General features: G+C 63.6%; 56 protein-coding genes. 29 read left to right on the plus strand and 27 right to left on the minus strand.

Annotated elements, in window-relative coordinates; all coding sequences use genetic code 11:
• Window positions 1-107: 107 nt before the first annotated feature.
• Window positions 108-824 carry a response regulator transcription factor gene (locus PVZ78_RS17220; protein WP_009041468.1) on the minus strand — a complete coding sequence of 239 codons (717 nt, stop codon included), beginning with the start codon at window positions 822-824 and terminating at the stop codon, window positions 108-110.
• A 231-nt stretch (window positions 825-1,055) separates the two neighbouring features.
• On the opposite strand from PVZ78_RS17220, the gene PVZ78_RS17225 reads away from it, so the two are divergent.
• The 4 genes from PVZ78_RS17225 (at window position 1,056) to PVZ78_RS17240 (ending at window position 5,857) form a co-directional block, all read left to right on the plus strand.
• Window positions 1,056-1,346 carry a hypothetical protein gene (locus PVZ78_RS17225; RefSeq protein ID WP_016703945.1) on the plus strand — a complete coding sequence of 97 codons (291 nt, stop codon included), beginning with the start codon at window positions 1,056-1,058 and terminating at the stop codon, window positions 1,344-1,346.
• Window positions 1,347-1,650: 304 nt separating this feature from the next.
• Entirely contained in the window at window positions 1,651-2,340 is a 690-nt protein-coding gene (gene aqpZ, locus PVZ78_RS17230) for an aquaporin Z (protein ID WP_007921032.1), read from the plus strand.
• A gap of 199 nt (window positions 2,341-2,539) precedes the next feature.
• Window positions 2,540-3,526, plus strand: a complete 987-nt coding sequence (locus PVZ78_RS17235; RefSeq protein WP_028683592.1) for a FecR family protein — start codon at window positions 2,540-2,542, stop codon at window positions 3,524-3,526.
• Between the two features lie 12 nt (window positions 3,527-3,538).
• On the plus strand, window positions 3,539-5,857 hold the full coding sequence (locus PVZ78_RS17240; RefSeq protein ID WP_036985504.1) for a CHASE2 domain-containing protein: 2,319 nt from the start codon (window positions 3,539-3,541) through the stop codon (window positions 5,855-5,857).
• A gap of 173 nt (window positions 5,858-6,030) precedes the next feature.
• Here PVZ78_RS17240 and PVZ78_RS17245 read toward each other — a convergent pair whose 3' ends face one another.
• From PVZ78_RS17245 to glyQ, 4 genes are all read right to left on the minus strand, one after another.
• Window positions 6,031-6,801: a lysophospholipid acyltransferase family protein gene (locus tag PVZ78_RS17245; protein ID WP_037006036.1), complete on the minus strand. Its 771-nt coding sequence runs from the start codon at window positions 6,799-6,801 to the stop codon at window positions 6,031-6,033.
• An 85-nt stretch (window positions 6,802-6,886) separates the two neighbouring features.
• Window positions 6,887-7,420, minus strand: coding sequence for a D-glycero-beta-D-manno-heptose 1,7-bisphosphate 7-phosphatase (gmhB, locus tag PVZ78_RS17250; protein ID WP_016703942.1), 534 nt, complete (start codon window positions 7,418-7,420; stop codon window positions 6,887-6,889).
• A 7-nt stretch (window positions 7,421-7,427) separates the two neighbouring features.
• Window positions 7,428-9,482 carry a glycine--tRNA ligase subunit beta gene (gene glyS, locus PVZ78_RS17255; RefSeq protein WP_038635693.1) on the minus strand — a complete coding sequence of 685 codons (2,055 nt, stop codon included), beginning with the start codon at window positions 9,480-9,482 and terminating at the stop codon, window positions 7,428-7,430.
• Entirely contained in the window at window positions 9,479-10,432 is a 954-nt protein-coding gene (gene glyQ, locus PVZ78_RS17260; protein ID WP_003177094.1) for a glycine--tRNA ligase subunit alpha, read from the minus strand. The genes glyS and glyQ overlap by 4 nt, the downstream gene beginning before the upstream one ends.
• An 81-nt stretch (window positions 10,433-10,513) precedes the next feature.
• On the opposite strand from glyQ, the gene PVZ78_RS17265 reads away from it, so the two are divergent.
• The 3 genes from PVZ78_RS17265 to PVZ78_RS17275 all read left to right on the plus strand — a co-directional run bounded on the left by PVZ78_RS17265 (window position 10,514) and on the right by PVZ78_RS17275 (window position 12,319).
• On the plus strand, window positions 10,514-11,077 hold the full coding sequence (locus PVZ78_RS17265) for a DNA-3-methyladenine glycosylase I (RefSeq protein WP_009046221.1): 564 nt from the start codon (window positions 10,514-10,516) through the stop codon (window positions 11,075-11,077).
• Window positions 11,078-11,121: 44 nt separating this feature from the next.
• Complete coding sequence (locus tag PVZ78_RS17270; protein ID WP_009046222.1) at window positions 11,122-12,009, plus strand: lysophospholipid acyltransferase; 888 nt, start codon at window positions 11,122-11,124, stop codon at window positions 12,007-12,009.
• 70 nt (window positions 12,010-12,079) lie between these two features.
• The gene (locus PVZ78_RS17275) at window positions 12,080-12,319 is read left to right on the plus strand and encodes a pilus protein PilZ (protein WP_009041477.1); all 240 of its coding nucleotides are present in this window, start codon (window positions 12,080-12,082) and stop codon (window positions 12,317-12,319) included.
• 165 nt (window positions 12,320-12,484) lie between these two features.
• Here the strand turns inward: PVZ78_RS17275 and PVZ78_RS17280 are convergent, their stop codons facing one another.
• The 5 genes from PVZ78_RS17280 to def all read right to left on the minus strand — a co-directional run bounded on the left by PVZ78_RS17280 (window position 12,485) and on the right by def (window position 17,196).
• Window positions 12,485-12,802, minus strand: coding sequence for a tetratricopeptide repeat protein (locus tag PVZ78_RS17280; protein WP_009046223.1), 318 nt, complete (start codon window positions 12,800-12,802; stop codon window positions 12,485-12,487).
• Between the two features lie 138 nt (window positions 12,803-12,940).
• Complete coding sequence (gene trkA, locus PVZ78_RS17285; RefSeq protein WP_007932603.1) at window positions 12,941-14,314, minus strand: Trk system potassium transporter TrkA; 1,374 nt, start codon at window positions 14,312-14,314, stop codon at window positions 12,941-12,943.
• Between the two features lie 24 nt (window positions 14,315-14,338).
• Window positions 14,339-15,664: a 16S rRNA (cytosine(967)-C(5))-methyltransferase RsmB gene (rsmB, locus tag PVZ78_RS17290; protein ID WP_016703939.1), complete on the minus strand. Its 1,326-nt coding sequence runs from the start codon at window positions 15,662-15,664 to the stop codon at window positions 14,339-14,341.
• Window positions 15,661-16,620, minus strand: coding sequence for a methionyl-tRNA formyltransferase (fmt, locus tag PVZ78_RS17295; protein ID WP_016703938.1), 960 nt, complete (start codon window positions 16,618-16,620; stop codon window positions 15,661-15,663). The genes rsmB and fmt overlap by 4 nt, the downstream gene beginning before the upstream one ends.
• A gap of 69 nt (window positions 16,621-16,689) precedes the next feature.
• Window positions 16,690-17,196, minus strand: a complete 507-nt coding sequence (gene def, locus PVZ78_RS17300; protein WP_009041482.1) for a peptide deformylase — start codon at window positions 17,194-17,196, stop codon at window positions 16,690-16,692.
• A 152-nt stretch (window positions 17,197-17,348) separates the two neighbouring features.
• Between def and PVZ78_RS17305 the strand changes: the two genes are divergently transcribed.
• From PVZ78_RS17305 to PVZ78_RS17315, 3 genes are all read left to right on the plus strand, one after another.
• Window positions 17,349-18,374 (plus strand): LysM peptidoglycan-binding domain-containing protein, encoded by a 1,026-nt coding sequence (locus PVZ78_RS17305; RefSeq protein WP_273828997.1) that lies wholly within the window; start codon window positions 17,349-17,351, stop codon window positions 18,372-18,374.
• A 79-nt stretch (window positions 18,375-18,453) separates the two neighbouring features.
• The gene (gene dprA, locus PVZ78_RS17310; protein ID WP_273828998.1) at window positions 18,454-19,563 is read left to right on the plus strand and encodes a DNA-processing protein DprA; all 1,110 of its coding nucleotides are present in this window, start codon (window positions 18,454-18,456) and stop codon (window positions 19,561-19,563) included.
• A gap of 54 nt (window positions 19,564-19,617) precedes the next feature.
• Window positions 19,618-20,175 carry an L-threonylcarbamoyladenylate synthase gene (locus tag PVZ78_RS17315; protein ID WP_007926207.1) on the plus strand — a complete coding sequence of 186 codons (558 nt, stop codon included), beginning with the start codon at window positions 19,618-19,620 and terminating at the stop codon, window positions 20,173-20,175.
• Between the two features lie 45 nt (window positions 20,176-20,220).
• Here the strand turns inward: PVZ78_RS17315 and PVZ78_RS17320 are convergent, their stop codons facing one another.
• The gene (locus tag PVZ78_RS17320; RefSeq protein WP_038635678.1) at window positions 20,221-21,198 is read right to left on the minus strand and encodes an NADPH:quinone reductase; all 978 of its coding nucleotides are present in this window, start codon (window positions 21,196-21,198) and stop codon (window positions 20,221-20,223) included.
• A gap of 168 nt (window positions 21,199-21,366) precedes the next feature.
• On the opposite strand from PVZ78_RS17320, the gene hemF reads away from it, so the two are divergent.
• Window positions 21,367-22,284: an oxygen-dependent coproporphyrinogen oxidase gene (gene hemF, locus PVZ78_RS17325; RefSeq protein WP_009046232.1), complete on the plus strand. Its 918-nt coding sequence runs from the start codon at window positions 21,367-21,369 to the stop codon at window positions 22,282-22,284.
• Between the two features lie 115 nt (window positions 22,285-22,399).
• A complete protein-coding gene (gene aroE, locus PVZ78_RS17330) occupies window positions 22,400-23,221 on the plus strand; it encodes a shikimate dehydrogenase (RefSeq protein ID WP_009046233.1) in 822 nt (273 codons plus the stop codon).
• A gap of 126 nt (window positions 23,222-23,347) precedes the next feature.
• Here the strand turns inward: aroE and PVZ78_RS17335 are convergent, their stop codons facing one another.
• The 3 genes from PVZ78_RS17335 to betC all read right to left on the minus strand — a co-directional run bounded on the left by PVZ78_RS17335 (window position 23,348) and on the right by betC (window position 27,589).
• Complete coding sequence (locus tag PVZ78_RS17335) at window positions 23,348-24,916, minus strand: SulP family inorganic anion transporter (RefSeq protein ID WP_273828999.1); 1,569 nt, start codon at window positions 24,914-24,916, stop codon at window positions 23,348-23,350.
• 198 nt (window positions 24,917-25,114) lie between these two features.
• A complete protein-coding gene (gene choX / locus PVZ78_RS17340) occupies window positions 25,115-26,059 on the minus strand; it encodes a choline ABC transporter substrate-binding protein (RefSeq protein WP_273829000.1) in 945 nt (314 codons plus the stop codon).
• A gap of 15 nt (window positions 26,060-26,074) precedes the next feature.
• Window positions 26,075-27,589 (minus strand): choline-sulfatase, encoded by a 1,515-nt coding sequence (gene betC, locus PVZ78_RS17345; protein ID WP_273829001.1) that lies wholly within the window; start codon window positions 27,587-27,589, stop codon window positions 26,075-26,077.
• A gap of 114 nt (window positions 27,590-27,703) precedes the next feature.
• Here betC and PVZ78_RS17350 point away from each other — a divergent pair, with 114 nt between their 5' ends.
• Window positions 27,704-28,654, plus strand: coding sequence for a choline sulfate utilization transcriptional regulator (locus PVZ78_RS17350; protein WP_273829002.1), 951 nt, complete (start codon window positions 27,704-27,706; stop codon window positions 28,652-28,654).
• Between the two features lie 95 nt (window positions 28,655-28,749).
• Here PVZ78_RS17350 and PVZ78_RS17355 read toward each other — a convergent pair whose 3' ends face one another.
• The gene (locus tag PVZ78_RS17355; protein WP_159298888.1) at window positions 28,750-29,400 is read right to left on the minus strand and encodes an NAD(P)-dependent oxidoreductase; all 651 of its coding nucleotides are present in this window, start codon (window positions 29,398-29,400) and stop codon (window positions 28,750-28,752) included.
• A gap of 80 nt (window positions 29,401-29,480) precedes the next feature.
• Here PVZ78_RS17355 and PVZ78_RS17360 point away from each other — a divergent pair, with 80 nt between their 5' ends.
• The gene (locus PVZ78_RS17360) at window positions 29,481-29,807 is read left to right on the plus strand and encodes a DOPA 4,5-dioxygenase family protein (protein ID WP_009046239.1); all 327 of its coding nucleotides are present in this window, start codon (window positions 29,481-29,483) and stop codon (window positions 29,805-29,807) included.
• 98 nt (window positions 29,808-29,905) lie between these two features.
• Here PVZ78_RS17360 and PVZ78_RS17365 read toward each other — a convergent pair whose 3' ends face one another.
• From PVZ78_RS17365 to trpB, 3 genes are all read right to left on the minus strand, one after another.
• Window positions 29,906-30,373 (minus strand): anti-virulence regulator CigR family protein, encoded by a 468-nt coding sequence (locus tag PVZ78_RS17365; protein WP_038583324.1) that lies wholly within the window; start codon window positions 30,371-30,373, stop codon window positions 29,906-29,908.
• Between the two features lie 121 nt (window positions 30,374-30,494).
• Window positions 30,495-31,307 carry a tryptophan synthase subunit alpha gene (gene trpA / locus PVZ78_RS17370; protein ID WP_016703927.1) on the minus strand — a complete coding sequence of 271 codons (813 nt, stop codon included), beginning with the start codon at window positions 31,305-31,307 and terminating at the stop codon, window positions 30,495-30,497.
• On the minus strand, window positions 31,307-32,542 hold the full coding sequence (gene trpB, locus PVZ78_RS17375) for a tryptophan synthase subunit beta (RefSeq protein ID WP_273829003.1): 1,236 nt from the start codon (window positions 32,540-32,542) through the stop codon (window positions 31,307-31,309). The genes trpA and trpB overlap by 1 nt, the downstream gene beginning before the upstream one ends.
• A 129-nt stretch (window positions 32,543-32,671) precedes the next feature.
• On the opposite strand from trpB, the gene PVZ78_RS17380 reads away from it, so the two are divergent.
• Entirely contained in the window at window positions 32,672-33,565 is an 894-nt protein-coding gene (locus PVZ78_RS17380) for a LysR family transcriptional regulator (protein ID WP_273829004.1), read from the plus strand.
• Here PVZ78_RS17380 and PVZ78_RS17385 read toward each other — a convergent pair.
• Window positions 33,562-33,888 carry a DUF883 family protein gene (locus PVZ78_RS17385; protein ID WP_101281594.1) on the minus strand — a complete coding sequence of 109 codons (327 nt, stop codon included), beginning with the start codon at window positions 33,886-33,888 and terminating at the stop codon, window positions 33,562-33,564. The genes PVZ78_RS17380 and PVZ78_RS17385 overlap by 4 nt on opposite strands.
• A 158-nt stretch (window positions 33,889-34,046) precedes the next feature.
• On the opposite strand from PVZ78_RS17385, the gene PVZ78_RS17390 reads away from it, so the two are divergent.
• Together PVZ78_RS17390 and PVZ78_RS17395 are read left to right on the plus strand one after the other, a co-directional pair.
• Window positions 34,047-34,262, plus strand: a complete 216-nt coding sequence (locus tag PVZ78_RS17390) for a dodecin (RefSeq protein WP_009046244.1) — start codon at window positions 34,047-34,049, stop codon at window positions 34,260-34,262.
• A 130-nt stretch (window positions 34,263-34,392) separates the two neighbouring features.
• Window positions 34,393-34,617, plus strand: coding sequence for a DUF1161 domain-containing protein (locus PVZ78_RS17395; protein WP_009046245.1), 225 nt, complete (start codon window positions 34,393-34,395; stop codon window positions 34,615-34,617).
• 153 nt (window positions 34,618-34,770) lie between these two features.
• Here the strand turns inward: PVZ78_RS17395 and PVZ78_RS17400 are convergent, their stop codons facing one another.
• Entirely contained in the window at window positions 34,771-35,772 is a 1,002-nt protein-coding gene (locus tag PVZ78_RS17400; RefSeq protein ID WP_009041499.1) for an LLM class flavin-dependent oxidoreductase, read from the minus strand.
• A gap of 242 nt (window positions 35,773-36,014) precedes the next feature.
• Between PVZ78_RS17400 and PVZ78_RS17405 the strand changes: the two genes are divergently transcribed.
• Together PVZ78_RS17405 and PVZ78_RS17410 are read left to right on the plus strand one after the other, a co-directional pair.
• Entirely contained in the window at window positions 36,015-36,446 is a 432-nt protein-coding gene (locus tag PVZ78_RS17405; RefSeq protein WP_009046246.1) for an OsmC family protein, read from the plus strand.
• A gap of 227 nt (window positions 36,447-36,673) precedes the next feature.
• Complete coding sequence (locus tag PVZ78_RS17410; protein ID WP_009046247.1) at window positions 36,674-36,913, plus strand: DUF1161 domain-containing protein; 240 nt, start codon at window positions 36,674-36,676, stop codon at window positions 36,911-36,913.
• 4 nt (window positions 36,914-36,917) lie between these two features.
• Here PVZ78_RS17410 and PVZ78_RS17415 read toward each other — a convergent pair whose 3' ends face one another.
• A complete protein-coding gene (locus tag PVZ78_RS17415; RefSeq protein WP_009046248.1) occupies window positions 36,918-37,337 on the minus strand; it encodes a PA0061/PA0062 family lipoprotein in 420 nt (139 codons plus the stop codon).
• 42 nt (window positions 37,338-37,379) lie between these two features.
• Window positions 37,380-37,793 carry a PA0061/PA0062 family lipoprotein gene (locus PVZ78_RS17420; RefSeq protein ID WP_009046249.1) on the minus strand — a complete coding sequence of 138 codons (414 nt, stop codon included), beginning with the start codon at window positions 37,791-37,793 and terminating at the stop codon, window positions 37,380-37,382.
• Between the two features lie 59 nt (window positions 37,794-37,852).
• On the opposite strand from PVZ78_RS17420, the gene PVZ78_RS17425 reads away from it, so the two are divergent.
• Complete coding sequence (locus PVZ78_RS17425) at window positions 37,853-38,932, plus strand: aminopeptidase (protein WP_124339406.1); 1,080 nt, start codon at window positions 37,853-37,855, stop codon at window positions 38,930-38,932.
• An 88-nt stretch (window positions 38,933-39,020) separates the two neighbouring features.
• Here PVZ78_RS17425 and PVZ78_RS17430 read toward each other — a convergent pair whose 3' ends face one another.
• The 3 genes from PVZ78_RS17430 to PVZ78_RS17440 form a co-directional block, all read right to left on the minus strand.
• Complete coding sequence (locus PVZ78_RS17430; protein WP_009046251.1) at window positions 39,021-39,479, minus strand: REP-associated tyrosine transposase; 459 nt, start codon at window positions 39,477-39,479, stop codon at window positions 39,021-39,023.
• Between the two features lie 160 nt (window positions 39,480-39,639).
• Window positions 39,640-40,290 (minus strand): HAD family hydrolase, encoded by a 651-nt coding sequence (locus PVZ78_RS17435; RefSeq protein WP_041987875.1) that lies wholly within the window; start codon window positions 40,288-40,290, stop codon window positions 39,640-39,642.
• Between the two features lie 28 nt (window positions 40,291-40,318).
• Window positions 40,319-40,864, minus strand: a complete 546-nt coding sequence (locus PVZ78_RS17440) for a gamma carbonic anhydrase family protein (RefSeq protein WP_009046252.1) — start codon at window positions 40,862-40,864, stop codon at window positions 40,319-40,321.
• 102 nt (window positions 40,865-40,966) lie between these two features.
• Between PVZ78_RS17440 and prlC the strand changes: the two genes are divergently transcribed.
• Both prlC and PVZ78_RS17450 read left to right on the plus strand, forming a co-directional pair.
• On the plus strand, window positions 40,967-43,018 hold the full coding sequence (gene prlC / locus PVZ78_RS17445) for an oligopeptidase A (protein WP_273829005.1): 2,052 nt from the start codon (window positions 40,967-40,969) through the stop codon (window positions 43,016-43,018).
• Window positions 43,015-43,302 carry a YheV family putative zinc ribbon protein gene (locus PVZ78_RS17450; RefSeq protein ID WP_124300985.1) on the plus strand — a complete coding sequence of 96 codons (288 nt, stop codon included), beginning with the start codon at window positions 43,015-43,017 and terminating at the stop codon, window positions 43,300-43,302. Before prlC ends, PVZ78_RS17450 begins: the two co-directional genes overlap by 4 nt.
• A 135-nt stretch (window positions 43,303-43,437) precedes the next feature.
• Here PVZ78_RS17450 and PVZ78_RS17455 read toward each other — a convergent pair whose 3' ends face one another.
• Entirely contained in the window at window positions 43,438-44,094 is a 657-nt protein-coding gene (locus PVZ78_RS17455; protein WP_009046255.1) for a phosphatase domain-containing protein, read from the minus strand.
• 305 nt (window positions 44,095-44,399) lie between these two features.
• Here PVZ78_RS17455 and PVZ78_RS17460 point away from each other — a divergent pair, with 305 nt between their 5' ends.
• The 6 genes from PVZ78_RS17460 to PVZ78_RS17485 all read left to right on the plus strand — a co-directional run bounded on the left by PVZ78_RS17460 (window position 44,400) and on the right by PVZ78_RS17485 (window position 52,133).
• Complete coding sequence (locus PVZ78_RS17460) at window positions 44,400-45,149, plus strand: gluconate 2-dehydrogenase subunit 3 family protein (RefSeq protein WP_009046256.1); 750 nt, start codon at window positions 44,400-44,402, stop codon at window positions 45,147-45,149.
• Between the two features lie 2 nt (window positions 45,150-45,151).
• Entirely contained in the window at window positions 45,152-46,936 is a 1,785-nt protein-coding gene (locus tag PVZ78_RS17465) for a GMC family oxidoreductase (RefSeq protein WP_273829006.1), read from the plus strand.
• Window positions 46,937-46,948: 12 nt separating this feature from the next.
• Window positions 46,949-48,274: a c-type cytochrome gene (locus PVZ78_RS17470; protein WP_009046258.1), complete on the plus strand. Its 1,326-nt coding sequence runs from the start codon at window positions 46,949-46,951 to the stop codon at window positions 48,272-48,274.
• Between the two features lie 163 nt (window positions 48,275-48,437).
• Complete coding sequence (locus tag PVZ78_RS17475) at window positions 48,438-49,496, plus strand: PA0069 family radical SAM protein (protein WP_009046259.1); 1,059 nt, start codon at window positions 48,438-48,440, stop codon at window positions 49,494-49,496.
• 244 nt (window positions 49,497-49,740) lie between these two features.
• Complete coding sequence (locus tag PVZ78_RS17480; RefSeq protein WP_009046260.1) at window positions 49,741-50,475, plus strand: carbonic anhydrase; 735 nt, start codon at window positions 49,741-49,743, stop codon at window positions 50,473-50,475.
• 89 nt (window positions 50,476-50,564) lie between these two features.
• Window positions 50,565-52,133, plus strand: coding sequence for a SulP family inorganic anion transporter (locus tag PVZ78_RS17485; protein ID WP_016703919.1), 1,569 nt, complete (start codon window positions 50,565-50,567; stop codon window positions 52,131-52,133).
• A gap of 132 nt (window positions 52,134-52,265) precedes the next feature.
• On the opposite strand, the gene PVZ78_RS17490 is transcribed toward PVZ78_RS17485, so the two are convergent.
• Window positions 52,266-52,916 carry a hypothetical protein gene (locus PVZ78_RS17490; protein ID WP_016703918.1) on the minus strand — a complete coding sequence of 217 codons (651 nt, stop codon included), beginning with the start codon at window positions 52,914-52,916 and terminating at the stop codon, window positions 52,266-52,268.
• 372 nt (window positions 52,917-53,288) lie between these two features.
• Between PVZ78_RS17490 and coxB the strand changes: the two genes are divergently transcribed.
• On the plus strand, window positions 53,289-54,416 hold the full coding sequence (gene coxB, locus PVZ78_RS17495) for a cytochrome c oxidase subunit II (protein WP_009046263.1): 1,128 nt from the start codon (window positions 53,289-53,291) through the stop codon (window positions 54,414-54,416).
• Window positions 54,417-54,451 lie beyond the last annotated feature (35 nt).

Consider the following 54,451-nt stretch of genomic DNA (forward strand, 5'->3'; position numbering starts at 1 on the left):
GAATGGCGTACGGTTACCGGGATAGCGAATTCTTTTTCATGAAGATCAAGAGCGTCTTTCCCGGTAATCCGTGAAGAACCTTTTTTATTGCCCGGCTAAAAGGGGCCCTACTCGGCCGCCGAAACACTTTCCAGGCGATAGCCATAACCATAGATGGTCAGCAGCTGCCAGCCACGATCCGCGGTCAGCCCCAGCTTGTTGCGCAGGCGGTAGATGTGGGTGTCCAGGGGGCGGGAGGAGACGATTTCCTCATGGGTCCAGAAACGCTCATAAAGGTATTCCCGGGATAGCGGCCGACCCAGGTTGGCGAACAGGCAGCGGGCCAGGCGGTATTCGCGTTCGGTGAGGCTGATCGGGTTGCCGGCGCGGGTCACGGTCAGCTCGGCGTCGTCGAAGGCCAGGTCGTTGAAGGTCTGTACCTCGACGGCCGCCGAGCGCTGCAAGCCGTGGCGACGCAGGACAGCGGTCACCCGTGCCTTGAGTTCGTTGGGGCGGAAAGGTTTGCTCACATAGTCGTCGGCCCCGGTATTCAGGGCCTGGACGATATCGCTCTCGGCATCGCGGCTGGTGAGCATGATGGCCGCCGGTGGCGCCTCCATGTGCTCGCGGGTCCAGCGCAGCAACGAGAGTCCGCTGAGGTCCGGCAGCTGCCAGTCGAGAATCAGCAGGTCGAAGGTTTCGCGCCGCAGCTGCCGCAGCAGGTCCTCGCCACGCTCGAAGCTGTGCAGCGTCCATGGTTGTTCCCCGGGGCCGGGGATCTGTCGCAGTGTCTGTTCCACCCGCGCCAGTTCGGCGGGCTCGTCATCCAGTATTGCGACACGCATGCGGGGCAGTTCCTTTTATCGCGAGAGAATGCTGATGGCTTTATTTGAGGCCTTTCCTGGCGCTGAGTTTAGGCTGATCAGACGAATCTGAACAATTGTGGCGAATTGCTCTGGTTCACACCTTTGCTCGGTACGCTGATGTCATATAGCCGGTAGCCGACAGGAGCACTGTCCATCCGGCCTGCATTCGTTGCAGAACGATACCGGCTCGAACGTGCAAGGAAAAGAACTATGGGGAACATCCTGGGGAAGGGGCGGTTGCTCTACGCAGGCATTGCGCAGGCAGCGGACCTGGCTCGATTTACCACTCTGATGCTCGCGGCTTGCCTGAGCCTGGGGTCGACCGCGGAGCAGCCTGCGCTGCCGTCTTCGGACTATGCCTTGCCGGTGCAGCGTTATTTCAGCCCGTCCGTAACCACTATCGGGTTCAGCGACTCCCAGGGCTTCGCCCCGATCAGCGCGCCACAGACACAGACGGCGCAGCCTATGGTCTATCAGGAGCAGCAGCGTTGGGTGTTCTAGATCAGACAATTCTGAACAAATATTGCAAACCGGCCCGGCCTCCACGGCATGCCGGTAAATTCGTAGTCGCTGAGTGGCACACAGGGGCAATCGGAAGTGCTCCGACACAGGGAGTGTCAACCGCCGGATTGGCGGACGTCAGGCCGGGGCTTGTCTTCGGTTTGCAGTACAGGGGAATACAGGGAGTGCCTCCTCAGGACGTAATGCTCCGACACAGGGATGTGTCATCCCTCCTCTCCCGCGCGGCCCCACGGCGCCGCCAGCCAACAAACAATTCCTCATTTTTTATCTGTGAAGGCCTCTGATGAAGACATTCGGCGCTGAGTTTTTCGGTACGTTCTGGTTGGTCCTGGGCGGGTGCGGGAGCGCCGTGCTGGCGGCCGGCGTTCCGCAATTCGGGATCGGTTATCTGGGGGTAGCCCTGGCCTTTGGCCTGAGCGTCCTGACTATGGCTTACGCATTGGGTCCGATTTCCGGGGCTCACCTCAACCCCGCGGTCTCGGTTGGCCTGTGGTTGAGCGGGCGTTTTCCGGGTAGCCGACTGCTGCCTTATATCGTCGCCCAGGTGCTCGGTGGACTCGCCGCAGGTGGCGTACTGTTCCTGATCGCCTCCGGCAAGGTCGGGTTCGACGCTTCGGCGGGCTTCGCAGCCAACGGTTACGGTGAACACTCCCCTGGCGGCTACTCGATGTTCGCTGCGCTGTTGACCGAAGTCGTGCTCACCGCGATGTTCCTCCTGATCATCCTGGGCGCCACCGCCAAGCGCGCGCCAGCCGGTTTTGCCCCGATTGCCATTGGCCTGACGCTGACCCTGATCCACCTGATCAGCATTCCGGTCACCAATACCTCGGTCAACCCTGCTCGCAGCACCGCGGTCGCCTTCTTCGCCGGCGAGTGGGCAGTGTCCCAGCTGTGGCTGTTCTGGGTAGCACCGCTGTTGGGCGCAGGGCTGGGAGCCCTGGCCTATCGGTTGATCTCCATCGAGCGGGACTGACCTGAGCGGGTCGGATGCGCTGATTCGCATCCGGCCGGCATGGAGCCAAACAGCGCAGCCGCTCTTTAGCGGTTGTGCTGTTTGTCCCGTAATGGAATGACCCTGGCCGGCCTTGGTTCAAGAGGTATGGTCAGAACGCTAACAATGCAGTTCTAATGGCACGGACTTCAGAAGAGCGCGACTACGGACCCATGAACCCATGACCTCCTTGCACATCCGCCACCGGGCCATGCTCGTTTCATTTCTGCTCGGCAGCACACTGGCCTTTTCCATGCCGCAGGCTGCCGTCGCCGCGCCCAAGCGCCCTCCCTATATCGATGAAAACCAGCAATGCCGTGGCCAGCCGCTGCCGGCGACGGTCGAGCATCTCACGGGCGAAGCCTGGAAGCTGGATGCCAAGGGCAACCAGGTACCCCTGGAAGAAGGCATGAGCGTCGATGAACTCGAAGGGGTAAAGACCTCGCCTTCGGCATTCGTCAGCCTGTCCCTGGGCGATGGCTCGCTGGTGGTGCTGCCCTCCAGTTCCCAGATCACCCTGCACCTGAACGAAGAACATGCGATCCCCCAGGTCGCGCTCGAACAGGGGCAGATCGAGTCCTATGTCATCAAGCGCCCGAGCGATTACGACCGTTTCCAGATCGTCACGCCGATCGGCGTGCTGGGTGTACGCGGTACGCACTTCCGGGTGCGTAACGACGATCAGCAGTCGCTGGTGGAAGTGCTCAACGGCCAGGTAGCGGTCAACCGCGAAGACGACGAAGCGCCGAAACAGACCAAGGGCAAGAAACGCCCTGTGGATAAACCGGTCGGGCCGGTTCCCGGTGAAGTGCAGGTCATGGCTCGCCAAGGTTTGCGTATCCAGAAAGAAGGCCCGTTGAAGCCAGTCGATCTATTACCTGCGCCGCAGCTGATGGGCCAGGCGGGCCAGACGGGCGATCTGCCGGTCTGGCAGCTGATCATGAAGCCCTTGCCGGGCGCCAAGCGTTACCGGGCCCAGGTGGCGACCGACAAAAGCTTCCTCAATATCAAGCAGGAACAGTTCTCCAGCACGCCGGAAGTCAACTTCAGCGGCCTGGAAGCCTTTTTTTATCATGTCCGCCTTTCTGCTTTCGATGAGCACGGACTCGAAGGAGAGACGGGGGTCTATGACATCTTCTATTACCCCAGGACCACGCGTGTTCAGTAAGTGCGCGGCGGTTTGTCGGTGAGGCGCTGGCGCCGACCCGAGGGCCGGGAGCCGACGCAAGCCCAGCGACTGTTTGGCGGTCTGGTGCGGGAATGGGCATGGGTCAGCCTGATCCTGCTGCCCTTGACCGCCCTGTTGTCGCTGAGCCACGGATTGGCGCTGAATAACCTGCTGTATGACAACCTGCGACGGCTCAGCCCGTTGCCGGTCGATTCACGCCTGCTGATGATCACCATCGACGACTACAGCCTGCAGCAGCTGGGCCAGTGGCCCTGGCCGCGCACCCTGCACGCCGACCTGCTGGATCGGCTGACGGCGGCCAAGGTCCAGGGCGTGCTGTTCGACGTGATCTTCAGCGAACCCGACAGCGTCCCCGAGAACGATCAGCACCTGGCCCAGGCGATCTGCCGCGAAGGCCAGGTATTCCTGCCCCTGCTGCGCGAGAGCGTGGCCCGCTATGGCCAGCCGCTGGGTGAGATCGAACCTGTGGCCCCGTTGAGTCAGTGCGCCAAGGCGGTCGGCCATATCAATGCCGAGGCCGATACCGACGGCACGGTCCGCAGCGTCTATCTGCGCGAAGGCCCACCGCAGGCGCCGAAGGCACAATTGGCCTGGCTGCTTTATCAACAGGCGCACCCGGTGGGCACTGCCCTGTCGATGCCTGGCTCGGACACCGCGCAGATCACCCAGGGCTGGCTGCGCAGCAACGAAATACGCATCCCCTTCATCAGCACCCAGGCCGGGTTCCCCAGTGTTCCCTATGTCAGCGTATTGCGCGGTGAAGTCCCACCGGAGTTGTTGCGTGACAAGCTGATCCTGATCGGCACCACCGCTCCCGGCCTGGGCGACCGTTACGTCACCCCGCAGTCGGCCAGCGTCGGCACCACCCCAGGCATCGAGATCCAGGCCAACCTGCTCAATGGCTTGTTGCAGCAGCGCACCATCGTTGCCCTGGGGCAATGGCCGGCCGCGGCGCTGTCGGTGCTGCTGGTGGCGGCCCTGCTGGGATTGCTGCTGGTACGGCCGCGGCATGCGTTGTGGTTGACCCTGGCCTGCATGGCGGCGGCCCTACTCGGTTCGGCCGGGCTGCTGCGCCTGGGACTGTGGTGGCCGCCGGTGGCCAGTCTGCTGGGGATGCTGCTGGCTTACCTGATCTGGAACTGGCGTCGCCTGAGCGTGATCCTGGCCTACTTTGGCTGGGAGCTGGCGCGCCTGGACAGCGAACCCAAGGTACTGCCCGAACGCCGGCGCACCCAGACCCCCGCCGGGGATGTGCTGCAGGGGCAGATCGTGGCCCTGGAGCAGGCCTTGAGCCGCACCCGCGACACCCGCCGGTTCATTGCCGACGGCCTGGAATACCTGCCGGTGGCCACCCTGATCAGCGATCCGGACGGCCGCGTGTTGCTGGCCAACCGCAACGCCCGTGAAGTGTTTGGCAACGCGCTGATCGGCGAGGACCTGGTCCACCAGTTGGCCGGCCTGGGTTATCCCGGTTTGCAGGACGGGCAACGCCCTGCCCTGTCGCAACTGCAGCCATTGGAATTTCGGGATATCGAACAGCGCAGCCTGCGCGTGGACCTGGCGCCCTTGCTGCCGATCGACAGCGATACGCCGATCGGCTGGCTGCTGAGCCTCACCGACCTGAGCCTCGAGCGGGATGCCGAGCAGCAGCGGGCCACCCTGTTGCGCTTCCTGTCCCATGACCTGCGCGCGCCCCATTCGGCGATCCTGGCCTTGCTCGATGTGCAGCGGCACCAGGGCTCGGGCGATACACGGATCTACAGCCAGATCGAACTGCAGGTGCGTCGCGCCCTGGGGCTCACCGAAGCCTTTGTGCAACTGGCGAAGGCCGAGTCCGAGGCCTATCAGTTCCAGCCGAGCATGTTCGCCATGCTGGTGCTGGATGCATTCGACCAGGCCATGACCATCGCCCAGCTGAAAAACATCCAGCTGGTGCATGACCTCGACGACGACGCCGAAGGCATGGTGCTGGCCGATCAATCCCTGCTGACCCGGGCCTTGTTCAATCTGCTGGAAAACGCCATTAAGTACAGCCCGTCGGGCTCGACCGTCCGGGTGCAAGTCGCTTGCACAGAAGGCTGGCTGACCTGCGATATCACCGACCAGGGCAAAGGCATTGCGGCCGATGAGCTGCCGCAGCTGTTCGTGCAGTACCAGCGCTTCGCCTCGGCCCAGGGCAGCGAAGGCCTGGGGCTGGGGTTGTCGATGGTCAAGGCGGTGGTCGACCGGCATGAAGGGCGGATTGTCTGCCGTAGTGTGGTCGGCCAGGGGACAACCTTCAGCCTGCAATTACCCCTGCTCACGGACTGAATATCGACAGGCGAAAAAAAAACCGGCTCCAGGGCCGGTTTTTTTCGTATCCAGAAAACTTATGCACGTTTTCCGGAGTTTTATGGGTTTATGAAATATGTATATAAATCATCTGCTTACGAATTTTATATAGCGATTATCCATAAAACGGTACACAGGTTATCCACAGAAACTCAGATGGCCATCTTGTCCGGCGCCGCGGCTACCGGAGGCAGCGAACCCATGTCCCGCTGCGCCTGCTCATTCCAGGCTGCGACCCGGTCGTTGAGCTCGGCGATGGCCCGTGGTCCGGAGCCTTCGGCGTACATCGGCGCACCGATCACCACGGTGATGGTGCCGGGGTGCCTGACCCAGCCGGTCTTCGGCCAGTATTTGCCGGCATTGTGCGCGATCGGCAGCACCGGCAAGTCGGCGTTGACCGCCAGGGCGCTGCCGCTGCGGGAGAACTTGCCCATCTGGCCGTAAGGCACCCGGGTACCTTCCGGGAAGATCAGTACCCAGACATTGTCCTTGAGCAGCTCGTCGCCCTTGCTGGCGACCTGCTTGAGCGCGGCCTTGGGGTTGTCGCGATCGATGGCGATCGGACGCAGCATGGCCATGGCCCAGCCGAAGAACGGCACGTACAGCAGTTCACGCTTGAGCACCTGGCTCAGCGGTTCGAAATAGGCCGAGAGAAAGAACGTCTCCCAGGTGCTCTGGTGGTTCGAGACAATCACGCATGGACGCTCGGGGACGTTTTCCGCGCCCTTCACTTCCACGTTGATCTTGAGAAACACCTTGGCCAGCCACAACGCGCAGCGGCACCAATAGACGTTGATAAAGCGATAGCGCGCCTTGAACGGCAGGAAGGGCGCGATAAAAAAGCTCAGGGAGCACCACAGCAACGAACTGGTGCCCAGCAGCAGGTAAAAGAAGAAGGTTCTGATTGCCTGCAGGATCGACATAGCGGCGTTTACCGTTGCGGGCATTGCCCGCCTCTAAAAAAGCGCACTCCCGAACAGTCCTTGGCCAGGATGTCAGAAGAACTCTCTAATTGTGGATAAGTTCAGCGGCAACTGCCGCCAGGTCGTCAAAAATCAAGGTGCCTACCGGTAGGGTTTTCCCCAGGGTCTTTTCGCCTTTCCCGGTCTTTACCAAAACTGGCTGAGAGTCGACGGCTTTTGCGGCTTCCAGGTCACCGAGACTGTCGCCCACAAACCATAGACCAGCCAGATCCACTTCGTAGTGCCGGGCAATGGTCTGCAACATGCCGGGCTTGGGTTTGCGGCAGGCGCAACCTTCGTCCGGGCCATGGGGGCAGTACACGATGAGGCCGAGTTCGCCGCCCTGCTCGGCCACCAGGGCGCGCAGGCGCTCGTGCATGGCGTCGAGGGTGGCGACATCGTAGTAACCGCGAGCGATGCCCGACTGGTTGGTAGCGACCGCTACCGTCCAGCCGGCCTTGCTCAACTGCGCAATGGCTTCGACCGAGCCGGGGAGCGGAATCCACTCCTCCACCGATTTGATGTAAGCGTCGGAGTCGTAATTGATCACTCCGTCCCGATCGAGAATCAGCAGTTTCACGTACGCCTTACCCCAGCAACGAGATGTCGGCGACACCGAGGAACAGACCCCGCAGACGTGCCAGCAGCGCGTAGCGGTTGGCCCGCACGTTGGCGTCTTCGGCGTTGACCATGACCTTCTCGAAGAAGGCGTCGACCGGCTCGCGCAGGGCGGCCAGGCGGGCCAGGGTCTCGCTGTACTGACGCGCCGCGGCCATTGGCTGCACAGCCTGGTCCGCTTGCTGGATCGCCGAGTACAGGGAGAACTCGTTGGCGTTGTCGAAGTACTTGGCTTCCACGGTGGTCGGCACGCTGCCTTCGACCTTGCTCAGCAGGTTCGAGACGCGCTTGTTCACCGCGGCCAGCGCAGCGGCTTCCGGCAGCTTGCGGAAGGCCTGCACGGCCTGCACGCGCTGGTCGAAGTCCAGGGCCGAACCCGGCTTCAGGGCACGGACCGACAGGTAGGTGGCGACATCCACGCCTTCGTCTTCGTAACGGGCACGCAGACGGTCGAAGATGAACTCCAGGACCTGATCGGCCAGGCCGGCGCTCTTGACCTTGCTGCCGAACGCGCTGACGGCGAACGCCACGGCTTCGGTCAGGTCCAGGTCGAGCTTCTTGTCGATCAGGATGCGCAGCACGCCCAGCGCGGCACGACGCAGCGCGTACGGGTCCTTGCTGCCGGTTGGCAGCATGCCGATGCCGAAGATGCCGACCAGGGTGTCGAGCTTGTCGGCGATGGCCACGGCGGCACCGGTGACGGTGCTTGGCAGCTCGGCGCCGGCGCCACGCGGCATGTACTGCTCGTTCAGCGCCAGGGCGACGTCTTCCGGCTCGCCGTCATTGAGGGCGTAGTAGTAACCGGCGATGCCTTGCATTTCCGGGAACTCGCCGACCATTTCGGTGGCCAGGTCGCACTTCGACAGCAGGCCCGCGCGCGCGGCGCGCTGGGCGTCGCCGCCGATGCGCGGGGCGATGAACGCGGCCAGTTTCGAGACGCGCTCGGCCTTGTCGTAAACACTGCCCAGCTTCTCCTGGAACACCACGTTCTGCAGGCGCTGGTTGAAGTCTTCGAGCTTCTGTTTCTTATCCTGCTTGAAGAAGAACTCGGCGTCGGTCAGGCGTGGGCGAACGACTTTCTCGTTGCCCTCGATGATCTGGCGCGGGTCCTTGCTTTCGATGTTGGCCACGGTGATGAAGCGCGGCAGCAGCTTGCCGTCGACGTCCAGCAGGCAGAAGTACTTCTGGTTGTCCTGCATGGTGGTGATCAGGGCTTCCTGCGGCACTTCGAGGAAACGTTCCTCGAACGAGCACACCAGCGGCACCGGCCATTCCACCAGGGCGGTCACTTCGTCCAGCAGATCGGCTGGAACGATGGCAGTACCTTCCTGCAGGCGCGCCAGTTCTTCGGTGCGCTTGCTGATCAGCTCGCGACGCTCGTTGGCGTCGGCCAGCACGTAGGCGGCACGCAGGTCGTCCAGGTAGTTGGCCGGCGAGGTGATGCGCACGCTTTGCGGATGATGGAAGCGGTGACCGCGGGAGTCGCGACCGGCTTTCTGGGCGAGGATGGTGCAGTCGATGACCTGGTCACCGAGCAGCATCACCAGCCATTGGGTCGGACGCACGAACTCTTCCTTGCGCGCAGCCCAACGCATGCGTTTTGGAATCGGCAGGTCGTTCAGCGAGTCTTCGACGATGGTCGGCAGCAGGCTGGTGGTCGGTTTGCCCTTGATGCTCTGGCTGTAGCGCAGCTTCGGCCCGCTCTGGTCGATTTCGCTCAGGTCCACGCCACATTTCTTGGCGAAGCCCAGGGCAGCCTGGGTCGGGTTGCCTTCGGCGTCGAAGGCGGCCTGACGCGGCGGGCCGTCGAGGTTGATGCTGCGATCCGGCTGCTGGGTGGCCAGGCCGCTGATCAGCACCGCCAGGCGGCGTGGTGCGGCGTAGACGTGCTTGGTCTCGAAGTTCAGGCCGGCGGCCTGCAGGCCTTTTTCGATACCGCCCAGGAAGGCTTCGGCCAGGGTGTTCAGGGCTTTGGGTGGCAGTTCTTCAGTGCCCAGTTCAACCAGAAAATCTTGCGCACTCATTGTGCCGCCTCCAACTTAGCCAACACTTCATCACGCAGGTCCGGGGTTGCCATCGGGAAGCCCAGCTTGGCGCGGGCCAGCAGGTAGGCTTGCGCAACGGAACGCGCCAGGGTGCGCACACGCAGGATGTACTGCTGACGCGCGGTCACGGAGATCGCGCGACGGGCATCCAGCAGGTTGAAGGTGTGCGAGGCCTTGAGGACCATTTCATAGCTCGGCAGCGGCAGCGGCTGGTCCAGCTCGATCAGGCGCTTGGCTTCGCTTTCGTAGAAATCGAACAGTTCGAACAGCTTCTCGACGTTGGCGTGTTCGAAGTTGTAGGTCGACTGCTCCACTTCGTTCTGGTGGAACACGTCGCCGTAGGTCACCTTGCCGAACGGGCCGTCGGCCCAGACCAGGTCATAGACCGAATCCACGCCCTGCAGGTACATGGCCAGGCGTTCCAGGCCGTAGGTGATCTCGCCGGTCACCGGGTAGCACTCGATGCCACCGGCTTGCTGGAAGTAGGTGAACTGGGTCACTTCCATGCCGTTGAGCCAGACTTCCCAGCCCAGGCCCCAGGCGCCGAGGGTCGGCGATTCCCAGTTGTCTTCGACGAAACGGATGTCGTGCACCAGCGGGTCGAGCCCGACGTGCTTGAGCGAGCCCAGGTACAGCTCCTGGAAGTTTTCCGGGTTCGGCTTCAAGACCACCTGGAACTGGTAGTAGTGCTGCAGACGGTTCGGGTTTTCGCCGTAGCGGCCGTCAGTCGGGCGACGACTGGGCTGCACATAAGCGGCGTTCCAGGTTTCCGGGCCGATGGCGCGCAGGAACGTGGCGGTATGGAAAGTGCCGGCGCCTACTTCCATATCGTAGGGCTGAAGTACCACACAACCTTGCTCGGCCCAGTATTGCTGGAGGGCGAGGATCAAGTCTTGGAAGGTACGCACGGCTGGCGTAGGCTGGCTCACGAAATTCACCTGTTACTTGGGCTGCGATTTAAAGAGCGGGAGTATACCCGATTCAGTTGTGCGCACGCCCACTGGAGCCTTATGCCACGCTGCTTTTGGTGCAACGAAGATCCCCTGTACATGGCGTACCACGATCAGGAGTGGGGCGTGCCGCTACGCGATGCGCAGCGTTTGTTCGAGTTGTTATTGCTCGAAGGGTTCCAGGCCGGCCTGTCCTGGATCACCGTCCTGAAGAAGCGCGAGCGCTATCGCCAGGTGCTGTTCGGCTTCGATGTGCAGCGCGTGGCACAGATGAGCGATGCACAAATCGACGAGTTGATGCTCGATCCCGGGATCATCCGCAACCGCCTGAAACTCGCTGCCGCCCGGCGCAACGCCCAGGCCTGGATGGCGCTGGAGGACCCGGTGGCATTCCTCTGGTCGTTCGTCGGCGGGGTGCCCAGGGTCAATCATTTCAAGGATCGCAGCGAGGTCCCGGCGGTGACCCCAGAGGCCGAGGCGATGAGCAAGGGTCTGAAAAAGGCCGGCTTCACCTTTGTCGGGCCGACCATCTGTTATGCGCTGATGCAGGCTTCGGGCATGGTGATGGATCACACCCGCGACTGCGATCGCTACGCCATCCTGGCAAACGGGCGGTTAGAATAACCGGCTTGCGACAAGGTTCATGACCCGGATATCAGGAGTCACCTGTGGATAAGTTTAAAGGCGCCCTGCTGGTGGGCGCTCTGCGATTGTTTGCCCTGCTGCCCTGGCGCGCGGTGCAGGCGGTCGGTTCGGCCATCGGCTGGATCATGTGGAAGACCCCCAACCGTTCCCGCGATGTGGTGCGGATCAACCTGGCCAAGTGCTTTCCGCAGATGGACGCCGCCGAGCGCGAGCGTCTGGTGGGACAGAGCCTGAAAGACATCGGCAAGTCCCTGACCGAAAGCGCCTGTGCCTGGATCTGGCCGGCCGAGCGCTCGATCGCCCTGGTGCGTGAAGTCGAGGGCCTCGAGGTGCTGCAAGAGGCGCTGGCGTCGGGCAAGGGCGTGGTCGGCATCACCAGCCACCTGGGCAACTGGGAAGTGCTCAACCACTTCTATTGCAGCCAGTGCAAACCGATCATTTTCTACCGTCCGCCGAAGCTCAAGGCGGTGGACGAACTGCTGCGCAAGCAGCGGGTCCAGCTGGGCAACCGCGTGGCGGCCTCGACCAAGGAAGGCATCCTCAGCGTCATCAAGGAAGTGCGCAAAGGTGGTGCGGTGGGCATTCCCGCCGACCCGGAACCGGCCGAATCCGCCGGGATCTTCGTGCCCTTCTTCGCCACCAAGGCGCTGACCAGCAAGTTCGTGCCGAACATGCTGGCCGGCGGCAAGGCGGTCGGGGTGTTCCTGCATGCGCTGCGCCTGCCCGACGGTTCCGGCTACAAGGTAATCCTCGAAGCCGCGCCGGATGCGATGTACAGCACCGATACCGAAACCTCCTGCGCGGCGATGAGCCAGGTAGTCGAGCGCTATGTGCGGGCTTATCCGAGCCAGTACATGTGGAGCATGAAGCGTTTCAAGAAACGTCCGGCCGGCGAAGAACGCTGGTACTGACCGCCTGGCACGATCTGTGGATAACCTTTCGGCCAAGGTTATCCACAAAGGTTGAAGCAGAGCACAGCATATGCCCGATTCGCGCAAATCCCTGAGGATCAAGATCCAGCACGAAAGCTTCGGCGAATGCCTGGGCCAGACGCGCAACCTGTCTGCCAGCGGGGTCTACGTCAAGCACCCGGCGTTGGCGGCGCTACCCAAGGGCGCGGTGGTCTACGGCCAGGTGCAAGGCCTGCCGATGAACGCTCCGCGGGTGAAGATGGAAGTGGTGCTGGTGGACGCCGAGGGCATCGGCCTGCGTTATCTCTGAAGCGTTCGGACATCGCCTGTAGCCGCTGACGAACTTGCGAGGCTGCGTACGAGGACGCAGTCCTCGCTAAACCTGCGCAGCAGGAGTGTCTGGCAGATCGCGGCGCCTGGTTCTACGACCGCTTCGCGGTCGATCGCAGCCTCGCTCACTCGGCAGCGGCTACAGTCAGCCTTTGGTCTGGCGCTCGAGTTTCTTGAGAAATACCGTCATTTCCTTTTCCGCCTGCTTGTCGCCATGCCCGCGGGCCGCTTCCAGGCCCTGCTCCCAGGCCTGGCGCGCCGCCGGATAATCCTCCAGGCCTTGATAGGCCTTGCCCAGCAGCTTCCACGCCGCCGAATACTTGGGGTCGAAACCGACGCAGCGTTGCAAGTGCTCGGCGGCCTTGGCGTATTCGTGCAGATCCAGATAACCCTTGCCCAGGCCGAAGCGCAGCAGCGAGTTATCCATACCCTTGGCGAGCATTTTTTCCAGGGATTCGAGCATGGGAGGGCTCCTTCGACGGTTAGGTGGCGTATTCGAGACAGCTATCGCGAGCAAGCTCGTTCCTACAGGGATGTACGCCTTCCATTGTAGGAGCGAGCTTGCTCGCGATTGACCGGTCCTGACAGCGCAGGTCCCGGATCAGAAGAAGCTCAACCCCACGTGGAACAGCTTCTCCACATCGCGGATATGTTTTTTATCCACAAGGAACAGAATCACATGGTCGCCGGCCTCGATCACCGTGTCGTCATGGGCGATCAGCACTTCCTCGTCGCGGATGATCGCGCCGATGGTGGTGCCTGGAGGCAGCGCGATGTCCTCGATGGCGCGGCCGATCACCTTGCTCGATTTGGCATCGCCATGGGCGATCGCCTCGATGGCTTCCGCCGCGCCACGGCGCAGCGAGTGCACGCTGACGATATCGCCACGGCGCACGTGGGCCAGCAGGGTGCCGATGGTCGCCAGCTGCGGGCTGATGGCGATGTCGATATCGCCGCCCTGGATCAGGTCGACATAGGCCGGGTTGTTGATGATGGTCATCACCTTCTTCGCTCCCAGGCGCTTGGCCAGGAGCGAGGACATGATGTTGGCCTCGTCGTCGTTGGTCAGGGCCAGGAAGATATCGGCGTCGGCGATGTTCTCTTCCATCAGCAGGTCGCGGTCCGAGGCGCTGCCTTGCAGGACCACGGTGCTGTCGAGGTTGTCCGAGAGGTAGCGGCAACGCGCCGGGTTCATCTCGATGATCTTCACCTGGTAACGGCTTTCGATGGCTTCGGCCAGGCGTTCGCCGATCTGCCCGCCGCCGGCGATGACGATGCGCTTGTAGGACTCGTCGAGGCGGCGCATCTCGCTCATCACCGCGCGGATGTTGGCCTTGGCGGCGATGAAGAACACTTCGTCGTCGGCCTCGATCACCGTATCGCCCTGGGGCAGGATCGGCCGGTCACGGCGGAAGATCGCCGCGACGCGGGTGTCGACGTTGGGCATGTGCTCGCGCAGCTGGCGCAGTTGCTGCCCCACCAGCGGCCCGCCGTAATAGGCCCGGACCGCCACCAGCTGGGCCTTGCCTTCGGCGAAGTCGATCACCTGCAGGGCGCCGGGGTGTTCGATCAGGCGCTTGATGTAGTTGGTCACCACCTGTTCCGGGCTGATCAGCACGTCGACCGGAATCGCCTCGTTGTCGAACAGGCCGGCGCGGGTCAGGTAGGCCGCCTCGCGGACCCGGGCGATCTTGGTCGGGGTGTGGAACAAGGTGTGGGCGACCTGGCAGGCGACCATGTTGGTTTCGTCGCTGTTGGTCACCGCGACCAGCATGTCGGCATCGTCGGCGCCGGCCTGGCGCAGCACCGTCGGGAACGAACCGCGGCCCTGTACGGTGCGGATGTCCAGGCGGTCGCCGAGATCGCGCAGGCGTTCGCCATCGGTGTCGACCACTGTAATGTCGTTGGCTTCGCTGGCCAGATGCTCTGCCAGCGTGCCGCCCACCTGCCCTGCTCCGAGGATGATGATCTTCATCCAGTCACTCCCTTAGAACCTTTCTTAACCGCGCGCGGCGGCAATCTTGATCAGCTTGGCGTAGTAGAACCCGTCATGGCCGCCCTCTTGCGCCAGCAACTGGCGACCGTGGGGCTGCTTCAGGCCGGCCGGAGGCTGGCCCAGTTGCCCGCCGATGTCCAGTTCGCGAGCGCCCGGGGTCCGGGCCAGGAACGCCTCGATCACCTCGGTGTTTTCGGTCGGCAAGGTCGAGCAGGTGGCGTACAGCAGGATGCCGCCGACTTCCAGGGTCGACCACATGGTGTCCAGCAGTTCGCCTTGCAAGGTGGCCAGGGCGGCGATGTCGTCGGCCTGACGGGTGAGCTTGATATCCGGGTGGCGACGGATCACCCCGGTGGCCGAACACGGCGCGTCCAGCAGGATGCGCTGGAACGGCTTGCCGTCCCACCAGGCGGCGGTGTCGCGGCCGTCGGCGGCGATCAGCTCGGCGTTCAGCCCCAGGCGGTCGAGGTTCTCCTGGACACGCACCAGGCGCTTGGCTTCCAGGTCCACCGCGACCACGCCGGCCAGCGCGGGCTCGACTTCGAGGATGTGGCAGGTCTTGCCGCCAGGCGCGCAGCAGGCGTCCAGCACCCGTTGTCCCGGCGCCAGCTCCAGCAGCTCGGCGGCCAGTTGCGCGGCCTCGTCCTGCACGCTGATCCAGCCTTCGGCGAAGCCCGGCAGGCTGCGCACGTCGGCGGCTTCATCGAGGACGATGCCGTCCTGGCTGTAGACGCAAGGCTTGGCGGCGACACCGGCTTCGCTCAGCAGCTGGAGGTAGGCCGTGCGGGATTTATGGCGACGGTTGACCCGCAGGATCATCGGCGGGTGGGCGTTGTTGGCGGCGCAGATGGCTTCCCACTGCTCGGGCCAGAACGCCTTGAGGGATTTTTGCAGCCAGCGCGGATGGGCGGTACGCACCACCGGGTCGCGCTCCAGCTCGGCGAACAGCGCTTCGCTCTCACGTTGGGCGCGGCGCAGCACGGCATTGATCAGCGCCTTGGCCCAGGGCTTTTTCAGTTTGTCGGCGCAGCCCACGGTTTCGCCGATGGCGGCATGCGCCGGGACGCGGGTGTAGAGCAATTGATAAAGGCCCACCAGCAGCAGCGCCTCGACATCGGCATCGGCCGCCTTGAACGGCTTCTGCAACAGCTTGGCCGCCAGCGCCGCCAGCCGTGGCTGCCAGCGCGCGGTGCCGAACGCCAGGTCCTGGGTGAAGCCGCGATCGCGCACTTCGACCTTGTCCAGCAGGGTTGGCAGCGAGCTGTTGAGCGAGGCCTTGCCATTGAGAACCGAGGTCAGGGCCTTGGCGGCGGCCAGACGCGGGTTCATTGGGCGTCCACCGCTTGTCCGAGCACGGTGCCGGTGGCGAATTTCTCACGCCGGCTGTTGAACAGGTCGCTGAAGTTCAGCGCCTTGCCGCCGGGCAATTGCAGGCGAGTCAGGCACAGCGCCTGCTCGCCGCAGGCGACGAGCAGGCCGTCCTTGCTGGCGCCGAGGATGGTTCCCGGGGCGCCCTTGCCTTCGGCGAGACTGGCGGCCAGCACTTTCAGGGCTTCGCCATTGAGCGTGCTGTGGCAGATCGGCCAGGGGTTGAAGGCCCGTACCAGGCGCTCCAGTTCCAGCGCCGGGCGGCTCCAGTCGATCCGTGCTTCGTCCTTGTTCAGCTTGTGGGCGTAGGTGGCCAGGCTGTCGTCCTGCACTTCGCCTTGCAGGGTTCCGGCAGCGAGGCCGGCGATGGCCTGCACCACGGCCGGCGGGCCCATTTCGGCGAGACGGTCATGCAGGCTGCCGCCGGTGTCGGTGGCGCTGATCGGGGTGCGGACCTTGAGCAGCATCGGCCCGGTGTCCAGGCCGGCTTCCATGCGCATCACGGTCACGCCGCTCTCGGCGTCGCCGGCTTCCACGGCGCGCTGGATCGGCGCCGCCCCGCGCCAGCGTGGCAGCAGCGAAGCGTGGCTGTTGATGCAGCCCAGGCGCGGAATATCCAGCACCGCCTGCGGCAGGATCAGGCCGTAGGCGACCACCACCATCAGGTCCGGCGCGAGGGCCGCCAGTTCGGCCTGGGCCTCCGCGTTGCGCAGGGTTGGCGGCTGCAGCACGGGGATATCGTGCTCCAGCGCCAGTTGCTTGACCGGGCTCGGCATCAGCTTTTGCCCGCGTCCGGCCGGCCGGTCCGGCTGGGTGTAGACCGCGACGATCTCGTAGGGGCTGTCGAGCAGGGCCTTGAGGTGTTCGGCGGCAAATTCCGGGGTACCGGCAAAGACGATGCGCAGTGGCTCAGTCATGGGAATTCTCGCTAATAAATACGCAGAAAAGAAAAAGGCTTGCCGCTGCAAGCCTTTGGAAGAAGGGGATCAAGCCTGCTGACGATGCTGCTTTTCCAGCTTCTTCTTGATCCGGTCGCGTTTGAGCGTGGACAGGTAATCGACGAACAATTTGCCGTTGAGGTGGTCGCATTCGTGCTGGATGCACACCGCGAGCAGGCCTTCGGCGATCAGTTCGTAAGGCTGGCCGTCACGGTCCAGGGCCTTGATTTTCACGCGTTGCGGACGATCGACGTTCTCGTAGAAGCCCGGTACCGACAGGCAGCCTTCCTGATACTGGCCCATTTCGTCGGTGAGCGCTTCGAACTCTGGGTTGATGAACACCCGTGGCTCGCTGCGGTCTTCGGACAGGTCCATGACCACGATGCGCTTGTGCACGTTGACCTGGGTAGCGGCCAGGCCGATGCCGGGCGCCTCATACATTGTTTCAAACATGTCGTCGACCAACTGACGCACTTCGTCGTCCACTACGGCCACTGGTTTGGCGATAGTGCGCAGGCGCGAGTCGGGGAATTCGAGGATGTTTAAAATGGCCATAAGCGTAATTGCTACACGTGTGAAGTAAGTTCGGAGTCGGAGGCCTTGCGGGGTCTGGAAGGGCAACCGTTGTAAAACGTGCTCGATCAGGAGCAGGGAGCGCACAGGCGCTGGCGTTTCACGCGAGTACACATAATAAAGGGATTCACCGCATGAGGAAATCACTACTCGCCTTGCTGCTCGTGGGCTGGGCCGGTTTCGGCCAGGCGCAGGTGCCGCTCCGGGAGGGTTACCCACAGCGCTACACCGTGGTGGCGGGCGATACCTTGTGGAGCATCGCCAACCGCTTTCTGCGCGATCCCTGGCAATGGCCGGCGCTCTGGCAGGCCAATTCCAGCCTCGCCGACCCCGATCTGATCTACCCCGGCGACTCCCTGGCGCTGGTACAGGTCAATGGCGAACCACGCCTGACCCTGGAGCGCGGCGCTTCCCGGGGTACGGTCAAACTGTCGCCTCAGGTGCGCCGCACGCCGCTGGCCGAGGCGATCCCGACCATTCCACTGCAGGCCATCGACAGCTTTCTGCTGAGCAACCGCATCCTCGACCGGGCCGAGACCTTCGACAGTGCGCCCTACATAGTCGCCGGCGATGCCGAACGGGTGCTCAGCGGCACCGGCGACCGGATCTTCGCGCGCGGCCGCTTCGACCCGGAACAATCGGCCTACGGCATCTTCCGCCAGGGCAAGACCTACACCGACCCGCAGAGCGGCGAAGTGCTGGGGATCAACGCCGACGAGATCGGCGGCGGCGAGGTGGTCGCGGTCGAGGGCGATATCGCCACCCTGCAATTGCAGCGCACCATCCAGGAAGTGCGCCTGGGCGACCGTTTGTTCAGCGGCGAGCCGCGGGTCATCAACTCGACCTTTGTCCCCAGCCCGCCGAGCCGGGCGGTCGAGGGCCTGATCATCGACGTGCCACGGGGCGTCACCCAGATCGGCGCGCTGGACGTGGTGACGCTGAACAAGGGGCGGCGCGATGGCCTGGCTGAAGGCAATGTGCTGGCGGTGCTGAAGACCGGTGAAACCGTGCGCGATCGGGTGGCCGGCGGCCAGGTGAAGATGCCGGATGAGCGGGCCGGTCTGCTGATGGTTTTCCGCACCTACGACAAACTCAGCTACGGCCTGGTGCTCAATGCTTCCCGCTCCCTGGCGATCATGGACAAGGTGCGTAACCCGTAAACCCTCAACAAGTTACCAACAGAGTTATCCACAGCTTATTCCTGCTTCAGCCGGGCTTATAACGATCAAGGATGATCCTATGTCACTGCCTGCCCAGGCTCCGGTTTCCCCCGCGGAACTGGAAGCCCGTCTACGTTTGCATCGCTTGCCGGACCTTGGCCCGAAGCGTTTTCAGCTGTTGTTCGAAGCCTTCGGTTCGGCCTCCAAGGCCATCAGCGCGCCGGCCAGCGCCTGGCGTGCGCTGGGCCTGCCGGCGAGTGCGGCCGAGGCTCGGCGCAACGCCGAAGTGCGTGATGGCGCCAGCCGTGCATTGGCCTGGCTGGAGCGTCCGGGCCAGCATTTACTGATGTGGGACCAGCCTGACTACCCGCCGCTGCTGAATGAAATTGCCGATGCGCCGCCGCTGCTGTTTGTCGCTGGCGATCCGCGGATCCTGGAAAAACCGCAGTTGGCGGTGGTTGGCAGTCGTCGCGCTTCGAGGCCAGGAATGGACACCGCCGCGGCCTTTTCCCGTAGCCTGGCCGCGGCCGGTTTTGTCATCACCAGCGGCCTGGCGCTGGGGATCGATGGCGCGGCGCACCAGGCCGCCCTGGAGGTCGGCGGGCAGACCGTCGGCGTGCTCGGCACCGGCCTGGAAAAATTTTATCCACAGCGCAATCGACGCCTGGCCGACGCCATGATCGCCCAGGGCAGCGCGCTGGTTTCCGAGTTCCCGCTGGAGACCGGCCCCCACGCCAGCCACTTTCCCCGGCGCAACCGGATTATCAGCGGCCTGTCCCTTGGCGTGCTGGTGGTGGAGGCCAGCGTCGCCAGCGGTTCGCTGATCACCGCCCGGCTCGCCGCCGAGCAAGGCCGCGAGGTGTATGCGATACCCGGGTCGATCCATCACCCCGGGGCCCGGGGCTGTCATCAGCTGATTCGCGATGGCGCGGTGCTGGTGGAAACCATCGAACATATCCTCGAAGCCCTGCGTGGCTGGCAACGGCTGTCGTTATCCCCAGCCCCGCCACCAGTCGCGCCCGCTCACCCGTTGCTGGCGCTGTTGCATGCTGCGCCGCAGACCAGCGAGGGCCTGGTGCAGGCCAGTGGCTGGAGCCTGTCCAGGGTGCTGGCGGCGCTTACGGAGCTGGAGCTGGAGGGCCATGCGGTATGTGAAGCAGGCTGCTGGTATGCCCGGGCAAAAGGCTAGGCTTTATAAGCAGGATCGGTAAACTGCGCACAGCCTTAATCCGGAGAGTCAGCAATGGTCAGCAGTTGGCGTGTGCAACAAGCCGCACGAGAAATTCGCGCAGGGGCGGTGATTGCCTACCCAACCGAAGCAGTCTGGGGGTTGGGGTGCGACCCGTGGAACGAAGAGGCGGTGGACCGGTTGCTGGCCATCAAGTCGCGCTCCGTGGACAAGGGCCTGATCCTGATCGCCGACAACATCCGCCAGTTCGATTTCCTCTTCGAGGACTTCCCCCAGGAATGGCTCGATCGCATGGCCAGCACCTGGCCGGGGCCGAACACCTGGCTGGTGCCCCATCAGAATCTGTTGCCGGAATGGGTCACTGGGGTCCACGACACCGTGGCCTTGCGGGTCAGCGATCATCCACTGGTGCGCGAGTTATGTGCGCTGGTGGGGCCGCTGATTTCCACCTCGGCCAATCCCCAGGGGCGCCCGGCCGCCCGCACGCGGATTCGCGTCGAGCAGTATTTCCGCGGGCAGCTGGACATGGTCCTGGGCGGCAGCCTGGGTGGGCGCAAGAACCCGAGCCTGATCCGCGACCTGGTGACCGGCAAGATCGTGCGTCCGGCCTGACACCGCGTCATCGTTTATCGCGGGCAAGCCGGATCGCGATGCATTTCAAGGCAGCAGAATGGTCGAACCCGTGGTGCGCCGCGCCGCCAGTTCGATCTGTGCCTTCGCCGCTTCCGCCAGTGGATAACGCTGGCCGATCTCGATCTTCAGCTTGCCGCTGGTAATCATGCCGAACAGATCGTCGGCCATGGCCTGCAGGTTCTCGGCGTTGTTGGCGTAGGTGCCCAGGGTCGGACGGGTGACATACAGCGAGCCCTTGGCCGCCAGGATGCCCAGGTTGACCCCCTCCACCGCGCCCGAGGCGTTGCCGAAGCTGACCATCAGGCCCCGTGGCTGCAGGCAGTCCAGCGAGGTCAGCCAGGTGTCCTTGCCCACGCCGTCGTAGACCACCGGGCATTTCTTGCCGTCGGTCAGCTCCAGTACGCGCTTGGCCACGTCTTCATGGCTGTAGTCGATGGTTTCCCAGGCGCCGAGGGATTTCGCCAGCGCGGCTTTTTCCGGCGAGCTGACAGTACCGATCAGCTTCACCCCCAGGGCCTTGGCCCACTGGCAGGCGAGCAGCCCGACACCGCCGGCGGCCGCGTGGAACAGCACGGTTTCACCGCCCTTGAGCTCGTAGGTCTGGCGCAGCAGGTACTGCACGGTCAGGCCCTTGAGCATCACCCCGGCCGCCTGTTCGAAGCTGATGCTGTCCGGCAGGTGCACCAGATTGTCCGCGGGCAGTACATGCAGCTCGCTGTAGGCACCCAGCGGACCGCTGCCATAAGCCACGCGATCGCCGACCTTGAAGCGGGTCACGGCGCTGCCCACCGCCTCGACCACCCCGGCCCCTTCGGCACCCAGGCCCGATGGCAAGGCCGGTGGCGCGTAGAGACCGCTGCGGTAGTAGGTGTCGATGAAGTTCAGGCCGATGGCCTTGTTGCTCACGCGGACCTGTTGCGGGCCCGGTTCTGCGGGTTGGTAATCCACATACTCGAGTACTTCCGGGCCGCCATGGGCCCGGAACTGGATACGTTTGGCCATCTGCACTCTCTCCTCGGTCGTGTCGCGAAAGTGCCTTATCGGACTCCTATGCTTGACCGCCGTCAACTGCGACCGGCCCCCACGCAGTGTTATGCTACGCGCCCATTTGCGCAGGCCCCCTGCTGTATCCCTGGCGCCGCGTAGCTTTGCCCGATTCAAGGTGATGCCATGACTACCCGCACCGAGGCCGTAAAAGCCTACCTGCTCGACCTGCAAGACCGCATTTGCGCTGCCCTGGAAGCCGAAGACGGCGGTACGCGCTTCGTCGAAGACGCCTGGACCCGACCGGCCGGCGGTGGCGGGCGCACCCGGGTGATTGCCGACGGTACGGTGATCGAGAAAGGCGGCGTCAACTTTTCCCACGTGTTCGGCAGCGGCTTGCCGCCGTCCGCCAGCGCCCACCGGCCCGAACTGGCCGGCCGTGGATTCGAGGCGCTGGGCGTGTCGCTGGTGATCCACCCGCACAACCCCCATGTGCCGACTTCCCACGCCAACGTAAGGTTCTTCATCGCCGAAAAAGCAGGCGAAGAGCCGGTCTGGTGGTTCGGCGGCGGTTTCGACCTGACCCCCTACTACGCCAACGAAGAGGACTGTGTGCACTGGCACCGCGTCGCCGAAAAGGCCTGTGCTCCGTTCGGCCCGGACGTCTACCCGCGCTACAAGGCCTGGTGCGACAGCTACTTCCACATCAAGCATCGCAATGAACCACGTGGCATCGGCGGCCTGTTCTTCGACGACCTCAACGAGTGGGACTTCGACACCAGCTTCGCCTTCATGCGCGCCATCGGCGACGCCTACCTCGAGGCCTACCTGCCGATCGTCCAGCGCCGCAAGGCCCTGGGCTATACCGAGAAGCAGCGCGAGTTCCAGGAGTACCGTCGCGGCCGCTATGTCGAGTTCAACCTGGTCTACGACCGCGGCACCCTGTTCGGCCTGCAATCGGGCGGGCGTACCGAGTCGATCCTCATGTCCCTGCCGCCGCAGGTGCGCTGGGGCTACGACTGGAAAGCCGAGCCGGGCAGCGAAGAAGCGCGCCTGACCGAATATTTCCTGCAGGACCGCGACTGGCTGGCGGGCTCTGCGTAAAGCGTTGCAGCCGGCTGGCCGGCGCTGGACGATAATGCGATTGAACAGAACAGCGCAGCGTCCCTGTCGCCAGCAAGCTGGTTCCTTACAGGGATGTGCATGAGGGTTTTATTGGATGGATCAGTACGTCGTTTTTGGTAACCCGATCGGCCACAGCAAGTCGCCGCTGATTCATCGGCTGTTCGCCGAGCAGACGGCGCAGCGGCTGGTCTACACCACTCTGCTGGCGCCCCTCGACGATTTCGCCGGCTGTGCCCGCGGGTTCTTCGTGGACGGGCGTGGCGCCAACGTCACGGTGCCGTTCAAGGAAGACGCCTACCGCCTGGCCGACAGCCTGACCGCCCGCGCCCAGCGCGCCGGCGCGGTGAACACCTTGAGCAAACTCGCCGATGGCAGCCTGTTGGGCGACAACACCGACGGCGCCGGCCTGGTGCGTGACCTGACGGTCAACGCCGGCTTCAGCCTCAAGGGCAAGCGCATTCTGCTGCTGGGGGCCGGTGGCGCGGTGCGTGGCGCGCTGGAGCCGCTGCTGGCGGAGCAGCCGGCGTCGGTGATCATCGCCAACCGCACGGTGGAAAAGGCCGAGCTGCTGGCCGAGCTGTTCAGCGACCTGGGGCCGGTGTCCGCCAGCGGTTTCGACTGGTTGCGCGAGCCGGTGGACCTGATCATCAACGCCACCTCGGCCAGCCTCACCGGCGACGTGCCGCCGATCGCCGCCAGCCTGATCGAGCCGGGCAAGACGGTGTGCTATGACATGATGTATGGCAAGGAGCCGACCGCCTTCTGTCGCTGGGCCAGCCAATACGGCGCGGCGATTTCCATGGATGGCCTGGGCATGCTCGCCGAACAGGCGGCGGAAGCCTTCTTCCTGTGGCGCGGCGTGCGTCCGGACACCGCGCCGGTGCTGGCGGAGCTGCGGCGCCAGCTGGGGCTCTGACCCCGCGCCCCTCTTTCTATTGTAGGAGCGAGCTTGCTCGCGATAGCCGCGAAGCGGCGGTGCGACAGCCACGCCGTATTATCGTCGACGTTCATCGCGAGCAAGCTCGCTCCTACATAGCCGGGTTCAATCCTCAAACCGGATCGGGCATCTCTCCGCGCCTTCGAGCTTTCTCAACTCTTCGATCACCGAGGCCCGCGCGCGGCGCAGGGTCAGGCTGCGGTTCTGCCGCAGCAGGCGGCGGGCTTCCTGGTGCAGCATGGCCACCCCGGAATAGTCGATGAAGTTGATCTGCCGGGCGTCGATCACCAGGCGCGGCGCATGGCAGCGCTGCATGCGCACTTGCAGGTAATGGCTGGCGCCGAAAAAGATCGAGCCGCCGACCCGCAGGATGTCCTCGTCGCCTTCGCGCCCATGCTGCACGCGCGGTTGCGAGGTGCGCTTGAGGTAGAAGAACAGCGACGCCAGGACCCCGGCATAGATCGCCGTCTGCAATTCCAGGAGCAAGGTGGCGACACAGGTCAGGCTCATCACCGCGAACTCGGCGCGGCTGACCCGGAACAGCGCGCGAATGCCGCGGTGGTCCACCAATCCCCAGCAGATCAGCAGGATGCTCCCGGCCATGGCCGGGATCGGGATATGGGCGATCAGCGCCGCGCCGGCCACGGCGAACAAGGCCACCCACAACGCCGAGAACACCCCCGCCAGCGGCGAACAGGCACCAGCTTCGTAGCTCAGGCCGGAACGGGTAAAGGAACCGGAAGACAGATAGCCGGAGAAGAACGCGCCGACGATGTTCGACAGGCCCTGGGCGCGGACTTCCTGGTTGGCATCGAGCAACTGCTCGGAGCGCGCCGACAGCGAGCGGGCGATCGACAGGCTGGTCACCAGCCCCAGCATGCCCACCGCCACGGCGCTGGGCAGCAGGCGCAGGATTATGTCCAGGTCCAGCGGCAGCGGGCTGAACGGCGGCAGCCGCCCGGTAAAGGCGCTGACCAGCTTCACCTGGCCGAACAGCGCCGGCCACAGCCATACCACCAGAGCGCTGAGGATCAGGCTGATCAGCAGCGCCGGCCAGCGCGGCACCAGCAGTTTCAGGGCCAGGCCGACGATCAGTGTGCCCAGGCCGAGGATCAGCGAGGGGTTATCCACGGCATCGAGATGGGCGAACAGCGAGGTCAGGCTGTTCAGCGCGGTGGCTTCGCTCGGCAAGTCCAGGCCCAGCAGGTTGGGCAACTGCCCCAGGGCGATCACCACCGCGGCGCCGAGGGTGAAGCCGAGCACTACCGAGTGGGACACGAAGTTCACCAGCGCGCCGAAGCGCAACAACCCCAATAGCCACTGGAACAGGCCGGCGAGCAGGGTCAGCAACAGGATCAGGGTGATGTAGTCCTGGGATGCCGGCACCGCCAGGGGGCTGACGCTGGCGTAGAGGACGATGGAAATCGCCGCGGTGGGGCCACAGATCAGGTGCCAGGAAGAACCCCAGAGGCAGGCGATCAGCACCGGGACGACGGCGGCATACAGGCCGTATTCCGGTGGCAGGCCGGCGATCAGCGCATAGGCGATGGATTGCGGCAGGGCGAGGATGGCGCCGCTCAGGCCCACCAGCAGGTCGCGCCCGACGCTGGCGCGGGTCTGCCGGGGCAGCCAGCTCAGGAAGGGCAAGAGTGAATGGCGATTGGGCCAGGCCATGGGTCCTCGCGGGTGAAGGTGTTCAGGGGCGTCAGGGTAAAGCATTGCCGGAAGGCTTGCCCCATTCCGCCAGGGTTGCCTGTAGGAGCGAAGCTTGCCCGCGATGGGCTACGCAGTAGCCCCAAAACCTGCACACAGGGTCCATCTGCAGGACCGTGTCGCCCGCATCGCGGGCAAGCCTCGCTCCTACGACGGGCGTTAGAGTTTGGCCTGCACCGCCGGCAGCGCATCCTTGCCGTCGAGGGTCTTCACCCCGTCCAGCCACTTGTCCAGCACCGCCGGGTTGGCCTTGATCCAGGCCTTGGCGGCATCCAGATTGCTGACCTTCTTGTTGGCCACCTCGGCCATGATGCTGTTCTCCATGTCCTGGGTGAAGCTCAGGTTGCTCAGCAGTTTGCCGACGTTCGGGCAGGCCTGTGCATAACCCTTGCGGGTCAGGGTGTAGACGCTGCCGGTGTCGCCGAAGTACTTCTCGCCACCCTTGAGGTAGCGCATTTTCAACTGCACATTCATTGGGTGCGGGGTCCAGCCGAGGAAGGTGACGAACTTCTGCCTTTTCACCGCCCGCGAGACTTCGGCGAGCATCGCCTGCTCGCTGGACTCGATCAGCTTCCACTGGCCGAGGTCGAAGTCGTTCTTCTTGATGATCTCCTGCAACGACAGGTTGGCCGGGGCCCCGGAGCCGATGCCGTAGAGCTTTTTGTCGACTTCTTTTGGGTGTAGCTCGGCGTATTTGTTCAGGTCGCTGAAGTCATGCACGCCGGCGTCCCACACGTAATCCGGCACCGCCAGGGTGAACTCGGTGCCGTCCAGGTTCTTTGCCAGCTGGGTGACATCACCATTGGCCACGAACTTGTCGTAGAAGCCCTGCTGCGCCGGCATCCAGTTGCCCAGGAACACATCCACCTGGCCGTCCTTGAGCCCGCCGAAGGTGATCGGCACCGCCAGGGTATCGACCTTGGCCTTGTAGCCCATGCCGTCCAGCAGGAAACCGGCGATGGCGTTGGTGGCGGCGATGTCGCTCCAGCCCGGGTCGGCCATCTTCACCGTCTCGCACCCCTGTTCGGCCCAGGCCAGGGCCGGGATCGAAGCACTGCCCAGCGCCAGAAGCGCAGCCGTCACTGCTGTGGATAACCTTTGCATGCTCTTCCCCTTACGTTATTGGTTTTGGCAGGGTTGTGGATAACGAGCCTTGCGCTCCAGATCGTCGAGGTCGATGTGGTTGCGCATGTATTGCTGACTGGCGTCGACCAGTGGCTGGTGGTCCCAGCTCTTCAGCTTGCCCAGGCTCAGCGCATCGGCGACGAAGCGGCGGCGGCGCTGGCTGGCGAGTACCTGTTGGTGAATGGCCGGGATATCCCATTTGGCCCGCGCTTCGCGGAGAAAATCCTCGAATAGCGGGCGATATTGCGGCGATTGGCTGAGTTCTTTCTGTTCACGCGGGTCGTTGGCCACATCGAACAGCAGGCACGGGTCGTCTTCGCTGTAGATGAACTTGTAGCGGCCGCGACGAATCATCATCAGCGGGCTGATGGTGCCTTCGGCCATGTATTCGCCGAAGACTTCGTCATGCCCGCCCTGCCCTTGCAGGTGCGGCACCAGGGAACGGCCATCCAGCGCCAGGCCCGGTTGCAGTTGGCCACCGGCCAGTTCCACCAGGGTCGGCAGCAGGTCGGCGGTCGAGACCGCCTGGGCTACTCGGCCGGCGGCGAACTGCCCCGGCGCGCTGACCAGCAGCGGCACCCGCGCGGCCATTTCGAACCAGTGCATTTTGTACCAGAGGCCGCGCTCGCCGAGCATGTCGCCGTGGTCGCCGGAGAAAACGATGATGGTGTCGTCGATCAGCCCGGTTTCCTCCAGGGTTTCCAGGAGTTTGCCGACGTTGCTGTCGATATAGCTGCATGCGCCGAAATAGGCGCGACGCGCGTCGCGAATCTTATCCACAGGCAGCGGCTTGTCCCACAGGTCGTAGACCTTGAGCAGGCGCTGGGAATGCGGGTCAAGCGCGTCCTGGGACGGGGTCTGCGGCAGCGGAATATCCTCGTCGCGGTACAGGTCCCAGAAGGCCTTGGGAATGGTGTACGGGTCGTGCGGGTGGGTCATCGACACGGTCAGGCAGAACGGCTGGTCGCCGTCTTCGCGAACGTGATCGAACAGGTACTGGCGGGCCTTGAACACCACCTCTTCGTCGAAATCCAGCTGGTTGGTGCGCACGCATGGCCCGGCCTGCAGTACCGAGGACATATTGTGGTACCAGCTGGGGCGCACGTCCGGCTCGTCCCAGTTCACTGCCCAGCCATAGTCGGCCGGGTAGATATCGCTGGTCAGGCGTTCTTCGTAACCGTGCAGCTGGTCCGGGCCGCAGAAATGCATCTTGCCCGACAGCGCGGTGCGGTAGCCCAGGCGGCGCAGGTAATGGGCGTAGGTCGGGACGTCGGCGGGGAAGTCGGCGGCGTTGTCATAGGCGCCGATCTTGCTCGGCAACTGGCCGCTGACCAGGGTGAAACGCGAGGGCGCGCACAGTGGGCTGTTGCAGTAGGCGGCGTCAAACACCACGCCTTGCGCGGCGAGGCGGCTCAGGTGCGGCAGCTTGATGGGCGATGGACCGTAGAACGGCAACATTGGCGCGGCCATCTGATCGGCCATGATGAAAAGAATGTTCTTGCGCTTCATGTATTCGCGGCATTCCATAGTGGGCAGTTATGCGAAAGTGCTGCGATCGAGCATGTAACCTGCGGCTTTTGCGGTAAAGCCCATGTGCGGCAATGACTAGGATAAGCACAGCTTATGTATGAAGCGCTTGGCGACCTGTCCCTGGACCTGTTCCGCGTATTCGAGGCGGCGGCGCGCCAGCGCAGCTTTACCGCCGCGGCGGTGGAACTGGGGACCACCCAACCGGCCATCAGCCAGCAGATCAAGCGGCTGGAAGAACAGCTCGGCACCCGGCTGTTCGACCGCATCTACCGTGGCATCGAACTGACCGAGGCCGGCAGCCAGTTGTTCGAACAGGTGCAGGCCGGCTTGCAGAGCATCGACAACGGCCTGAGCGCCATCACCGCCCAGCATCAGCATGAGGTGCTGCAGGTGGCCACCGACTTCGCCTTTGCCGCCTACTGGCTGATGCCGCGCCTGCACCGTTTCCACGCCGCCAATCCGCAGGTGGATGTGAGCCTGGTCACCAGCGAACGCAGCCACAACATGCTGCGCAGCGATATCGACGTGGCGGTGCTGTTTGGCGATGGCCGTTTCAAGCAGGGGGAAAGCCACTGGCTGTTCAATGAAGAGGTGTTTCCGGTGTGCAGCCCGCTGTTGCTCAAGGAGCGGCCGCTACCGCTGGGCGCCCATTCGCTGCTGGAGTTTCCGCTGCTGCACCTGAAGGGCGAAAACAGCAGCCACTGGTTCGACTGGAGCGGCGTGTTTCGTGAGTTAGGGATCGCCACCCCGCCAGCGCCGGGGCAGTTGCGTTTCGACAACTACACCCTGCTGATCCAGGCGGCGATCGGTGGCCAGGGCGTGGGCATTGGCTGGCGCCACCTTGTGGATAACTTGCTGGCGCAAGGTCTGTTGTGCCGGCCGATCAGCGAAACGCTGATTTCCCGCTACGGCTATTACGTGGTCCTGCCCCAGCGCAAACGCCGGGGGGCGCTGATCCAGCGGTTTTTCGACTGGCTGATGGTCGAGCAGGCCGACAGCGCGCAATCCCTGACCGGGCTGGGGTTGCCTTCGATTGCCATCTGAGGTTTGGGGATGGCGGGCAAGCCATCGCGAGCAAGCTCGCTCCTACATGGGATCGCATAACCTTCTGTAGGAGCGAGCTTGCTCGCGATAAGGATTCAACACACGAAGTTCACATGCTCGCCCACGTGCAGGTTCAGCTGCTGTTCATCGGCGATGCCGGCAGCCACCCGCGCCAGTCGCCGCACTGGCTCGTCCAGCTTCGGCGGGAGGCTGCCGGCGGGCTGGCTGAAGTGTTCCAGGGTCAGCCCGGGTACGCTTTGCGGCGCATTCACCAGGGTCCAGCGCAAGCTGCTGCCTTGCAGCGCGTCGAGGATGGTCTCGGCCGTCTGACGGTGTGGATAACCCTCCATCTCCGGCTGGTCCAGCACCTCGAAATTCCCCACCAGAAACAGGCGTCGGACGCCGGCAGCCTGCATGCCGGCGATCAGCGCTTCGACTGCCTGGACTTGTTCCCGGGGTTCGAGCAGCAGGTTTTCCTGTTGTTCGAGACCCATGGGCAGCCCCGGGGCATTCAGCAGGCAGACCACCACGTCGCCTCCGGCCACGCTTTGCCTGACCCGCACGGCATCGAACAGGTCACCGCATTTGGTGCGCAAGCCGGGAAGGGGCTCGAGGGCCGTCAGGTCGTCGAGGATGGCGATGACTTCATGCTGGCGCCGCAGGAACTCCGCCATCAGCGCGCTGCCCAGGCTGCTCATGGCACCGTAGATCACCAGTTTGACCACCGGGGTTTCGGCATTTTTCATGGCGCGGCTCGTTTCTTTACACTAGTAAGGTTATGACCTGTGGGCTGTCGCCAGGGTTCGACTTTGTCATGAGAGGTTCCATGCAACGCATCAAGGGCTATCACGCCCACGTCTATTTCGACGCCAGCACCATCGACCAGGCGCGGGCCTTGTGTGAGCAGGCGGCGCAATTGTTTCCATTGAAGATGGGCCGGGTGCATGAACGGCCGGTCGGCCCGCATCCGGACTGGAGCTGCCAGCTGGCGTTCGAACCGCAGTACCTGGGGGAGGTGCTGCCGTGGCTGGCGCTCAATCGCAACGGGCTGGTGGTGTTTCTGCACCCGGATACCGGGGACGACCTGAAGGATCACACCGAGCATGCGGTCTGGATGGGGGCGATCAGGCCGCTGGATCTGTCGATTTTTTGAGATTTTTCGCGAGCAAGCTCGCTCCTACAAGGTCAGGCGTTTTCTGTAGGAGCGAGCTTGCTCGCGATGACGTCCTCTCAAACGCTATCAATCCCCGATCAATACAGCACGCCGTCGAGAATCTCGTAGACGATCCCGCTGCCCACCGCGATCAGCACGATATCGGCGCCCATGCGCCGCCATTCATAACCCGGGTAGTACGGCAGGTGCGCCAGGGCGCGGTTGTCCAGGCGTTCGCCGTAGTAGCCGCGAGGCAGCGGCTGGCCGCGTACCAGGTGGATGCCGTGGGGCGGTGGTGCGCCGCGTACGAAGTAGACGTGATTGTCGCGAATGGTTTCGCGCACCGGGCCGAAATCCCGGGGCGGGCCGCCACGCCGATCGGCCTGCGGGCCACGATGCTCATCGCCCCGATTGTCCGCGCGATTGTCTCCTCGATTGTCGTAGCGACCCTGTTGCGGGCCTCCGCGATCGTGGTCGTCACGTGGGTCCGCGACCGCGTGCAACAGCGGGCTGGCGCTGAGCATCAGCACACCGAGACCGGCAATCAGGCGTTTGGGCATTTTCATCGGGTCTTCCTCAGAGCACGAACAACAAAAAGGGGTTCAGAACCTGGTCCTGAACCCCTTGGTCTTGCCGGTTTAGTCTGTGGATCCCGAGGCTAATTCCTCTGTATCAGGAACTTTACCCTCAGCTGACACGGGCTTGACGCACCCCTTCGGCGAGGGAGGCGCACAGGCTCAGCACGCCGTCCACGGCCTGTTCGGAGCTGGTGGCATTGGCGATCTGGTCGATCAGCGCCGAACCCACCACCACACCGTCGGCCAGGCGGGCGATGGCCGCGGCCTGCTCCGGGGTGCGGATGCCGAAACCGATGCTGATCGGCAGGTCGGTGTGGCGACGCAGGCGGGTCACCGCCTCTTCCACATGCTCCAGGGTGGCGGAACCGGCACCGGTCACACCGGCCACTGAGACGTAGTAGACGAAGCCCGAGCTGCCGTTCAGCACCTTCGGCAGGCGCACGTCGTCGGTGGTCGGCGTGGTCAGGCGGATGAAGTCGATACCGGCGGCCTGGGACGGGTCGCACAGCTCGGCGTTGTGCTCGGGCGGCATGTCGACCACGATCAGGCCGTCGACGCCGGCCTCCTTGGCTTCAGCGATAAAGCGCGGCACGCCGTAGTGGTGGATCGGGTTGAAGTACCCCATCAGTACCAGCGGTGTGTCGTTGTTGCCGGCGCGGAATTCGCGAACCATTTGCAGGGTTTTCGCCAGGTTCTGCTTGGCCGTCAGGGCGCGGATGTTGGCCAGCTGGATCGCCGGGCCGTCGGCCATCGGGTCGGTGAAGGGCATGCCCAGCTCGATCACGTCGGCGCCGGCTGCCGGCAAGCCCTTGAGGATCGCCAGGGAAGCGTCATAGCCCGGGTCGCCGGCGGTGACGAAGGTCACCAGGGCGGCGCGGTTCTGTTGCTTAAGCTCGGCAAAGCGCGTTTGCAGGCGGCTCATCAGTGTTTCTCCTGCTGGGAGTGCTCTTGTTGAGAGTGTTCCATGTGGTGCATCACGGTTTGCATGTCTTTGTCGCCGCGGCCCGAGAGGTTGACCACCATCAGGTGATCCTTGGGCAGGTTCGGCGCGCGCTTGAACACTTCGGCCAGGGCGTGGGCGCTTTCCAGGGCCGGGATGATGCCTTCCAGGCGGCAGCACTGGTGGAAGGCGGCCAGGGCTTCATCGTCGGTCACCGAGGTGTATTCGACACGGCCGATATTGTGCAACCAGGCGTGTTCAGGGCCGATGCCCGGGTAGTCGAGGCCGGCGGAAATCGAGTGGGCGTCGATGATCTGGCCATCCTCGTCCTGCAGCAGGAAGGTGCGGTTGCCGTGCAGCACGCCTGGCAGGCCGCCATTCAGGCTGGCCGCGTGCTTGCCGGTCTCGATGCCGTAGCCGGCGGCTTCGACGCCGATGATCTGCACGCTCTTGTCGTCGAGGAACGGATGGAACAGGCCCATGGCGTTGGAACCGCCGCCGATGCACGCCACCAGGCTGTCCGGCAGGCGGCCTTCCTGGGCTTGCAGCTGTTCGCGGGTTTCCTTGCCGATCACCGCCTGGAAGTCGCGGACCATGGCGGGATAAGGGTGCGGACCGGCCACGGTGCCGATCAGGTAGAAGGTGCTGTCGACGTTGGTCACCCAGTCACGCAGGGCTTCGTTCATCGCGTCCTTCAGGGTGCCGGTGCCGGCGACCACCGGGATCACTTCGGCGCCCAGCAGCTTCATGCGGAACACGTTGGCCTGCTGGCGCTCGATGTCGGTGGTGCCCATGTAGATCACGCAGTCCAGGCCGAAACGCGCCGCCACGGTGGCAGTGGCCACGCCGTGCATGCCGGCGCCGGTCTCGGCGATGATGCGTTTCTTGCCCATGCGCCGCGCCAGGAGGATCTGGCCGATGCAGTTGTTGATCTTGTGCGCGCCGGTGTGGTTCAGCTCTTCGCGCTTGAGGTAGATCTTGGCGCCGCCGCAGTGCTCGGTCAGGCGCTCGGCGAAGTACAGCGGGCTTGGACGGCCGACGTAGTCGCGCTGGAAATAGGCCAGTTCCTTGAGGAACTCCGGATCTTCCTTGGCCGCTTCGTATTCGCGGGCCAGGTCGAGGATCAGCGGCATCAGGGTTTCGGCGACGTAACGGCCGCCGAACGCGCCGAACAGGCCGTTGGCATCAGGGCCGTTGCGCAGGTTGGTCTGGGTCATGGGGGCGCTCCCGGTGATTCGTCAAAAGGGTGAATGCATGGACAGGCAATGGCGTTCACTCTACCCCTGACACCCCAGGCTGAAAACCGATAAGATCGCCACAACCTGTCAGGAAAACTCACATATCCCATGAGCCACGACCTGCCTCCGCTGAACGCCCTCCGGGCCTTCGAAGCCACCGCCCGCCTGAACAGCGTCAGTCAGGCGGCCGAACAGCTGCACGTCACCCATGGCGCGGTCAGCCGCCAGTTGAAGGTGCTTGAAGAACATCTCGGGGTGAGCCTGTTCGTCAAGGAAGGACGCGGCCTGAAACTCACAGATGCCGGGGTGCGCCTGCGCGATGCCAGCAGCGATGCCTTCGAGCGCCTGCGCACGGTCTGCGCCGAGTTGAGCCAGAGCACCGCCGATGCGCCCTTCGTGCTCGGTTGTTCCGGCAGCCTGCTGGCGCGCTGGTTCATCCCGCGCCTGGGGCGGTTGAATGCCGACCTGCCGGACCTGCGCCTGCACCTGTCGGCCGGCGAAGGCGATCTCGACCCGCGCCGGCCGGGGCTGGATGCCTTGCTGGTATTCGCCGAGCCGCCGTGGCCGGCGGACATGCAGGTCTTTGAACTGGCCAGCGAGCGCATCGGCCCGGTGCTCGGCCCGCGCTACAGCCGTTACGAACAACTGCGCGAGGCGCCGGCCAGTGCGCTGTTGAACGAGGCATTGCTACAGACCACCTCGCGCCCGCAGGCTTGGCCCAGCTGGGCCCGCCAGAACGGCATCGACGCCGGGGCGCTGAAGTTCGGCCAGGGTTTCGAGCATTTGTATTATTTGCTGGAGGCCGCGGTGGCCGGGCTGGGCGTGGCGATCGCGCCGCAGCCGCTGGTGGCCGAGGACCTGCGTGCCGGGCGCCTGGTTGCCCCGTGGGGTTTCTGTGAAACCCCGGGGCAACTGGCGTTGTGGCTACCCAAGCGCGCCGCGGATGGGCGCGCCCGGCAGCTGGCGCAGTGGCTCAGTAATGAGCTGCGCCAGACTCCTTAATTGCCGCGTTTGCACAGCAGGTAAGCGGCCAGCAGGCCCAGCGCGCCCACGGCGACGCCGGCGGTGGTCCAGGGGTGTTGCTGGGCGTAGTCGCGGGTGGCGATCCCGGTTTCACGGGTTTTCACTTTGACTTCTTCATAGGCATCGCCGAGCAGGCTGCGAGAATGTCTCAGCGCGCTCTCGGCGTTGCTTTTCAGTGCCTTGAGGGTTTTGCGCGACTCGTCCGAAGCATCGTCCTTGAGGCTTTCCAGGGACTTGAGCAGACTTTCGATCTCGGCTTCCATGCTTTCCAATGAGGCTTTGCGTAGCGAAGTGTTGGCCATGGTGGCTCTCCTGCATTGTTGATTGAGGGGTCTGTAGGGTCCGACTGCGCGGCCTGGCGAAAGTGCATTAAATCTGCATGACGATGGGCCCGGGGCTTATTCCAGTGTTGCTGGTAATCGCTGCTAGGCTTTGATCTACCTCATAAGGAGAGAGCGCCATGTCTGATCATCACACCTACAAGAAAGTCGAACTGGTCGGTTCGTCCCCTAGCAGCATCGAAGACGCCATCAACAATGCGCTGGCCGAAGCCAGCAAAAGCATCAAGCACCTGGAGTGGTTCGAGGTCACGGAAACCCGCGGGCACATCCTTGATGGCAAGGCCGCGCATTTCCAGGTCACGCTCAAGGTCGGTTTCCGCATTGCCAACAGCTGAACCTGGACTAGGCTGTTGAACTTGGGCGCTGGCCGATTGCCATAGGGAATGGCAAAGCGCTATATCTGCCTCGATGCCGAACAGGCCGGGGCTTGACGCTTATTTTTGATTCGACCAGGGAATGTGACCGATGAAAAAACTGGTAATGGCTTTAGCGTTGTTGAGTGTCGCGGGAACAGCCCTTGCTGCCGGCAAATCATGCGAAGAGCTGAAAAGCGAAATCGCCGCGAAGATCGATGCCAAAGGCGTGTCGGGTTATTCGCTGGAAATTGTCGACAAAGGCAGCGCGACTGACGGCAAAGTGGTCGGTACCTGCGAAGGCGGTACCAAGGAAATCGTCTACAAGCGCGGCTGAGCCCTCGTAGAAATGAACAAAGCCGACGCAATACGTCGGCTTTTTTTGTGCCCGGCGATTACCCAGGCCAGGCGGGCCCCTGCCGCAGGCTGCGATCGCGGCCGAAGGGCGCGCAAGGCCTCAGGATCACAGAATCCTTTGGCCCGATTGCACTCAACCTTTCATGACCTGCGCCAGCAATTCGTAGGAATGCAGGCGGTCGGCGTGTTCGTACAGGTCGCAGGTGAAGATCAGTTCATCGGCGCCGGTCTGTTCGATCAGCACTTCGAGCTTGGCGCGGATCTTCGCCGGGCTGCCGATCATGGCCAGGCCGAGGAAGCTGCCCACCGCCTCTTTTTCATGGGGCAGCCATAGGCCGTCCATGCTCTTCACCGGTTTGCGCTGCACCAGGCTCTGGCCGCGCATCAGCGCGAGGATCCGCTGGTACACCGAGGTCGCCAGGTAGTCGGCCTGTTCGTCGGTATCGGCCGCCACCAGCGGCACGCCGAGCATCACATAAGGCTTGTCGAGCACGGCCGAGGGCTTGAAGTGATTGCGGTACACGCGAATCGCCTCGTGCATGTAGCGCGGCGCGAAATGCGAGGCGAAGGCGTAAGGCAAGCCGCGCTCACCGGCCAGTTGCGCACTGAACAGGCTGGAACCCAGCAGCCACACCGGCACCTGGGTACCGGTCCCTGGTACCGCGATCACCCGCTGTTCCGGGGTGCGTGGACCGAGGTAGGCCATCAGCTCGGCCACGTCTTCAGGGAAATCGTCGGCGCTGCCGGAACGTTCGCGGCGCAGGGCGCGGGCGGTCATCTGGTCCGACCCCGGCGCGCGGCCCAGGCCCAGGTCGATGCGCCCCGGGTACAGGCTTTCCAGGGTGCCGAACTGCTCGGCGATTACCAGCGGCGCATGGTTGGGCAGCATCACGCCACCGGAACCGACGCGAATGCTCGAGGTGCCGCCGGCCAGATAACCCAGCAGCACCGAGGTCGCGGAGCTGGCGATACCGTCCATGTTGTGGTGCTCGGCGACCCAGAAGCGGGTGTAGCCGAACTTCTCTACATGGCGGGCCAGGTCCAGGGAATTACGCAGCGATTGCGCCGGGCTGCCGTCCTCGCGCACGGGGACCAGGTCGAGGGTGGAAAACTTAACGTCGGACAGTGGTTTCATAAGCCTGCTTCTCCAATGGTGTGCAGGCCTTTGTCATGAGCCAAAACCTGCCGAATGCTGAAAGCCTGTTTCATGCAATGTGGGCATATACCCGAGTTTCAATAGCCAAGCTGAATTTGCTGTCCGGATAAACGGCGGATTCAGACAGGATGAACTTCGCCAGGCCTTCTATCCTCTAGAACCCTGAGTAGCAGAAAACCACAAGGGCGCGGTCTTTCGCGCCCGTTCTCGAGGAGACAGACATGAGCATCACCAAGAAAGCATCGGCTCACTGGGAAGGCGACCTGAAAACCGGCATTGGTTCGATTTCCACTGAAACCGGGGTACTGCGCGATGCACCTTACGGCTTCAAGGCGCGTTTCGAAGGCGGCAAGGGCACCAATCCGGAAGAACTGATCGGCGCCGCGCACGCGGGGTGTTTTTCCATGGCCTTCTCGATGATTCTCGGCGAGGCCGGGCTCAAGGCCGACAGTATCGACACCAACGCCGAAGTGACCCTGGACCAGGTCGATGGCGGTTTTGCGATCACCGCGGTGCACCTGATCCTCAAGGCGAAGATTCCCGGCGCCAGCCAGCAGCAGTTCGATGAACTGAGCAAGAAGGCCAAGGAAGGTTGCCCGGTGTCCAAGGTGCTGAACGCCAAGATCAGCCTGGATGCGACGCTGGTCAGCTGAGCCACGGTCCAACCGTTACAACCGTTACATCGCATCGCGAGCCAGCGAACGAGGCCTTTTGCAGGAGCAACCGGCCGCCGTTCGCGGGCTCGCGATTGCGTTTTCTTCGCAACACTCCCGCGCCAGATATGCGCGGCGTCAGAACTCGCTTCATGAAAATGTGGTCGAATGCACGACTGCAGGCTCAGCCCATGACCGTGGGCGCTGCATCAAGGGGAGCTCCACTCATGAAACGTTTTGTCCTGGCAGTTGTTTGTAGCGCGCTGGCCACCTCGGCCCTGGCGGCTCCGAAGGATTGCGAAGAACTCAAGAAAGAGATTGAAATCAAGATCCAGGCTAACGCCGTGCCCTCCTACACCCTGGAGATTGTCAGCAAGGAGGAAGCCGAAAAGCATGACGTGGCCATGGTGGTCGGTACCTGCGAAAACGGCACCAAGGCGATCATCTATCAGCGAAACGACAGCTGATCGTTCAGATCACGCAGTTGACCATGTGGTCTTCGGCCAGCAGCTCACGCTTGGCGTTGTACAGCCGGGCACTGGGAGAGAAACCCAGCGAGCGGGCTTCCAGCAGGTAACGCTGGCCGGCTTCGAAATGGTCGTAGCGCACGCTCAGGTAGCACAGGCGCTCGGCCGGATCGTTCATCATGCCGAAGCGCCCGCTGAACACCTCGAAATCGAAACGCACCATCAACTCGTGACTGCCCGGGGTGACCTGGAAGTAGCGGCCGTCGGTCAGGCGCTGGTTGTCCAGGCGCTCGGCCATCAGCAGCTTGCCGCCCGGCGTCGGGGTGGCGAAATCGACCCAGGCCTGTTGCGGGTCCACCGCCGGCAGGGGGCTGGAGCAGGCAACGAGGCCGGTCAGGGCAAGCAGCAGCAAAGGTTGGCGCATGAGGTCGGGCCGTCCGGGGAAAGGCCTCAAGCATAGCGCCGATCAGGTGCGCTGGCAGCCCGCTGGTTGGCCGGTACCCACCAGATTACGCTGCTGGTCATAGAGCTTGGCCCAGGGCCGGAAGCCGATATTGCCGGTCTGCAACTGGTAGCGCTGGCCGGCGTTGAAGTCCTTGTACTTCACGTTCAGCTGGCAATCGCGCCACAGCGGTTCGCTGTCCGGGCCGATATTGGTGGGCTCCACGGCGAACTGGTAGCGCACCTTCAGCTCATGGTTGCCGGGCTGGACCTCGAAATATCGACGGTCCACCCAAGCCTTTTCGTCGACCTCCAGCGCCTGCAGCGCGCTGTCCTGGTGGGTGTCGAGGTCGATCCAGGCTTGCGTCGGATCGGGGGCGGGCAATCCGGCACAGCCGCTCAGGGTCAACAGTCCGGTGGTCAGCAGCAACACGCGCATAGCGAAACTCCAGGCAGGCGAGATAGTCTTGGGGGCAGACTCTCGAAGGATGATTCGATTTGATTAGGCCGCGTTCAAGCCATGGGTTACTTGATCATCTTTTGCGCTTTTTGTTTCCGGGCTTGCTGCTTTTGTTGCTCAACGGTTGTTCCAGCGTGGGTTACTACGGCCAGCTGGCCAGTGGCCAATGGCGTCTGTTGCAGGCCCGCACGCCGGTCGAGCAGGTCATCGCCGACCCGGCTCGCGACCCGTTGTTGCGCGCCCATCTGGCCCAGTCGCAGAAGGCCCGGCGCTTCGCCAGCCAGCACCTGCACCTGCCGGACAACCAGAGCTACCGCCTCTACGCCGACATCGGCCGGCCTTACGTGGTGTGGAATGTATTCAGCACCCCCGAGTTTTCCCTGAGCCCCAAGACCCACTGTTTCCCGATTGCCGGCTGCGTGGCCTATCGCGGCTACTACAGCCAGGGCGCGGCCCGCGGTGAGGCGGCCTTGCAGAAACAGCAGGGCATGGATGTGGCCATCGGCGGGGTGGAGGCCTACTCGACCCTGGGCTGGTTCAACGACCCGATCCTCAGTTCGATGCTGCATTGGGGCGACGAGCGCCTGGCGACCCTGATCTTCCACGAGCTGGCCCATCAGCGCTTCTATGTGAAGGACGACACCGAGTTCAACGAGTCCTTCGCTACCTTCGTCGAGCAGGAAGGCACCCGGCAATGGCGCGCGGCCCGGGGCCTGGCGCCGGCCAGCGATGCCCTGGTCAAGCAGAAGGACCAGTTCATCCAGCTGATCCTCGATACCCGCCAGCGCCTGGAACGCCTGTATGCCCTGCCGCTGCCAGCCGAGCAGATGCGCCAGCGCAAGGCCGCCGAATTCGAACGGCTGCGCCGGGATTACCGCCAGCTGAAGGACAGCCAATGGCAGGGCGACTCGCGCTACGACTTCTGGATCAACACCCCGCTGAACAATGCCAGGCTGTTGCCTTTCGGCCTGTACGACCAGTGGGTGCCGGCGTTTGCCGCCTTGTTCAAGCAGGTGAACGGCGATTGGCGGGCGTTTTACCAGGCGGTGGAGAAGCTCGGCGCGCTGCCGGCTGAAAAGCGCAAGGCGGCGCTGCAAACATTGATGGATGGCGCCTGAAAGGACGCTATCGCGGGCAAGCCTCGCTCCTACAAAGGGCGTACGTGCTTCTGTAGGAGCGAGGCTTGCCCGCGATGAGGCCGGATCGTCAAACCCATATCGCATCCCAAAGCGAATAATCCCCCACCCGCTTCACCAACCCCGCGCGTAACGGGTTGGCCACGATATACCGTGCGACAGCCTGTAAATCCTCTTCCTTGCGAATGCCTCGATCATGGTACCCACGTTGCCAGACCGCCCCTTTGCGCCGCCGCTGGCGATTCAACGATACGCAAATGCGCGAGCGAGTCCTGCCCATCAACACTGGCAACGTGGAGCCATGCAGTTCGACCAACCAGTGAAAATGATCGGGCATGACGACAAAGGCCAGCGAGTGGGCGAGTTGCTCCTGCTCGGCCTGTTTGAACGCAGCCACTGCCAAGCGGCCCGAGTGGAAATCACTGAATAGCGGTTCCCGGTTTTGGGTGACGGAGGTGAGAACGTAGATTTGACCGGGCTGCGAGTAACGCCCAGTACGCAGGCGATGGGCGTGGGGTTTGCTGGGCATGGGAGATCCTCCTTGATCGTGTTTTTCAGGCTAGATCGAAGAAGGGCGGAACGGTGTATGTCTGTTGTGCGGGATGTGTCTGGGGGGACGCTATCGCGGGCAATCGAGCGTCGACCGGCCTCTCCTACAGAAGCACGCAAGCCCTGCGATAGCGATCGGCTCAGCGTTGCAGGAACGCCTGATGCAGTTCATCCAGGGTCTGGAAGTGATAGGCCGGTGCCTCGGCGCTCAGTTCTTCGTGGCTGCCGAAGCCGTAACCCACCGCCGCCGCATCCAGCCCGTTGCGGCGGGCGCCGATCAGGTCGTGCTTGCGGTCGCCGATCATCAGGGTATCGCTCGGGTCCAGGCCTTCTTCGCTGATCAGGTGGCGAATCAGCTCGACCTTGTCGGTGCGGGTGCCGTCCAGTTCGCTGCCGTAGATCACCTTGAAGTGCCGGGCGAAATCGAAGTGCCGGGCGATCTCGCGGGCGAACACCCACGGCTTGGACGTCGCGATGTACAGCTGGCGGCCCTGCCCGCCGAGGGTTTCCAGCAGGGGCGTGACGCCGTCGAACACGCGGTTCTCATACAGGCCGGTGACCTTGAAACGCTCGCGGTAGAAATTCACCGCCTCCCAGGCCCTGGCTTCGTCGAAACCGTAGAACTGCATGAACGCCTGCAACAGCGGCGGGCCGATGAAGTGTTCCAGCTTGCTCAGGTCGGGCTCGTCGATGCCCAGCTTGCCGAGGGCGAACTGGATCGAGCGGGTAATGCCTTCGCGCGGGTCGGTCAGGGTGCCATCGAGGTCGAACAGAACGGTTTGGTAATGCATGGGGATTCCTGGGCAGTGGGTCGGGGGCTCAAGCCTGGTCGTAGCCTTCGGCCAGGTGCAGGTCCTTGAGCTTCACGTAGTTGGCGGCGCTATAGGTGAAGAACGCGCGCTCCTTGTCGGTCAGCGGGCGAACCTGTTTCACCGGGCTGCCGACATAGAGGAAGCCGCTTTCCAGGCGTTTGCCAGGCGGCACCAGGCTGCCGGCGCCGACGATCACGTCGTCGTCCACCACGGCGCCGTCCATGACGATGCTGCCCATGCCGATCAGCACCCGGCTGCCGACGCTGCAACCGTGCAGCATCACTTTGTGGGCGATGGTCACGTCGTCACCGATCAGCAGCGGGAAACCATCCGGGTTGAAGGGGCCGGCGTGGGTGATGTGCAGCACGCTGCCGTCCTGCACGCTGGTGCGGGCGCCGATGCGGATGCGGTGCATGTCGCCGCGGATCACCGTGAGTGGCCAGACCGAGCTGTCGGCACCGATTTCGACGTCGCCGATCACCACCGCCGAGCTGTCGACGAAGGCCCGCGGGCCAAGGATGGGCGTGTGGTTCTGATAGCTGCGAATGGCCAAGTTGGATACCTGTTCTGACATTTATTAATGGGGGCGATAGCTGCGGTGTGCGTCGATTGTAATTAAGATGGGGCCACGTTTCTTCCAGCCAAGGTGCCAACCGTGAGTGTGAACAACCCTCTTCTGCAGCCCTACGACCTGCCGCCGTTTTCGGCGATCCGCGCCGAGCACGTACAGCCGGCCATCAAACAGATCCTGGCTGACAACCGCGCCGCCATCGCTGAAATCCTCAAGAACCAGGGCGCGCAACCGACCTGGGCCGGCCTGGTGCTGGCCATGGACGAACTCAACGACCGCCTGGGCGCGGCCTGGAGCCCGGTCAGCCACCTCAATGCCGTGTGCAACAGCGGCGAACTGCGCGAAGCCTACGAGTCCTGCCTGCCGGACTTGAGCGCCTACGCCACCGAGCTGGGGCAGAACCGTGAGCTGTTCCAGGCCTTCGAAGCCCTGGCGAGCAGCCCGGAAGCCGCCGGTTTCGACGTGGCGCAAAAAACTATCCTGGAACACTCCCTGCGTGACTTCCGCCTGTCGGGTATCGACCTGCCGCCAGAGCAGCAGAAGCGCTACGCCGAAGTGCAGAGCAAGCTTTCCGAGCTGGGCAGCCGCTTCTCCAACCAACTGCTCGACGCCACCCAGGCCTGGACCAAGCACATCACCGACGAAGCGGCCCTGGCCGGCCTGACCGCTTCGGCCAAGGCGCAGATGGCTGCCGCGGCCCAGGCCAAGGATCTGCAAGGCTGGCTGATCACCCTGGAATTCCCCAGCTACTACGCGGTGATGACCTACGCCGAAGACCGCGCGCTGCGCGAAGAAGTCTACGCCGCCTACTGCACCCGCGCCTCGGACCAGGGCCCGAACGCCGGCCAGAATGACAACGGCCCGGTCATGGAAGAAATCCTCGACCTGCGCCAGGAACTGGCCCAACTGCTGGGCTACGCCAACTTCGCCGAGCTGAGCCTGGCCACCAAGATGGCCGAGTCCAGCGACCAGGTGCTGAGTTTCCTGCGGGACCTGGCCAAGCGCAGCAAGCCGTTCGCCGCCCAGGACCTGCAACAGCTCAAGGCCTACGCCGCCGAACAGGGCTGCCCGGACCTGCAGAGCTGGGACAGCGGTTTCTACGGCGAGAAGCTGCGCGAGCAGCGCTACAGCGTGGCCCAGGAAACCCTGCGCGCCTATTTCCCGATCGATAAGGTGCTGGGCGGCCTGTTCGCCATCGTCCAGCGCCTGTACGGCATCGAGATCGCCGAACTGAAAGGCTTCGACACCTGGCACCCGGACGTGCGCCTGTTCGAGATCAAGGAGAACGGCCAGCACGTGGGCCGCTTCTTCTTCGACCTGTATGCCCGCGCCAACAAGCGTGGCGGTGCCTGGATGGATGGCGCCCGTGATCGTCGCCGCACTTTCGACGGCGTGCTGCAAAGCCCGGTGGCCAACCTGGTGTGCAATTTCACCCCGGCCGACAGCGGCAAGCCAGCCCTGCTGACCCACGATGAAGTCACCACGCTGTTCCATGAATTCGGTCATGGCCTGCACCACCTGCTGACCCGCGTCGAACATGCCGGTGTTTCCGGCATCAACGGCGTGGCCTGGGATGCGGTGGAGCTGCCGAGCCAGTTCATGGAGAACTGGTGCTGGGAGCCGGAAGGCCTGGCGCTGATCTCCGGTCACTATGAAACCGGCGAGCCGCTGCCCCAGGACCTGCTGGAAAAGATGCTCGCGGCGAAGAACTTCCAGTCCGGCCTGATGATGGTGCGCCAGCTGGAGTTCTCGCTGTTCGACTTCGAACTGCATGCCACCCACGGCGATGGCCGTGCCGTGCTGCAAGTGCTCGAAGGCGTGCGCGACGAGGTCTCGGTGATGCGTCCGCCGGCCTACAACCGTTTCCCCAACAGCTTCGCGCACATCTTCGCCGGCGGTTACGCGGCGGGTTACTACAGCTACAAGTGGGCCGAAGTGCTGTCGGCCGATGCCTTCTCGAGGTTCGAGGAAGAAGGCGTGCTGAATGCCGAGACCGGTCGCGCGTTCCGCGAAGCGATCCTGGCCCGCGGCGGCTCCCAGGAGCCGATGGTGCTGTTCGTCGACTTCCGCGGACGCGCACCGTCGATTGACGCACTCTTGCGCCATAGCGGCCTGACCGAGGGCGCAGCGGCATGAGCGAGGGGCCAGTGAAGACGAAAAAGCGCTTTATCGCCGGGGCGGTCTGCCCGGCGTGCAGCGAGCAGGACAAGTTGATGATGTGGAGCGAAGACGACGTTCCCCATCGCGAGTGCGTGGCCTGCGGGTATTCCGACACCCTGAATGAACAGGGCCTGTCGGTGCCCAAGGAGCTGGGCACGCGGGTCAACACCACGGCCCTCAAGGTGCTGGATGCCAAGGTCCAGTCGGTGCAGTTTTTCCCCAACCCCAAGTTGAAGAAAAAGACCGACGAGCCCAAGTAACTGCCAATCCCCTGTAGGAGCGCAGCTTGCTCGCGATAGCGGTGTATCAGATACACCGCGGTGCTTTGATCGCCAGCAAGCTTGGCTCCTACCGGGATGCGGTCGAAGCTCAATTCTGCAGCTTCACGCAGCCGGTCAATTCGCTGGCTTGCTGACGCTCACCGTCTCGAACCAGCTCTTCACCGAACAGGTGGCGAACACGCTGGTGCTGCAATCGCCATTGGCCAGGGCGGTTCGCAATTTGTCGACATCGGCCTGCATCATGTAGCGAATGCCGTCCTTGAAGTGGGAACTGTCACCAAACCCGCCTCCGGTCATTTCATTCAGCGCCTCCTCCTTGCTCCAACCCTGAACTACTACTCGATACATCGCCGACATCAGGCCGGTGCGATCCGAGCCGTGCTTGCAGTGCATCAACACCGGGCCGTCGCTTTCGGCGCTCTGGATCGCGCGCAAGGCCGCCAGCACGTCGGCGTCATCCACGTGATTGGTCCGGTAAGGCAATTGCACCTGCTTGATTCCCGGGGCCTGCAGCCAGCTGGAATCGGACTCCGGCAGGAAGTTGATCACCGTGCCCACCTTGAGTTTTTCCAGCAAAGGCACGGCGCCGCCGTCCGGCAAGGCGCTGCGGTACAGCGTCGGCGACATCTGGTACAGGTTGTAGTGGGTTTCCACGGGCTGGGCCCACTGGGCCGGGCGGGTCGTGCCGGTTTCGGCGGCCTGCGCCTGGGGCCAGGCGAGCAGCGTCAGCAGGGACAGGCAGAGAGCGGGAAGGATACGAGAGTTGTGCATGCAGAAGGCCGTGACCGGAAATGGGGTGGAGAGAGCCTAGCTTCCATCCGGACCGGTCAACGCCCTGTGAGGCGCTCGTCAAAGAAACGTGAAGTCGCTGCGATAGAGGTTTTTTCTCGGCAATCGCGACTTTTTTGCAACGCAAACGATTTATTCGAATGCTTAGCCTGCTACCATTTGTAACCAAAATTTGCTGAACTGTGCTTTCCCCGGCCTCGGGATCGACCCGTTGCGCCGCCAGAACGACAAGCCACGCCATGACGCGGCTGCCCAACCCGTGAATGCCTAGTGTGAGGTGCACCCCCATGTCTGATCACGATCAAGACAACCCGCGGCGTGAGTTTCTGCGCAAATCCCTGACCTTGATCCCGGTGGTCACGGTCGCCAGTACCGGCCTGGGCAGCTCGATGCTGATGGCCGCGCCCGAAGCGCCCAAGCCGGTCGAGCCGGCCCGAGCCCCGGTCAGCACCAATGCTGACGCTTACCAGCCAAGCTATTTCACCGCCGAAGAATGGGCTTTTGTCCAGGCCGCGGTAGAGCGTCTGATCCCGGCCGACGAACAAGGCCCGGGTGCCCTGGAAGCCGGCGTGCCGGAATACATCGACCGGCAGATGAACACCCCCTACGCCGCGGGTGCCCTGTGGTACATGCAAGGCCCGTTCAACGCCGACGCCGCGCCGGAGATGGGCTGGCAGAGCAAGCTGGTACCCAAGGAGATCTACCGCCTGGGCATTGCCGCGACGGATGCTTGGTCGAAAGCCTTCAACGGTAAAACATTTGCCGCGCAAGACAGCGCTACCCGAGACGATTTGCTCAAGCAGCTCGAAGCGGGAAAACCCCAATTCGACAGCGTTCCGCCGAAGATTTTCTTCAACCTTCTGCTGCAAAACACCAAGGAAGGGTTCTTCTGCGACCCGATCCACGGCGGCAATAAAGGCATGGTCGGCTGGACGTTGATTGGCTTCCCCGGCGCGCGCGCCGATTTCATGGACTGGGTGGAACGCAACGAGCAATACCCTTTCCCGGCAGTGTCGATTCGCGGCGAGAGGGCTTGAGCATGGCAACGGTAATGAAGAAGGTCGACGCAGTGATCGTCGGGTTTGGCTGGACCGGCGCGATCATGGCCAAGGAGCTGACCGAGGCTGGGCTCAACGTGCTGGCGCTGGAGCGCGGGCCGATGCAGGACACCTACCCGGACGGCAACTACCCGCAGGTGATCGACGAACTCACCTACAGCGTGCGCAAGAAACTCTTCCAGGACATCTCCCGGGAAACGGTGACCATTCGTCACAGCGTCAACGACGTGGCCCTGCCGAACCGCCAGCTGGGCGCGTTCCTGCCGGGCAATGGCGTCGGCGGCGCCGGCCTGCACTGGTCCGGCGTGCATTTTCGCGCCGACCCGATCGAGCTGCGCATGCGCAGCCACTACGAAGAGCGCTACGGCAAGAACTTCATCCCCAAGGACATGACCATCCAGGACTTCGGCGTCACCTACGAAGAGCTGGAACCGTTCTTCGACTACGCGGAAAAAATCTTCGGTACCTCAGGTCAGGCCTGGACCGTGAAAGGCCAGCTGGTCGGTGAAGGCAAGGGTGGCAACCCTTACGCGCCGGACCGTTCGGACCATTTCCCGCTGGAGTCGCAGAAGAACACCTACTCCGCCCAGCTGTTCCAGAAAGCCGCCGGCGAAGTCGGCTACAAGCCCTACAACCTGCCGTCGGCCAACACCTCGGGGCCGTACACCAACCCCTATGGCGCGCAAATGGGGCCGTGCAACTTCTGCGGGTTCTGCAGCGGCTATGTCTGCTACATGTACTCCAAGGCTTCGCCGAACGTGAACATTCTGCCGGCCCTCAAGCCGCTGCCGAATTTCGAGCTGCGCCCCAACTCCCACGTGCTCAAGGTCAACCTCGACAGCACCAAGACCCGCGCGACCGGCGTTACCTACGTCGATGGCCAGGGCCGCGAGATCGAGCAGCCGGCGGACCTGGTGATCCTCGGCGCCTTCCAGTTCCATAACGTGCGTCTGATGCTGCTGTCCGGCATCGGCAAGCCGTACGACCCGATCACCGGCGAAGGCGTGGTGGGCAAGAACTTCGCCTACCAGAACATGGCCACCATCAAGGCCTACTTCGACAAGGACGTGCACACCAACAACTTCATCGGCGCCGGCGGCAATGGCGTGGCGGTGGACGACTTCAACGCCGACAACTTCGACCACGGCCCGCATGGCTTCGTCGGTGGCTCGCCGTTCTGGGTCAACCAGGCTGGCAGCCGGCCGATCGCCGGGACCTCCAACCCACCGGGCACCCCGGCCTGGGGCAGCGCCTGGAAGAAGGCCACCGCCGACTACTACACCCATCAGGTGTCGATGGACGCCCACGGCGCCCACCAGTCCTACCGCGGCAACTACCTCGACCTCGATCCGGTGTACCGCGACGCCTACGGCCTGCCGCTGCTGCGCATGACCTTCGACTGGCAGGAAAACGACATCAAGATGAACCGCTTCATGGTCGAGAAGATGGGCAAGATCGCCGAGGCGATGAACCCCAAGGCCATCGCGGTGCTGGGCAAGAAGGTCGGTGAGCACTTCAACACCGCGTCCTACCAGACCACCCACCTCAACGGGGGCGCGATCATGGGCACCGACCCGAAAACCAGTGCCTTGAACCGTTACCTGCAGAGCTGGGACGTGCACAACGTATTCGTCCCGGGCGCTTCGGCCTTCCCCCAGGGCCTGGGCTACAACCCGACCGGCCTGGTGGCCGCGTTGACCTACTGGTCGGCCCGCGCGATTCGCGAGCAGTACCTGAAGAACCCCGGCCCGCTGGTCCAGGCATAAGGAGCGATGACCATGAAAACCCTCGTTATCGCGACCCTGGCCCTGCTCGGCAGCGCTTCCCTCAGCGCCGCCGAAACCGATCGGCAAGCCTTGATCAAACAGGGCGAATACCTGGCCCGCGCCGGTGACTGCGTGGCCTGCCACACCGCCAAGGACGGCAAGCCGTTCGCCGGCGGCCTGCCGATGGAAACCCCGATCGGCATGATCTACTCCACCAACATCACCCCGGACAAGACCGGCATCGGCGAGTACAGCTTCGACGACTTCGACAAGGCCGTGCGCCATGGCGTGGCCAAGAGCGGCAGCAGCCTGTACCCGGCCATGCCCTACCCGTCCTATGCGCGGGTCAGCGACGCCGACATGCAGGCGCTGTATGCCTACTTCATGCAAGGCGTGGCGCCTGTGGTCCAGGAGAACCGCGACAGCGACATCCCCTGGCCGCTGAGCATGCGCTGGCCGTTGGCGGGCTGGCGCTGGATGTTCGCGCCGAGCGTGGCGGACCTGCAAGGCAACGGCCAGGCCAAGGCAGGCGAAGACCCGGTGGTCAGTCGCGGTGCCTACCTGGTGGAGGGCCTCGGCCACTGTGGCGCCTGCCACACGCCGCGCGCCCTGACCATGCAGGAGAAGGCCCTGAGCGCCAGCGAAGGCAGCCACTTCCTGGCCGGCAGCGCGCCGCTGGAAGGCTGGATCGCCAAGAGCCTGCGCGGCGACCACAAGGACGGCCTGGGCAGCTGGAGCGAAGAGCAGCTGGTGCAGTTCCTCAAGACTGGTCGTAGTGATCGTGGAGCGGTGTTCGGCGGCATGAGCGACGTGGTGGTGCACAGCATGCAGTACATGTCCGAAGAGGACCTGACGGCCATCGCCCGTTACCTCAAGTCGCTGCCGGCAGTGGATGCCAACGACCAGCCGCACCAGTACGACAAGGCGGTGGCCGAGGCGTTGTGGAAAGGTGACGACAGCAAGCCGGGGGCGTCGGTGTATGTCGACAACTGTGCGGCGTGCCACCGTACCGACGGCCATGGCTATACCCGGGTGTTCCCGGCGCTGGCGGGCAACCCGGTGCTGCAAAGCGCCGATGCCACGTCGCTGATCAATATCGTGCTCAAGGGCGGCACCTTGCCGGCGACTCATACCGCGCCATCGACCTTCACCATGCCGGCCTTCGCCTGGCGGCTGTCGGACCAGGAGGTGGCCGATGTGGTCAACTTCATCCGCACCAGCTGGGGCAACCAGGGTTCCGAGGTGAACGCCGCGGACGTGGCGGGGCTGCGCAAGGGCGACCTGCAAAGTACTTCGAATGACGATCTGGGGCAGGGGACCAAGCACAGCGGTGGCTGACCGGCCTTTTTCGCGAGCAAGCTCGCTCCTACAGGGATGCGTGTGTTCTCTGTAGGAGCGAGCTTGCTCGCGATCAGCGCCGAAGGCGCGCTCCGCCCGACGGCGCTTTGCAGAAATTCGAACCTCCGATACTGTATATGAATACAGTATCGGAGCGCCTCCCATGTTCAGCCCCCTGCCCCCTCGCGGCCGTGGCACCGCGACCAATCCGCACAACCGTTTTGCGCCCCAGCGCTCGGTGGCCTTCGATGACGGCTGGTACCAGGAAGCCCCGCTGACCCAGGGCACCGAGGTGCGCCTCGAGACGGCGAAATCCATCATCACCCGCAACAGCTCGCCGGACCTGCCCTTCGACCGCTCCATCAACCCCTATCGCGGTTGCGAGCACGGCTGCATCTACTGTTATGCGCGGCCCAGTCATGCCTATTGGGACCTGTCGCCGGGGCTGGACTTCGAGACCAAGCTGATCGCCAAGACCAATGCCGCGGCAATGCTGGAACAGCAGCTGTCCAAGCCCGGCTACAAATGCGCGCCGATCAACCTGGGTTCCAACACCGACCCCTACCAGCCCATCGAGCGTGAGCACCAACTGACCCGCCGGACCCTGGAGGTGCTGCTGCGCTACCGGCACCCGGTAACCATCGTCACCAAGGGCTCGCTGATCCTGCGCGATCTCGATCTGTTGGTCGAACTGGCCGAGCAGCGGCTGGTGGCGGTGATGATCAGCCTGACCACCCTGGACGACGAGCTCAAGCGCATCCTCGAACCCCGGGCGGCGGCGCCCAAGGCGCGGTTGCGGGCGATCCGGGTAATGCGCGAGGCGGGAATTCCCGTGGGGGTGCTGTGTTCGCCGATGATTCCGATGATCAACGACAGCGAGCTGGAAAGCCTGCTCGCCGAGGCCCATGCCGCGGGCGCGCAAAGCGCGGCCTACATGATGCTGCGCCTGCCCCTGGAAGTGGCGCCGCTGTTCGAGGAATGGCTCAACGCCCACTACCCGCAGCGGGCGGCCCATGTCCTGAGCCTGATCCGCCAGTGTCGCGGCGGCGAGCTGTACGACAGCCGTTTTGGTGCACGGATGCGCGGCGAAGGCCCCTTCGCGGCCCTGCTGGCGCAGCGTTTCGCCAAGGCCAGCAAACGCCTGGGGCTCGATCGGCGCGAAGGCTACAACCTCGATTGCACGGCCTTCTGTCCGCCGGGTGGGCAGATGTCGTTGCTGTAGGGGTTATTGGCCTATGGTGGAGTAGTGCCGGTGCACCTGGCTCTATAGGCTGGTCACCTTTTTGCATCGCCAATAGTGGCGTTTTAGAGCGCTCCGTTCAGTTTGAGTTAAGTTTGGAAGGCTACCTTGTTCACCGAGTGACCGATGGGTCGCTGTCGGCGGTCTGGTCGTTTTTTGATCAATCGCTGGCGTCGTGCCGGATAAAACTGGAAAATTCACCTAATCCGTCAAAAGGGGATGAATCATGAGTGACAAGGATAAACAGCCGTTGGCTGCGTCGGCTTCAGCGTCCACGGAGGTCGCCGAAAGCGCCGATGCAGCGCTGCAGATAATCGTTGACGGCTTTTTGCATTTTCATCACGAGGTCTTCCCACAGCAGGAAGAACTGTTCAAGAAACTCGCCACGGCCCAGCGGCCGCGGGCGATGTTCATTGCCTGCGCGGATTCGCGCATCGTTCCCGAACTGATTACCCAGAGCGCCCCGGGCGACCTGTTCGTGACCCGCAACGTCGGTAACGTGGTACCGCCTTACGGGCAGATGAACGGCGGTGTGTCCACGGCCATCGAATACGCGGTCATGGCGCTGGGTGTGCACCACATCATCGTTTGCGGCCATTCCGACTGCGGCGCCATGCGCGCGGTGCTCAACCCGCAGAGCCTGGAAAAGATGCCGACGGTCAAAGCCTGGCTGCGCCACGCCGAAGTGGCCAAGACCATGGTCCAGGAGAACTGCGACTGCGCCGACGAGAACGCCAGCATGCATGTGCTGACCGAAGAGAACGTCATCGCCCAGTTGCAGCATTTGCGCACCCACCCTTCGGTGGCTTCGCGCATGGCCAACGGCCAGTTGTTCATCCATGGCTGGGTGTACAACATCGAAACCAGCGAAATCAAAGCCTACGACGCGGATCAAGGGTGTTTCCTGCCGTTGGACGGACGCCATCCGATCCCGGTTGCGACGCCTAAAGCGCGCTTCTAAATCCTCCTAAATCCCAGTGGGGTTCAGCCATGACTGCTGTCAGTGCGGTCAGGCTTTGCCACGCCTGAAAAAAGTTCGGGAGAATCATCATGCGTGCAGCACAACTGAAAGCTGTTTTGCCACGGGAGCTGCTCGCTTCCGTGGTGGTGTTCCTGGTGGCCCTGCCCTTGTGCATGGGTATTGCCATCGCTTCCGGCATGCCGCCGGCCAAGGGTCTGATCACCGGGATCATCGGTGGCCTGGTAGTGGGCTGGCTGGCGGGCTCGCCCTTGCAGGTCAGCGGTCCGGCCGCGGGGCTGGCGGTCCTGGTGTTCGAGCTGGTGCGCCAGCACGGTATCGCCATGCTCGGGCCGATCCTGCTATTGGCGGGTTTCCTCCAGTTGGTGGCCGGGCGCTTGCGCCTGGGCTGCTGGTTCCGGGTCACGGCGCCAGCGGTGGTCTACGGCATGCTTGCCGGGATCGGGGTGTTGATCGTGCTCTCCCAGGTGCACGTGATGCTCGATGCCCAGCCCCAGGCGTCCGGCCTGGATAACCTCGCGGGTTTCCCCGAGGCGGTGACCCAAGCCTTGCCCAGCCTGGGCGGCGGCTTTGGCTGGCAGGCCGGGTTGCTCGGCCTGTCGACCATGGCGGTGATGTTCCTGTGGGAAAAACTGCGCCCGCATTCGCTGCGCTTCATCCCTGGTGCCCTGCTGGGTGTCGGCCTGGCGACCTTTGCCAGCCTGCTCCTGGCGCTGCAGGTCAAGCGGGTCGAGGTACCGGAAAACCTCGCCGAGGCGATCGACTGGCTGCGCCCGGCCGACCTGCTCAACCTGGCGGACCCGACACTGCTGATCGCGGCCTTTGCCGTGGCCTTTATCGCCAGCGCCGAAACCCTGCTGTCCGCCGCCGCGGTGGATCGCATGCACAGCGGTACACGTTCGGATTTCGACCGTGAATTGTCGGCGCAAGGGATCGGCAACATGCTCTGCGGGTTGCTCGGCGCCTTGCCGATGACCGGGGTGATAGTACGCAGTTCGGCCAACGTCCAGGCGGGCGCGACCACGCGGTTGTCGGCGATTTTCCACGGCCTGTGGCTGCTGGCGTTCGTGCTGTTGCTGTCCAGCGTGCTGCAAAGCATTCCGGTGGCCAGCCTGGCGGGCGTGCTGGTGTACACCGGGTTCAAGCTGGTGGACCTCAAGTCGTTCCGCAAGCTGGGCCGTTATGGGCCGATGCCGATGCTGACCTACGGCGTGACCGCGCTGGCGATTGTCTTCACCGACCTGCTGACCGGTGTGCTGATCGGTTTCGGCCTGACCCTGGTGAAGCTGGCCTGGGGCGCTTCGCGACTGAAGATCAGCCTGGTGGACCTGCCCGCCGAGGGCGAAATGGAGCTGCGCCTGGTAGGCGCCGCGACCTTCCTCAAGGTGCCGGCCCTGACCCAGGCACTGGGCAGCATCCCGCCGGGCACCACGGTGCATGTGCCGCTCAATAACCTGGGCTACATCGACCATGCCTGCCTGGAACTGCTCGAGGAGTGGGGACGGGCCAATGCGGCCAAGGGCTCGAAGCTGGTGATCGAGTCGCGCGGGTTGAAGCGCCGGCTGGAGGGGCGTTTGCACACCAACGTCGGCGTGAGCCCGGCCTCGAAGCTGGAGGCGAAAGGCTTGAGCCGGGCGTAAGTCTGTAGCCCTGTAGCCGCTGCCGAAGGCTGCGATAAGGTCCGAAGGGCCTTCAGCGGCGGTGATATCGCTGCGACCGTGCCGGTCGATCGCAGCCTGCGGCAGCGGCTACAGGGCCGCCACCTGCAATCCTCAGGCAGCCGGCTGGTCGAGCTCCAGCTCCACGCCCAGCTGGCGCGACAGGCACGGCCAGCGTTTCCAGGCGGCGTCGGTGTCGGGGCTGCTGAGCTTCTCACGGTAGGCCTCGACCGACTCCAGGGCGAAGCTTTCTTCATTGAGCATCGCGTCGACCGCATGGTGCACCGCTTCGTCCAGCTGGTTGGCGAAGGTTTCGCCGATCAACTGGTGGGCGATCAGGTTGGCCACCGTGGTGTCCAGCGGGATCAGCGGCTGGCCGAAATGGGTGATGTACAGGTCGTTGACCTCTTCCACCAGGCGATGGGCCAGATAGGCTTCGTCCAGCAGGCCGTCCAGGCCTTCGTGGCCGGCCATGATGGCGGGCGGCTGGAGGAAGAACTGCTCGGCGATCTTCAGCACCGGCTTGATCTGCGACTCGATGCCGGCTTCGCGCGCGACTTCGTTGGCGGCGTCCAGCAGGTCGGGAACCTGATCGATATAAGCGGCGACAAAACGGGTCATCACCCCCTGGGCGTCCAGTTCGGGGAGCTGGATGGCGGGGTGCAGGTGTGGCAATTGGGTTTCCAGCTGGCGGCGCAAATGCCCGGTGCTGGACTCATGTTGATGGGCTCGTTGGATCTGCTCGCGCAATGCGGCGGTGTTCATGAATACTCCAGGAAACAAGGGCAATTAATTAGGGAAGACATAAGTTAGCCTGCTCACGAAATCGCTTAAGACGTATTTCTCATAATTATTTCATGGTTAGTCGTCTAAGTTATATCGCTTCGCCATCATTCATCCCCTATCCCTTTCCAACCGTGGCCTATAAGGCCGCGGCAAACTGTTTCAGTGGATTTACGGCACCGCGTTGCGAGGTCGAAGTCGCTGTCTATACTCGGGGCTGTATGAAGTTAGCTGATGACGCCCGACTGCATGTGCAGCGAAGGCTCGGCGGTTTAAGTTCGTAGTCTGGGCAGCCGATCCCTTGGCCGCAGGTGAAAGCCGGCGGGATAACAAGAACGATAAGGGGAACCCGCAATGATGCGACATCCACAAGTCTGGATGGGCCTCCTGTTGTGGTCGGTATTCAGCCAGGCGCATGGCGCCTGGACCGTGAATATGGCGCCTGGAGCGACTGATATAAGTCACGCGGTATTCGACCTGCACATGACCATCTTCTGGATCTGTGTGGTGATCGGCGTCATTGTCTTTGGCGCCATGTTCTGGTCGATGATCGTGCACCGCCGCTCCACCGGCCAGGTGGCCGCCAAGTTCCACGAAAGCACGACGGTGGAAATCCTCTGGACGGTGGTGCCGCTGCTGATCCTGGTGGCCATGGCCGTTCCCGCCACCGCGACCCTGATCAAGATGTACGACGCCAGTGAGCCGGATGTGGACATCCAGATCACCGGCTATCAGTGGAAGTGGCACTACAAATACCTGGGCCAGGACGTCGAGTTCTTCAGCAACCTGACCACGCCCGCCGAACAGATTCACAACCAGAGTGCCAAGGGCGAGCATTACCTGCTGGAAGTCGATCAGCCGCTGGTGCTGCCGATCGGCGCCAAGGTGCGCTTTCTGGTGACCTCCGCCGACGTCATCCATTCCTGGTGGGTCCCGGCCTTCGCGGTCAAGCGCGATGCGATCCCCGGTTTCGTCAACGAAGCCTGGACCCGGGTCGACAAGCCCGGCCTGTATCGCGGCCAGTGCGCCGAGCTGTGCGGCAAGGACCACGGTTTCATGCCGATCGTGGTCGATGTGAAGACCCAGGCCGACTACGACACCTGGCTGGGCGAACGCAAGGCCGAGGCCCTCAAGCTCAAGGAACTGACCAGCAAGGAATGGACCCTCGAAGAGCTGGTGGCCCGCGGCGACAAGGTCTACCACACCACCTGCGTGGCCTGTCACCAGGCCGAGGGCCAGGGCCTGCCGCCGATGTTCCCGGCGCTCAAGGGCTCGAAGATCGCCACCGGGCCGGTGGCGGATCACCTGAACATCGTCTTCCACGGCAAGCCCGGCACCGCCATGGCGGCCTTCGGCAAGCAGCTGTCGGAAGTCGACCTGGCGGCGGTGGTCACCTATGAACGTAACGCCTGGGGCAACAACAAGGGCGACATGGTGACGCCCAAGGATGTCCTGGCTCTGAAACAGGCGGAAAGCAAATGACCCGGTCTATTGCGTGTTCCCGCAGCCGCTCGGGG

Source organism: Pseudomonas sp. SBT1-2 (assembly GCF_028640875.1).
Lineage (GTDB): Bacteria > Pseudomonadota > Gammaproteobacteria > Pseudomonadales > Pseudomonadaceae > Aquipseudomonas > Aquipseudomonas chlororaphis_I.

What these genes read in the sequence shown, in the direction of transcription:
- PVZ78_RS17220 (WP_009041468.1), bottom strand. Translation starts at nt 824, where the DNA reads ATGCGTGTCGCAATACTGGATGACGAGCCCGCCGAACTGGCGCGGGTG.
- PVZ78_RS17225 (WP_016703945.1), top strand. Translation starts at nt 1,056, where the DNA reads ATGGGGAACATCCTGGGGAAGGGGCGGTTGCTCTACGCAGGCATTGCG.
- aqpZ (WP_007921032.1), top strand. Translation starts at nt 1,651, where the DNA reads ATGAAGACATTCGGCGCTGAGTTTTTCGGTACGTTCTGGTTGGTCCTG.
- PVZ78_RS17235 (WP_028683592.1), top strand. Translation starts at nt 2,540, where the DNA reads ATGACCTCCTTGCACATCCGCCACCGGGCCATGCTCGTTTCATTTCTG.
- PVZ78_RS17245 (WP_037006036.1), bottom strand. Translation starts at nt 6,801, where the DNA reads ATGTCGATCCTGCAGGCAATCAGAACCTTCTTCTTTTACCTGCTGCTG.
- glyS (WP_038635693.1), bottom strand. Translation starts at nt 9,482, where the DNA reads ATGAGTGCGCAAGATTTTCTGGTTGAACTGGGCACTGAAGAACTGCCA.
- PVZ78_RS17265 (WP_009046221.1), top strand. Translation starts at nt 10,514, where the DNA reads ATGCCACGCTGCTTTTGGTGCAACGAAGATCCCCTGTACATGGCGTAC.
- PVZ78_RS17275 (WP_009041477.1), top strand. Translation starts at nt 12,080, where the DNA reads ATGCCCGATTCGCGCAAATCCCTGAGGATCAAGATCCAGCACGAAAGC.
- PVZ78_RS17280 (WP_009046223.1), bottom strand. Translation starts at nt 12,802, where the DNA reads ATGCTCGAATCCCTGGAAAAAATGCTCGCCAAGGGTATGGATAACTCG.
- trkA (WP_007932603.1), bottom strand. Translation starts at nt 14,314, where the DNA reads ATGAAGATCATCATCCTCGGAGCAGGGCAGGTGGGCGGCACGCTGGCA.
- rsmB (WP_016703939.1), bottom strand. Translation starts at nt 15,664, where the DNA reads ATGAACCCGCGTCTGGCCGCCGCCAAGGCCCTGACCTCGGTTCTCAAT.
- fmt (WP_016703938.1), bottom strand. Translation starts at nt 16,620, where the DNA reads ATGACTGAGCCACTGCGCATCGTCTTTGCCGGTACCCCGGAATTTGCC.
- def (WP_009041482.1), bottom strand. Translation starts at nt 17,196, where the DNA reads ATGGCCATTTTAAACATCCTCGAATTCCCCGACTCGCGCCTGCGCACT.
- PVZ78_RS17305 (WP_273828997.1), top strand. Translation starts at nt 17,349, where the DNA reads ATGAGGAAATCACTACTCGCCTTGCTGCTCGTGGGCTGGGCCGGTTTC.
- dprA (WP_273828998.1), top strand. Translation starts at nt 18,454, where the DNA reads ATGTCACTGCCTGCCCAGGCTCCGGTTTCCCCCGCGGAACTGGAAGCC.
- PVZ78_RS17315 (WP_007926207.1), top strand. Translation starts at nt 19,618, where the DNA reads ATGGTCAGCAGTTGGCGTGTGCAACAAGCCGCACGAGAAATTCGCGCA.
- PVZ78_RS17320 (WP_038635678.1), bottom strand. Translation starts at nt 21,198, where the DNA reads ATGGCCAAACGTATCCAGTTCCGGGCCCATGGCGGCCCGGAAGTACTC.
- hemF (WP_009046232.1), top strand. Translation starts at nt 21,367, where the DNA reads ATGACTACCCGCACCGAGGCCGTAAAAGCCTACCTGCTCGACCTGCAA.
- aroE (WP_009046233.1), top strand. Translation starts at nt 22,400, where the DNA reads ATGGATCAGTACGTCGTTTTTGGTAACCCGATCGGCCACAGCAAGTCG.
- PVZ78_RS17335 (WP_273828999.1), bottom strand. Translation starts at nt 24,916, where the DNA reads ATGGCCTGGCCCAATCGCCATTCACTCTTGCCCTTCCTGAGCTGGCTG.
- choX (WP_273829000.1), bottom strand. Translation starts at nt 26,059, where the DNA reads ATGCAAAGGTTATCCACAGCAGTGACGGCTGCGCTTCTGGCGCTGGGC.
- betC (WP_273829001.1), bottom strand. Translation starts at nt 27,589, where the DNA reads ATGAAGCGCAAGAACATTCTTTTCATCATGGCCGATCAGATGGCCGCG.
- PVZ78_RS17350 (WP_273829002.1), top strand. Translation starts at nt 27,704, where the DNA reads ATGTATGAAGCGCTTGGCGACCTGTCCCTGGACCTGTTCCGCGTATTC.
- PVZ78_RS17355 (WP_159298888.1), bottom strand. Translation starts at nt 29,400, where the DNA reads ATGAAAAATGCCGAAACCCCGGTGGTCAAACTGGTGATCTACGGTGCC.
- PVZ78_RS17360 (WP_009046239.1), top strand. Translation starts at nt 29,481, where the DNA reads ATGCAACGCATCAAGGGCTATCACGCCCACGTCTATTTCGACGCCAGC.
- PVZ78_RS17365 (WP_038583324.1), bottom strand. Translation starts at nt 30,373, where the DNA reads ATGAAAATGCCCAAACGCCTGATTGCCGGTCTCGGTGTGCTGATGCTC.
- trpA (WP_016703927.1), bottom strand. Translation starts at nt 31,307, where the DNA reads ATGAGCCGCCTGCAAACGCGCTTTGCCGAGCTTAAGCAACAGAACCGC.
- trpB (WP_273829003.1), bottom strand. Translation starts at nt 32,542, where the DNA reads ATGACCCAGACCAACCTGCGCAACGGCCCTGATGCCAACGGCCTGTTC.
- PVZ78_RS17380 (WP_273829004.1), top strand. Translation starts at nt 32,672, where the DNA reads ATGAGCCACGACCTGCCTCCGCTGAACGCCCTCCGGGCCTTCGAAGCC.
- PVZ78_RS17385 (WP_101281594.1), bottom strand. Translation starts at nt 33,888, where the DNA reads ATGGCCAACACTTCGCTACGCAAAGCCTCATTGGAAAGCATGGAAGCC.
- PVZ78_RS17390 (WP_009046244.1), top strand. Translation starts at nt 34,047, where the DNA reads ATGTCTGATCATCACACCTACAAGAAAGTCGAACTGGTCGGTTCGTCC.
- PVZ78_RS17395 (WP_009046245.1), top strand. Translation starts at nt 34,393, where the DNA reads ATGAAAAAACTGGTAATGGCTTTAGCGTTGTTGAGTGTCGCGGGAACA.
- PVZ78_RS17400 (WP_009041499.1), bottom strand. Translation starts at nt 35,772, where the DNA reads ATGAAACCACTGTCCGACGTTAAGTTTTCCACCCTCGACCTGGTCCCC.
- PVZ78_RS17405 (WP_009046246.1), top strand. Translation starts at nt 36,015, where the DNA reads ATGAGCATCACCAAGAAAGCATCGGCTCACTGGGAAGGCGACCTGAAA.
- PVZ78_RS17410 (WP_009046247.1), top strand. Translation starts at nt 36,674, where the DNA reads ATGAAACGTTTTGTCCTGGCAGTTGTTTGTAGCGCGCTGGCCACCTCG.
- PVZ78_RS17415 (WP_009046248.1), bottom strand. Translation starts at nt 37,337, where the DNA reads ATGCGCCAACCTTTGCTGCTGCTTGCCCTGACCGGCCTCGTTGCCTGC.
- PVZ78_RS17420 (WP_009046249.1), bottom strand. Translation starts at nt 37,793, where the DNA reads ATGCGCGTGTTGCTGCTGACCACCGGACTGTTGACCCTGAGCGGCTGT.
- PVZ78_RS17430 (WP_009046251.1), bottom strand. Translation starts at nt 39,479, where the DNA reads ATGCCCAGCAAACCCCACGCCCATCGCCTGCGTACTGGGCGTTACTCG.
- PVZ78_RS17435 (WP_041987875.1), bottom strand. Translation starts at nt 40,290, where the DNA reads ATGCATTACCAAACCGTTCTGTTCGACCTCGATGGCACCCTGACCGAC.
- PVZ78_RS17450 (WP_124300985.1), top strand. Translation starts at nt 43,015, where the DNA reads ATGAGCGAGGGGCCAGTGAAGACGAAAAAGCGCTTTATCGCCGGGGCG.
- PVZ78_RS17455 (WP_009046255.1), bottom strand. Translation starts at nt 44,094, where the DNA reads ATGCACAACTCTCGTATCCTTCCCGCTCTCTGCCTGTCCCTGCTGACG.
- PVZ78_RS17460 (WP_009046256.1), top strand. Translation starts at nt 44,400, where the DNA reads ATGTCTGATCACGATCAAGACAACCCGCGGCGTGAGTTTCTGCGCAAA.
- PVZ78_RS17465 (WP_273829006.1), top strand. Translation starts at nt 45,152, where the DNA reads ATGGCAACGGTAATGAAGAAGGTCGACGCAGTGATCGTCGGGTTTGGC.
- PVZ78_RS17470 (WP_009046258.1), top strand. Translation starts at nt 46,949, where the DNA reads ATGAAAACCCTCGTTATCGCGACCCTGGCCCTGCTCGGCAGCGCTTCC.
- PVZ78_RS17475 (WP_009046259.1), top strand. Translation starts at nt 48,438, where the DNA reads ATGTTCAGCCCCCTGCCCCCTCGCGGCCGTGGCACCGCGACCAATCCG.
- PVZ78_RS17480 (WP_009046260.1), top strand. Translation starts at nt 49,741, where the DNA reads ATGAGTGACAAGGATAAACAGCCGTTGGCTGCGTCGGCTTCAGCGTCC.
- PVZ78_RS17485 (WP_016703919.1), top strand. Translation starts at nt 50,565, where the DNA reads ATGCGTGCAGCACAACTGAAAGCTGTTTTGCCACGGGAGCTGCTCGCT.
- PVZ78_RS17490 (WP_016703918.1), bottom strand. Translation starts at nt 52,916, where the DNA reads ATGAACACCGCCGCATTGCGCGAGCAGATCCAACGAGCCCATCAACAT.
- coxB (WP_009046263.1), top strand. Translation starts at nt 53,289, where the DNA reads ATGATGCGACATCCACAAGTCTGGATGGGCCTCCTGTTGTGGTCGGTA.